54 protein-coding genes (2 of these 54 only partly in view) are annotated in these 57,671 nt (G+C 46.3%); 8 read left to right on the forward strand and 46 right to left on the reverse strand.

The genetic code is table 11. The features are described from left to right. On the forward strand, window positions 1-501 hold the 3' portion of the coding sequence (locus H141_RS0102600; RefSeq protein WP_019674685.1) for a LytR/AlgR family response regulator transcription factor. The gene continues 267 nt to the left of window position 1, outside the view; only the last 501 of its 768 coding nucleotides appear in the window; its start codon lies beyond the left edge, outside the window; its stop codon occupies window positions 499-501. On the opposite strand, the gene H141_RS19765 is transcribed toward H141_RS0102600, so the two are convergent. Next, on the reverse strand, window positions 498-1,397 hold the full coding sequence (locus H141_RS19765) for a tRNA/rRNA methyltransferase (RefSeq protein WP_083923018.1): 900 nt from the start codon (window positions 1,395-1,397) through the stop codon (window positions 498-500). The two genes, H141_RS0102600 and H141_RS19765, sit on opposite strands and share 4 nt — an antisense overlap. Before the next feature lie 132 nt (window positions 1,398-1,529). On the opposite strand from H141_RS19765, the gene H141_RS0102610 reads away from it, so the two are divergent. Beyond that, entirely contained in the window at window positions 1,530-2,393 is an 864-nt protein-coding gene (locus tag H141_RS0102610; protein WP_019674687.1) for a 23S rRNA (adenine(2030)-N(6))-methyltransferase RlmJ, read from the forward strand. A gap of 3 nt (window positions 2,394-2,396) precedes the next feature. Further along, on the forward strand, window positions 2,397-3,200 hold the full coding sequence (locus H141_RS0102615; protein WP_019674688.1) for a S1/P1 nuclease: 804 nt from the start codon (window positions 2,397-2,399) through the stop codon (window positions 3,198-3,200). A 44-nt stretch (window positions 3,201-3,244) separates the two neighbouring features. Here the strand turns inward: H141_RS0102615 and H141_RS0102620 are convergent, their stop codons facing one another. Beyond that, window positions 3,245-3,790 (reverse strand): hydrolase, encoded by a 546-nt coding sequence (locus H141_RS0102620; protein WP_019674689.1) that lies wholly within the window; start codon window positions 3,788-3,790, stop codon window positions 3,245-3,247. A gap of 67 nt (window positions 3,791-3,857) precedes the next feature. Next, entirely contained in the window at window positions 3,858-4,187 is a 330-nt protein-coding gene (locus tag H141_RS0102625) for a DUF440 family protein (protein WP_019674690.1), read from the reverse strand. 117 nt (window positions 4,188-4,304) lie between these two features. On the opposite strand from H141_RS0102625, the gene rlmA reads away from it, so the two are divergent. After that, window positions 4,305-5,132 (forward strand): 23S rRNA (guanine(745)-N(1))-methyltransferase, encoded by an 828-nt coding sequence (rlmA, locus tag H141_RS0102630; protein ID WP_026349185.1) that lies wholly within the window; start codon window positions 4,305-4,307, stop codon window positions 5,130-5,132. Here rlmA and H141_RS0102635 read toward each other — a convergent pair. Together H141_RS0102635 and H141_RS0102645 are read right to left on the reverse strand one after the other, a co-directional pair. Continuing rightward, entirely contained in the window at window positions 5,129-6,361 is a 1,233-nt protein-coding gene (locus tag H141_RS0102635; RefSeq protein WP_083923019.1) for a serine hydrolase domain-containing protein, read from the reverse strand. The two genes, rlmA and H141_RS0102635, sit on opposite strands and share 4 nt — an antisense overlap. A 233-nt stretch (window positions 6,362-6,594) precedes the next feature. Then, window positions 6,595-7,011, reverse strand: coding sequence for an MAPEG family protein (locus tag H141_RS0102645; RefSeq protein WP_019674694.1), 417 nt, complete (start codon window positions 7,009-7,011; stop codon window positions 6,595-6,597). Between the two features lie 151 nt (window positions 7,012-7,162). Between H141_RS0102645 and H141_RS0102650 the strand changes: the two genes are divergently transcribed. Continuing rightward, on the forward strand, window positions 7,163-7,747 hold the full coding sequence (locus H141_RS0102650) for a thymidine kinase (RefSeq protein ID WP_019674695.1): 585 nt from the start codon (window positions 7,163-7,165) through the stop codon (window positions 7,745-7,747). Window positions 7,748-7,850: 103 nt separating this feature from the next. Next, the gene (locus H141_RS0102655) at window positions 7,851-9,377 is read left to right on the forward strand and encodes a sensor domain-containing diguanylate cyclase (protein ID WP_019674696.1); all 1,527 of its coding nucleotides are present in this window, start codon (window positions 7,851-7,853) and stop codon (window positions 9,375-9,377) included. Window positions 9,378-9,406: 29 nt separating this feature from the next. Here H141_RS0102655 and H141_RS0102660 read toward each other — a convergent pair whose 3' ends face one another. From H141_RS0102660 to gspG, 26 genes are all read right to left on the reverse strand, one after another. Beyond that, window positions 9,407-11,518, reverse strand: coding sequence for a YjbH domain-containing protein (locus H141_RS0102660; protein ID WP_019674697.1), 2,112 nt, complete (start codon window positions 11,516-11,518; stop codon window positions 9,407-9,409). Further along, window positions 11,515-12,273: a capsule biosynthesis GfcC family protein gene (locus H141_RS0102665; RefSeq protein ID WP_019674698.1), complete on the reverse strand. Its 759-nt coding sequence runs from the start codon at window positions 12,271-12,273 to the stop codon at window positions 11,515-11,517. Before H141_RS0102665 ends, H141_RS0102660 begins: the two co-directional genes overlap by 4 nt. Continuing rightward, entirely contained in the window at window positions 12,270-12,965 is a 696-nt protein-coding gene (locus tag H141_RS0102670; RefSeq protein WP_019674699.1) for a YjbF family lipoprotein, read from the reverse strand. Before H141_RS0102670 ends, H141_RS0102665 begins: the two co-directional genes overlap by 4 nt. A gap of 134 nt (window positions 12,966-13,099) precedes the next feature. Next, entirely contained in the window at window positions 13,100-13,489 is a 390-nt protein-coding gene (locus H141_RS0102675) for a hypothetical protein (RefSeq protein ID WP_019674700.1), read from the reverse strand. Between the two features lie 94 nt (window positions 13,490-13,583). After that, window positions 13,584-15,560: a polysaccharide biosynthesis protein gene (locus tag H141_RS0102680; protein ID WP_019674701.1), complete on the reverse strand. Its 1,977-nt coding sequence runs from the start codon at window positions 15,558-15,560 to the stop codon at window positions 13,584-13,586. Window positions 15,561-15,679: 119 nt separating this feature from the next. Continuing rightward, window positions 15,680-16,579, reverse strand: coding sequence for a UTP--glucose-1-phosphate uridylyltransferase GalU (gene galU, locus H141_RS0102685; protein ID WP_019674702.1), 900 nt, complete (start codon window positions 16,577-16,579; stop codon window positions 15,680-15,682). Window positions 16,580-16,785: 206 nt separating this feature from the next. Further along, on the reverse strand, window positions 16,786-17,955 hold the full coding sequence (locus tag H141_RS0102690) for a nucleotide sugar dehydrogenase (RefSeq protein WP_019674703.1): 1,170 nt from the start codon (window positions 17,953-17,955) through the stop codon (window positions 16,786-16,788). Between the two features lie 232 nt (window positions 17,956-18,187). Continuing rightward, window positions 18,188-18,793: an adenylyl-sulfate kinase gene (gene cysC / locus H141_RS0102695; RefSeq protein WP_019674704.1), complete on the reverse strand. Its 606-nt coding sequence runs from the start codon at window positions 18,791-18,793 to the stop codon at window positions 18,188-18,190. 80 nt (window positions 18,794-18,873) lie between these two features. Continuing rightward, a complete protein-coding gene (locus H141_RS0102700; protein ID WP_019674705.1) occupies window positions 18,874-20,601 on the reverse strand; it encodes an SLC13 family permease in 1,728 nt (575 codons plus the stop codon). Next, complete coding sequence (gene cysN / locus H141_RS0102705) at window positions 20,598-22,019, reverse strand: sulfate adenylyltransferase subunit CysN (RefSeq protein ID WP_019674706.1); 1,422 nt, start codon at window positions 22,017-22,019, stop codon at window positions 20,598-20,600. The genes H141_RS0102700 and cysN overlap by 4 nt, the downstream gene beginning before the upstream one ends. A gap of 15 nt (window positions 22,020-22,034) precedes the next feature. After that, window positions 22,035-22,979 (reverse strand): sulfate adenylyltransferase subunit CysD, encoded by a 945-nt coding sequence (cysD, locus tag H141_RS0102710; RefSeq protein WP_019674707.1) that lies wholly within the window; start codon window positions 22,977-22,979, stop codon window positions 22,035-22,037. Window positions 22,980-23,393: 414 nt separating this feature from the next. Beyond that, entirely contained in the window at window positions 23,394-24,551 is a 1,158-nt protein-coding gene (locus H141_RS19770) for a polysaccharide pyruvyl transferase family protein (protein ID WP_019674708.1), read from the reverse strand. 14 nt (window positions 24,552-24,565) lie between these two features. Continuing rightward, window positions 24,566-25,633, reverse strand: coding sequence for a nitroreductase family protein (locus H141_RS0102720; protein WP_019674709.1), 1,068 nt, complete (start codon window positions 25,631-25,633; stop codon window positions 24,566-24,568). A 122-nt stretch (window positions 25,634-25,755) separates the two neighbouring features. After that, entirely contained in the window at window positions 25,756-27,048 is a 1,293-nt protein-coding gene (locus H141_RS19775) for a flippase (RefSeq protein WP_019674710.1), read from the reverse strand. A gap of 306 nt (window positions 27,049-27,354) precedes the next feature. Then, window positions 27,355-28,812, reverse strand: a complete 1,458-nt coding sequence (locus tag H141_RS0102730; protein ID WP_019674711.1) for a hypothetical protein — start codon at window positions 28,810-28,812, stop codon at window positions 27,355-27,357. Window positions 28,813-28,987: 175 nt separating this feature from the next. Beyond that, window positions 28,988-31,069 (reverse strand): type II secretion system protein D, encoded by a 2,082-nt coding sequence (locus H141_RS0102735; protein ID WP_019674712.1) that lies wholly within the window; start codon window positions 31,067-31,069, stop codon window positions 28,988-28,990. A 23-nt stretch (window positions 31,070-31,092) separates the two neighbouring features. Then, window positions 31,093-31,587 carry a hypothetical protein gene (locus H141_RS0102740; RefSeq protein WP_019674713.1) on the reverse strand — a complete coding sequence of 165 codons (495 nt, stop codon included), beginning with the start codon at window positions 31,585-31,587 and terminating at the stop codon, window positions 31,093-31,095. Next, complete coding sequence (locus H141_RS0102745; RefSeq protein ID WP_019674714.1) at window positions 31,584-32,135, reverse strand: hypothetical protein; 552 nt, start codon at window positions 32,133-32,135, stop codon at window positions 31,584-31,586. The genes H141_RS0102740 and H141_RS0102745 overlap by 4 nt, the downstream gene beginning before the upstream one ends. Beyond that, window positions 32,122-33,345 (reverse strand): hypothetical protein, encoded by a 1,224-nt coding sequence (locus tag H141_RS0102750; RefSeq protein WP_157610682.1) that lies wholly within the window; start codon window positions 33,343-33,345, stop codon window positions 32,122-32,124. The genes H141_RS0102745 and H141_RS0102750 overlap by 14 nt, the downstream gene beginning before the upstream one ends. Further along, the gene (locus H141_RS0102755) at window positions 33,326-34,243 is read right to left on the reverse strand and encodes a type II secretion system minor pseudopilin (protein WP_019674716.1); all 918 of its coding nucleotides are present in this window, start codon (window positions 34,241-34,243) and stop codon (window positions 33,326-33,328) included. The genes H141_RS0102750 and H141_RS0102755 overlap by 20 nt, the downstream gene beginning before the upstream one ends. Beyond that, the gene (locus tag H141_RS0102760; protein ID WP_019674717.1) at window positions 34,240-34,935 is read right to left on the reverse strand and encodes a PilW family protein; all 696 of its coding nucleotides are present in this window, start codon (window positions 34,933-34,935) and stop codon (window positions 34,240-34,242) included. Before H141_RS0102760 ends, H141_RS0102755 begins: the two co-directional genes overlap by 4 nt. Further along, window positions 34,914-35,336, reverse strand: coding sequence for a PilW family protein (locus tag H141_RS0102765; protein WP_019674718.1), 423 nt, complete (start codon window positions 35,334-35,336; stop codon window positions 34,914-34,916). Before H141_RS0102765 ends, H141_RS0102760 begins: the two co-directional genes overlap by 22 nt. Then, window positions 35,333-35,719 (reverse strand): prepilin-type N-terminal cleavage/methylation domain-containing protein, encoded by a 387-nt coding sequence (locus H141_RS19780; protein WP_019674719.1) that lies wholly within the window; start codon window positions 35,717-35,719, stop codon window positions 35,333-35,335. Before H141_RS19780 ends, H141_RS0102765 begins: the two co-directional genes overlap by 4 nt. A gap of 6 nt (window positions 35,720-35,725) precedes the next feature. Then, window positions 35,726-36,928, reverse strand: a complete 1,203-nt coding sequence (locus H141_RS0102775; RefSeq protein WP_019674720.1) for a type II secretion system F family protein — start codon at window positions 36,926-36,928, stop codon at window positions 35,726-35,728. Then, the gene (locus H141_RS0102780; protein WP_019674721.1) at window positions 36,928-38,583 is read right to left on the reverse strand and encodes a GspE/PulE family protein; all 1,656 of its coding nucleotides are present in this window, start codon (window positions 38,581-38,583) and stop codon (window positions 36,928-36,930) included. Before H141_RS0102780 ends, H141_RS0102775 begins: the two co-directional genes overlap by 1 nt. Beyond that, window positions 38,580-38,981: a type II secretion system major pseudopilin GspG gene (gene gspG, locus H141_RS0102785; RefSeq protein WP_019674722.1), complete on the reverse strand. Its 402-nt coding sequence runs from the start codon at window positions 38,979-38,981 to the stop codon at window positions 38,580-38,582. The genes H141_RS0102780 and gspG overlap by 4 nt, the downstream gene beginning before the upstream one ends. A gap of 178 nt (window positions 38,982-39,159) precedes the next feature. Between gspG and H141_RS20865 the strand changes: the two genes are divergently transcribed. Continuing rightward, window positions 39,160-40,107 carry a glycosyltransferase family 2 protein gene (locus tag H141_RS20865; protein WP_019674723.1) on the forward strand — a complete coding sequence of 316 codons (948 nt, stop codon included), beginning with the start codon at window positions 39,160-39,162 and terminating at the stop codon, window positions 40,105-40,107. Beyond that, window positions 40,100-40,945: a glycosyltransferase gene (locus H141_RS19790; RefSeq protein WP_019674724.1), complete on the forward strand. Its 846-nt coding sequence runs from the start codon at window positions 40,100-40,102 to the stop codon at window positions 40,943-40,945. The genes H141_RS20865 and H141_RS19790 overlap by 8 nt, the downstream gene beginning before the upstream one ends. 67 nt (window positions 40,946-41,012) lie before the next feature. On the opposite strand, the gene H141_RS0102800 is transcribed toward H141_RS19790, so the two are convergent. From H141_RS0102800 to H141_RS0102870, 15 genes are all read right to left on the reverse strand, one after another. Continuing rightward, on the reverse strand, window positions 41,013-42,014 hold the full coding sequence (locus H141_RS0102800) for an NAD-dependent epimerase (RefSeq protein WP_019674725.1): 1,002 nt from the start codon (window positions 42,012-42,014) through the stop codon (window positions 41,013-41,015). A gap of 26 nt (window positions 42,015-42,040) precedes the next feature. Beyond that, window positions 42,041-42,598: a sugar transferase gene (locus H141_RS0102805; protein WP_019674726.1), complete on the reverse strand. Its 558-nt coding sequence runs from the start codon at window positions 42,596-42,598 to the stop codon at window positions 42,041-42,043. Window positions 42,599-42,758: 160 nt separating this feature from the next. After that, a complete protein-coding gene (locus H141_RS0102810; RefSeq protein WP_240473080.1) occupies window positions 42,759-43,094 on the reverse strand; it encodes a four helix bundle protein in 336 nt (111 codons plus the stop codon). Between the two features lie 212 nt (window positions 43,095-43,306). Beyond that, window positions 43,307-44,260, reverse strand: coding sequence for a UDP-glucose 4-epimerase family protein (locus H141_RS0102815; protein ID WP_019674728.1), 954 nt, complete (start codon window positions 44,258-44,260; stop codon window positions 43,307-43,309). Next, window positions 44,250-46,511, reverse strand: coding sequence for a glycosyltransferase family 4 protein (locus H141_RS21710; RefSeq protein WP_205620324.1), 2,262 nt, complete (start codon window positions 46,509-46,511; stop codon window positions 44,250-44,252). Before H141_RS21710 ends, H141_RS0102815 begins: the two co-directional genes overlap by 11 nt. Further along, window positions 46,508-48,442 carry an asparagine synthase (glutamine-hydrolyzing) gene (asnB, locus tag H141_RS0102825; RefSeq protein WP_019674730.1) on the reverse strand — a complete coding sequence of 645 codons (1,935 nt, stop codon included), beginning with the start codon at window positions 48,440-48,442 and terminating at the stop codon, window positions 46,508-46,510. Before asnB ends, H141_RS21710 begins: the two co-directional genes overlap by 4 nt. Further along, a complete protein-coding gene (locus H141_RS0102830) occupies window positions 48,443-49,567 on the reverse strand; it encodes a glycosyltransferase (protein WP_019674731.1) in 1,125 nt (374 codons plus the stop codon). A 317-nt stretch (window positions 49,568-49,884) separates the two neighbouring features. Beyond that, window positions 49,885-50,829, reverse strand: a complete 945-nt coding sequence (locus tag H141_RS0102835) for an EpsG family protein (RefSeq protein ID WP_083923017.1) — start codon at window positions 50,827-50,829, stop codon at window positions 49,885-49,887. Window positions 50,830-50,834: 5 nt separating this feature from the next. Further along, a complete protein-coding gene (locus H141_RS19795) occupies window positions 50,835-52,139 on the reverse strand; it encodes a glycosyltransferase family protein (protein WP_157610686.1) in 1,305 nt (434 codons plus the stop codon). Next, complete coding sequence (locus H141_RS19800) at window positions 52,126-53,532, reverse strand: lipopolysaccharide biosynthesis protein (protein ID WP_019674734.1); 1,407 nt, start codon at window positions 53,530-53,532, stop codon at window positions 52,126-52,128. The genes H141_RS19795 and H141_RS19800 overlap by 14 nt, the downstream gene beginning before the upstream one ends. Next, a complete protein-coding gene (rffA, locus tag H141_RS0102850; RefSeq protein ID WP_019674735.1) occupies window positions 53,529-54,659 on the reverse strand; it encodes a dTDP-4-amino-4,6-dideoxygalactose transaminase in 1,131 nt (376 codons plus the stop codon). Before rffA ends, H141_RS19800 begins: the two co-directional genes overlap by 4 nt. Continuing rightward, window positions 54,646-55,218, reverse strand: a complete 573-nt coding sequence (locus tag H141_RS0102855) for an acyltransferase (RefSeq protein ID WP_019674736.1) — start codon at window positions 55,216-55,218, stop codon at window positions 54,646-54,648. The genes rffA and H141_RS0102855 overlap by 14 nt, the downstream gene beginning before the upstream one ends. A gap of 1 nt (window position 55,219) precedes the next feature. Next, window positions 55,220-56,095 carry a glucose-1-phosphate thymidylyltransferase RfbA gene (rfbA, locus tag H141_RS0102860; RefSeq protein WP_019674737.1) on the reverse strand — a complete coding sequence of 292 codons (876 nt, stop codon included), beginning with the start codon at window positions 56,093-56,095 and terminating at the stop codon, window positions 55,220-55,222. A gap of 4 nt (window positions 56,096-56,099) precedes the next feature. Next, window positions 56,100-57,164: a dTDP-glucose 4,6-dehydratase gene (gene rfbB, locus H141_RS0102865; protein WP_019674738.1), complete on the reverse strand. Its 1,065-nt coding sequence runs from the start codon at window positions 57,162-57,164 to the stop codon at window positions 56,100-56,102. After that, window positions 57,161-57,671: the 3' portion of a Wzz/FepE/Etk N-terminal domain-containing protein gene (locus tag H141_RS0102870; protein WP_019674739.1), read on the reverse strand. Its footprint extends 437 nt past the window's final position; 511 of the gene's 948 nt are visible here — the last part of the coding sequence; the start codon falls outside the window, past its right edge; the stop codon is at window positions 57,161-57,163. The genes rfbB and H141_RS0102870 overlap by 4 nt, the downstream gene beginning before the upstream one ends.

Here is a 57,671-nt window from a genome sequence, read left to right on the forward strand (position 1 = left end):
GATGCGTTTTCACTGAATGCTATCGATTACTTACTAAAACCGGTTGCGCCAGAACGGCTGGCAAAAACCATTGCCCGCCTGCCGGCAACTGACGCCAGCAGCCAGCTATCGGATAGCACAGAGCAGCCAATAGCAGAGCATCAAATACAAGAGCAATGGTTACCTGAACATCATGGCATTTTGCTAAAGTTCGGCGATATTAATCGCATAATACGCTTACAGGAAATTTATCGCTTTGAAAGCATAGGCAACCATGCTGCGGTTTATACCAGCTATGGCAAAAGCTTTTTGCACAGCTCATTGGCCAGAATTGAGCAAAAGCTGGACCCGGCTTACTTTTTCAAGACCAGCCGGGCCGATATCGTGCGGCTGGATGCCATTGAGCATATCGAAGCAGGGATAAGTTCCGGCTCTATGCTGGCGGTACTGCGCGATGGCCAGCAAATAGAAGTCAGCCGGCGCCAGACCCAGCAACTGCGCCAGCTGTTCAGCAGCTTTTAAAGCAAGCTGTTATTTTCGCTGTGCTGGCGGTACCACTCACCCACAATTAAACTGGCGGCTACGCTGACGTTCAGCGATTCGACCTTGCCGCTGCCCGGAATTTGCAGCGCAATATCAGCGCTGTTGGCTACGGCTTTTGATACACCAAACATCTCTTCGCCAAATACAATGACTACTTTTTGCGGCAAAGCCGTTTGATACAACGACTGGCCGCCATGGCTGGACGTTGTTACCAGGCTATAACCGGCTTGCTTACACAGCTGCAGTGCCAGCGGCATATCGTCGCAGCTGAGCGGGCTGATAAATTCGCCACCACCCTCGGCGGTGCGCAGTGCAGCACCCGATTGCAGCAACTGCGGTTCACGCATAATAATGCCGGTAACGCCAAAATGAGCACAAGTACGGGCAATAGCACCTAAATTGTGTGGATTTGATACGCCGTCTAAAGCCAGCAAACAATCCTGTTTTGGCTGCTGCTGATTTAAATAATTTGCTATCGACATTACAGGTTTGCGTTTAACCAGCAGCACTATACCGCCGTGATGCTGGCTGGCCGCTACTTTTTCCAGCTCGGCATCGTCAACAATATGGTAGGCCTTTTTTTCACTGGCCAGGTACTTCATTACATCGGCAAATTTCGGTGCCATTTGTTGTGAGATATACAAGCGGATCACGGCCTCTGGCCGCTGGCTAAACAACACCCGGCAGGCATTTTCGCCATAAACTTTGCTCTCGTCATTATGAACAGATGGTCGAGCAGTTTTACTGGCTGGTGTTTTTTTCAACCACGGCTTTTGTAACACGTTTTTTTGTGGTTCTTGTTGGCGCTTTTTGTTGCCCGTTTTGACGGTTCGTTGCTGCTGGCTGCGGCCAGCGTGCTTTGGTTTATCAACCATTAAAATGTCCTGCATCACGCGAAATGACGCCGATTTTACCATCGCTACCGCGCTATTACTTGTATTTTTCCGTTACCCCAGTATCCTTGGCCGCATTATTGTAAAGTGTCATCAAATCAGGGCCACTGCAGCATGCTCAGTTATCGCCACAGTTATCATGCCGGCAATCATGCCGATGTATTAAAACATCTGGTGCAGGTTACAATTCTTGATTATCTGCTGCAAAAAGATAAACCGCTGTGTTATCACGACAGTCACGCCGGCGCAGGCTTGTACAGCCTGAGCAGCGAGCAGGCCCAAAAAACAGCAGAGTATCAGCAAGGCATTGCCAGGCTCTGGCATTATCAACCAACATCTTTGCCACTGGCCCGCTATGTAAACCTGATTAAAGGCCTTAACCCGGACAATGAACTGGCGTTTTATCCTGGCTCACCGAAAATTGCCGCCTTAATGCTGCGCCCGCAGGATACTATTCAGGCTACCGAACTGCACCCCAGCGACTTTCCTATTCTGCAAAGCCAGTTTGCCAAACGGCGCTATAGCCGGATTGAAAATATCGATGCTTATGCCGGCTTTAAAGCCATGTTGCCGCCGTTGGTAAAACGCGGGCTGGTATTGATAGACCCGCCATACGAGCTTAAAACTGAATACACCGATCTGGTAGCCGGCCTGAGCGAAGCGTATCGCCGTTTTCCCCAGGCCACTTACGCTATCTGGTATCCGGTAATTGAACGCCCGGCGGTTGAAGCCTTTATTTCAGCTATTGTGGCTACCGGTATAAAAAACCAGCTGCGGATTGAATATTGCCCCTACCCGGATAAAGCAGGCTTTGGCATGAGTGGCAGCGGTATGCTTGTCATAAATCCGCCTTACACTTTGGCCGATAATATGCGTGACGCCCTGACTGAGTTGGCCCCTTTACTGGCCGGCACACCAGTAGCAAGCCCGGAAGATACCCGGTTATTGTGGCAGGTCAGCCAGCTGGTTGGAGAGTAAATAATGGTTGTGCACCTAAAACTCCACAAAATGGCTGGCTATGCCGCTGCAGCTTTACTGTTGTTGCTATTGTCAGCTGACAGTCAGGCATTTGGCCGCACCGGCCACATTATGATCTGCGACATGAGTTATCAGCTGGTGCAGCCTGCCACCCGGCAAAAACTGGATCAGTTATTAACGGCAACACCTTATCAAAGCTTTGGGCCGGCTTGTGTCTGGCCAGATGAAGTGCGCTCCGAAGATAAGTTTGCCTGGACTAAACCACATCACTATATCAACTTGCAACGCGGCGAAACGGTTGTTACACGGGAACACTGCCCCAAAGTTGGCTGTGTGGTATCAGCCATTGAAGATATGCAACAAAGGCTGCAGCAAAACCAGCAAGACTGGCAGGCGCTGCTGTTTCTAAGCCACTATATCAGCGACTTACACCAGCCACTGCACGTCAGCTTTGCTGATGACTTAGGCGGTAATCGCACTGCGCTATATTTTTATGGTGAGCCGTCAAACTTACATGGGATCTGGGACAGTAATATGCTGGCAAAGCTGGGCTACAACGAGCCGGCAAAGCAGCAACAGCTGTTTACCCGCCTGAGCCAAGCTCAGCAGCAACAATGGCTGCAAACTGATTTAATGGCCTGGACCAACGAATCGGCAACCATTACCATAGGGTTATATCAGGATTACCGGCCAGGCATGTTAATAGATGATAGCTACCTGGCTAAACACCAGGCAACCCTGGAGCAACGCTTGTTACAAGCAGCTGTGCGGCTGGCCGCAACCCTGGACAGGCTGTTAGCAGAATAAGTTAGCGGAATAAGTTTGCAGCATAAAAAGCTGAACCGCTAACCCTAGCGGATCCAGCCCTTGCTGATCTGGCGGAAGCTTTCATGATCGCCCCGCTCCAGCCATTCAAACGCCAGCATTTCTTTACTGATAATCTGACAACCTGCCTGCTGCATCCGGCTCAGCGCCAGTTGTTTGTTGTCAGGAGCACGCGAGCCCACGGCTTCTGCCACCACAAACACCTGATAGCCAGCCGCCAGTAAATCAATAACCGTCTGCAACACGCAAACATGACTTTCGGTACCAATAACCACTATCTGTCGCCGGCCAAGACCAGCCAGCTTTTGCTGAATGCTCAGTTCGCGGTAGGCACTAAAGTAAATTTTCTCTACTACCGCATCATCGGGCAGCAACTCACGCAAACTTGGCACCGTATGGCCCAGCCCTTTGGGATAATGCTCCGTTGCCAGCAATGGAATATCCAGCTGCAGTGCCACCTGAAGTACCCAGGCCGCCGCTTGCTCAACTTCCTTGGTTTCATATATTGCCGGTGCCAGCTTTTGCTGAATATCAATCAGCAACACCATACTGTCGTTTGCTTGTAATAACATAGATCTCCCCTCACTGGCCTTGCTGATTTTTAAAAAACGGATAATGTTCTTTTGCTGGATTTGCCAGTCACGTCTCGGAGGTTCGCCACTGTGCGTGGCACATTGCATCGTGTTTTTCGCGGCTTAACAAAATGCGGGCCAGCACTTTATCGGCATTACCATCCAGCCCGGTTAAGCCTATTTGCGCCTCATAATGCAGTTCTGGCTCTAAATCCTGCATTATCAGCTCTACCCACTCTGCCCCGGGCAGCACCAGGTCAACATAACCGCGCTGCTCATATTGCTGCTGATACTGGTTATAGTCTTCAGCACTGAGATTATCGGCTGCCAGCTCTTCAAAAATATCAAAAGCATGATCGCACAGCTCATCCAGCGACCATAATTCTAAACCTTGCATATGTCCTGCCCTTTAATAATCGATTTGCGCGCGTATTTTGCCGGCATTATAGCAAGCCTTTGCGTGCAAAGCTGCCAAGCTGTTACACTGCGCCCGTTTATAGTAGCGGATCTCAGCATGTATATTTGCCCACTTTGTCGCCAGCCATTGCAGTTAACCGGCCGCCAGTATGGTTGTGCCAGCAGGCATAGTTTTGACCTTGCCAAAGAGGGCTACGTTAACCTGTTGCCGGTGCAGCAGAAAAATTCAAAAGATCCCGGCGACAATAAGCTGATGATCGAGGCCCGGCGGGCTTTTTTGCAAAGTGCGGCCTATCAGCCGTTGTCTGACGCCGTAAATAAGCTGGTACTGCAGGCCAATCCGGCAAAGATACTTGATTTAGGTTGTGGCGAAGGTTACTACAGCGGGCGGTTACAACAGGCATTGAGCCCGGCAGCCGGGCTCTGCGGCATTGATATTTCCAAAGCAGCTATTAAATATGCGGCCCGCCACTATCCTGATATCCGCTTTGCCGTCGCCAGTGCTTATCAGCTTCCGTTTGCCGATAATAGCTTTGACAGTGTGATCCGGATTTATGCGCCATCAGATAACCCAGAGTTACAGCGGGTGCTTAAACCACAGGGGCGGCTAATCAGTGTTAACCCGGGCCCCAACCATTTAGTTGAAATGAAGCAGGCAGTTTACCGCGAGGTAAAACTGCATAGTGATGTGATAAAGGAAGAGCCAGGCTTGGTGCATACCCAACGGCAACAGTTAAGCTACCGGCTGGCTATTACCGAACCGCAGCAGCTGGATAACCTGCTGCAGATGGTACCGCTAGCCTGGAAGTTTAGCAGCGAAAGCCGCCAGGCTTTTGTTGCCGCGACCCAAAGTATCAGTATCGATTTCCTGCTGGACGTTTATCAATTAAGCGAAGCGACTGCAATAAGCCCGCCGACTGTTTAGCACTGCGCTTTTCCGGCAGTATCTACCGTGCATTTTGCCAGTCTGGCTTTATCCTGCTGCTGTAACGTTGCAAACATGCTGGCCCAGAACCTGGGCGTCAGCTCATTTACCACATTAGACTCAGCATTAAGCAAGATAACCAGGCCCAGTTCACGTTCACGCGAATAGGCTAATTCAGCACGAAACCCTTGCACCCAGCCACCATGATAAATCAGTTGCTCACTACCAAACTGATATACCCGCCAGCCCAGTGCATAATGAGCATCTTTAATGTAATTACGCCATTGCGCCCGGCGCAAATCACGCGGCGTTCTTACCCGTTTCTCAATAATTTTATCCAGCACTTTTTGCGGCATTACTTGCGGATAATAGCCCAGCTGGGCTATCAGCCAGTGGCTTAAGTCAATGACACTGGCATTGACCCCTGCCGCCGGCGCAAAGCGATAGTAACTTTGATTTACATTGCGCGAATGCCAGCGGCCTCTGGCCCGGATGTGCGGGCTGGCCCGGTTCTCATTCAGTAAATAGGCTTCTAAACCGACCGACGCCGTCGGCAGATGCAGCGGGTCAAAAATATTTTTCTTCAGCAAGCTGGCGTAATCGCTGGCGGTAGTCTGGCTGATTATCGGCTCAATTAAACTAAACAACACATTCTGATAGCCGTAACACTGGCCCGGGTTGCACAAGGGGTCAATTTTCTGAAACTGCGGTAAGATCCGCTCCGGCACAATATTAGCTTCAATCAGGTTATCGTAGGCATTGGGCATAACCCCACTGCTTTGCGACAACAAATGCTCAATTTTTAACTGCGGGTTATAAAGGGCATTTTTAAACGAAAACTCCGGGATATACTGCACCACCGGCTCATCCCATTGAAAATGTCCGCGCTCCTCCAGCAGGCTGGCCAGGCCGGCGGCGAAAGTTTTTGAAACAGATGCAATCCGGAATACCGTGAAGGGATCAACCGCCTCATCACCATCGATATCTCTAACCCCATAGCCTTTGGCACTGATAATCTTGTTCTGATAAACCACGGCATAGGCCGCACCCGGGATGCCATGCTCGGCCATCTGCTCGTTAAAATAGCGGTCAAACTCCGCCAGCTCCACTGCCAGTAATTCTGTGGTTAGCGGCTGTGCCAGCAAGGGCTCTGCTGCCTTTACTCCGGCAATGTCCTCAGTAACAGGCTCAGCAAAGGCTGCAGCCGCCAACGGCAATAATAAATTCATCAGTACTACAGCTAAAAATACTCGAATCAAAATAACCTCTAATTTATGCTTGCCGGTGGTCCCAAATGGGTGTTTTGCTAACTGAATCACCTTTGCGGGTCAGCCAATAAAATTGGGCAGCACGGTAACATTAAAATTATTAGCCGCCAACCGGCCAAAAGCGGCAGGTAGACTACAGGCTTCAGCAGTGCAAGCCAAGGCGTTAAATTAAAAAAGGTTATTTGCAGGCCAGCTTAAATAAACGCCATAACCAGCAAGCGGACCCAAATCAGCCACAACACCAGACAACCTAACAAAAATACTCTGAAGCGCAGCCGCACATTGTTACTACCAATATGGACAATGGTATGCCAGTAGCGAAGCGCCACAAAAACCACGCTCATAACCAGAAATGTTAAATCCGCCAGGCCAAACTGCAAGCAAAACAGCACACTGAACATATACAGCATCGGCATCTGAAACTGGTTATCAAAATTACGGCTGGTAGCAATTACCTGCTCACTTGCCCCGCTTAAATCCATGGTACGAAAGGCACTCATGTTAATTTCTTTGGTTTTCGCTGCGTTAATCCGGCGCCGCCCCATTAAAATCATCACTATACTGGTTAGCAACATCTGGGCGAAAACGGGCAGCAACATCAATTTTTCCATCAGTATTCCCTATCAGGTTATTATAATTAAAATTTATGCTGGCAAAGTATGCCTGTTACTACCCCGAATGCCAATGCTCAACATTTACCACCAGCGTTTACAGCAATAGCCGCTTTCGCTATTCTTAGCCGTCAATTTTCAGGATCGCACAATGGCCCAACTATATTTCTATTACTCGGCAATGAATGCTGGCAAATCCACCTCGTTATTACAAAGTGCTTATAATTATCAGGAAAGAGGCATGACTGTGGCCATTTATACCGCGGCGCTGGATAACCGCTTTGGCCTGGGCAAAGTCAGCTCGCGGATTGGTCTGGCGATGGACGCCCATATCTTTAACCCGGAGTTTAACTTTACCAGCCACGCGCAGCAGCTTAAAGCTAAAGGCCGTTTGGACTGCGTGCTGATTGATGAAGCCCAGTTTCTCAGTAAAGCCCAGGTCCGCCAGCTTACTGATATTGTTGATGAGCTGAATATTCCGGTACTGGCATTTGGCCTGCGCACCGATTTTCTTGGTGAAACCTTCGCTGGTAGCGAAGCCCTGCTGGCCTGGGCCGACAAATTAATCGAGCTGAAAACCATTTGTCATTGTGGCCGCAAAGCAAATTTTGTGGTGCGACTGGACGCTGATGGCAACGCCGCTACTGCAGGCAGCCAGGTGCAAATTGGCGGCAATGAAAGCTATGTTTCAATGTGCCGCCAGCATTTTAAACAGCTGGTCTGGCAGCAGGCGTAAACCGGCGTCAGCTAACGGCATAGCTGTGTCGGCCTGGTTGTGGCCGCGCAGTTGCCATCAGCGCTCAATCCGTTATAGTAATAAAAAACAGATATAGTGACTTATGGCTAACAACTCAGACTGCTACCCTCACTTTTGGGCCATTTTAGACCCGTTACCGGTAGCGCTACTTTATAAAGAAAGCGCCAAAGCGGATATTTTTGCCAATGCCGCGGCACGCCAGTTACTGGGTGTTAGTCAGTCAGATAAGCCGCTTAGTTTGCCGCAACTGTCTGAAGTCAGGTTATTAGATCAACAGCATCATAAAATAAGCCTGTTAAGCAACCCGCTGTTACTGGCGTTAAGTGGCACTACATTAAGCAAGCAAGTTTTACTTGATATCAAAGGTTCCATCACGCCTTATATATTGCAGAGCCAGCTAATCAAATTACAATTCAGTTTAGGCACTACCATTATTGTAACGTTATGCCCATTACAAGACAGCGCTGGCAGCGCAGTAGCTAATCCTTCAGCATACAGTCCATCTGTCGACATAGCCGAGTTAGAAGAAGCGCTGGCCTTTGACAAGTTAATGTCCCTTATTTCAACTGAGTTAATCAATGTTGACAGTGAAGCCCTCGATCAACATGTTGAAGATGCGCTGGCCGCTTTGGGCGAATTTTGTCATGCTGACCGCAGCTACCTGTTTCAATTCAACGATGACCTGAGCGAAATGAGCAATACGCACGAATGGGTGCGTGAAGGCGTCACTGCGCACAAAGACAACCTACAACATATACCGGATAACGCTTTACCCTATTTCTTTGAAAAAATTCAGCAAGACCATATTTTCGCGGTGGCCGATGTTAGTCAGTTGCCGCCTGAAGCCAGTAGCGAGCAAGAGGAATTTAATAACGAAGATATTCGTTCAGTATTGTGCACTGCTATGCTGGCTGGCAATAAACTTATCGGCTTTGTTGGCTGCGACATGGTTGCCCGACAGCGCAACTGGACCAGTAACGATCTGCGGCGGATTAAACTGGTAGGCGAGATGATTGCCAATAGCATTCAAAATGTAAACTATCGGGTGTCGTTACAACAGATCCAGCAAGAGTTACTAACAGCAAATCAGGAACTGCAAAAACAAGCTAACCAGGATGGCCTGACGGGTCTGGCTAACCGGCGTCATTTCGATGAAAAACTGTTAGAAGAGCTGCAACGCAGCGCTCGTCACAAGCAACCACTTAGCTTAATTTTACTGGATATCGATTTATTCAAGCCCTATAACGACCACTATGGCCATCAGGCAGGCGATGAAGCGCTGCAGCAGGTTGCTGCGGCACTGATTACAGAAAGCCGGCGCCAGGGTGAAATTGCCGCCCGTTATGGTGGTGAGGAGTTTGTACTTATTTTACCATCCAGCGATAGTAAAGCCTGTCTTGAGGTAGCTGAGCGGGTGCAAAAACACATTAAAACTCTGCAAATTAAGCATTGCAAATCAGATGTGGCGCCTTATCTCAGCGCCAGTATCGGCTGCTATAGCGTAATCGCTGATAAAAATACCAGCGCTAAACATATGCTGAGTAAAGCAGACCAGGCGCTGTATCAGGCTAAGGCAGCTGGCCGCAATCGTATTATTGTGGCCAGCTAAATTCTCCGCTAAGTACTTTGCAAGCTGGCTTAATCCTGAAACGGTGAACGTAACTCTGTAGAGTTGTATAGCAAATGTGGTCTGTTTAACGCCTGGCCACCATCACGTGAAATCGGGATCCAGGGCAACTTACCCCGGCCAATCGCGGGCTTTAATGAGAACAGATCAAACGGGATAGACACATAAAAGCCTTTGGTAAAACTGCCCTCACCATACTCCTCTGAAGAGGCATCGGTAATGGCGGCATAGGCACCTACCACTATGCCACTGTCAAAGCGCTTGGCAAAATCAATATTCACCCCTTTATCTTTAGCCAGAAACCGGCCAATGTTAAAGGTCAGTAAGGTGTCTTCTAAAAACGGCGGCTGCCAGTAAATATTGGCATGGCCAGTTAATACTTTGTAGTCAAAAAAGTCGTAGTCATTTTCATACGAGCGTTGTTGGACGTAGTTAAGATCAAAACCAAACGCCAGGCTGGAGTCTACTGGCCGGTACAATAGCTCGCCGCCAATACCACCAAACATCGTTTCCAGATAGCCGCCATATACCTGGCCATATAAATCAGACCCTAAGCGGTCTTGCCAGAGGCCATAGAAGTTCTCAAGTTGCACCGGGCTGCGCGTTACATACTCCCGCACAAAGGTCCGTACCCGCGGTAAAGGCGTATCCAGAGCGTCAACTTTAAAATTAAACTTATCAAAATTCTCGAACAGCGTTACTTTAGCGGCGCCCTGGATAGCCGTGGTGCGGTTGAAGGTATACCCCGCGGTTAACATAACCCCGGCCTGATACATATAAAACGACTCCGGACTGCCAAAGGTCTGGATCCAAAACGTTTCCATGCCAGTCCCAAAACCGGATACTTCACCCGGTTGGTAATTGGCAAGGGTATCGCTGCTAACATCGCTGCGGACATAACTGGAGCGAATATCATTTTCGAAGCTCTGATAGCTGGCGGCACGGATCAACTGTTCAGCTTCTATTAATGTCTCTACCATCGGTAGCTGGCCGCTAAAATTAACTATCCGGTAGCGTTTAATGTCAGACGGTAAAACTGCTGCCAGAATCCGGCCCATTCTTTCATTCGCTACTTCGTAATCGCGGTAAGCAAACTGATTGCCGTACAAGATTATTTCGTCATCGGTAATCCGCGAGCGCCGAACCAGAAAGCCGGCTTCATGAAATAAATCCTGCACCAACTTTGCCCTGTCGACATCACTAAACTCAATGTCATTGGCAATAGCATTAACCGGTCTTGGTGCCTGTTCAATTTTCAACTGGCGGATATCGTGCATATTCAGCGCATAACTGACGCCAAACCCAACGGTATTACCCCGTTGATAGTTCAGGTTGAAATCAAAATTGCCCCAGCTATAAACAGCAGCAGCATTCCAGCGACTGTCTTGCGCTAAAATCCCTGCCCGGTCCTGTGAATAATTATTACCTTCATATTCCAGCTTTATCTTTAGTGGCTGCCAGGGTGTCTGATACTCTACACCGCCAAATAATGATGCCGGGCCCTTAAAAAACTTCTGATAGTCAATCATGCCGCCCGAACCGCTAAAACCACCCGGGCGATTACAAAAACTGTCACGCACCTCACAAAACGGATTTACGGTATTGCCAGCTGTTCCCAGGTACCCCCAGCCCATACCAAGATGAAAATCCAGCGGGCCCCAACGCTTACTCAGTGCGACAAACTCACTGGTAAAAAAACCTGTGCCGCCAAAATCGTTAAAACCCACTGCCAGCTGCGGCAGATAGCGGCTTTCTTCCAGCAATCGGAGTTTAACGTCTATCCCTTTGTCTTTCAGGGTTTGATCGCCACTAAAGCCCGGTGAGTCGCTGTATAAACGGGTTCTGACGTCGGTATACCGCACAGTTGACTCCAGCCAGGGATATAGCTGAATACTTACCGACCAGAAGCGATACTCTTCGTTATCGCTATAGTTCATCGATAAATTACCCTCTGGCGCCATCCTGGCAGTCGGGGTTTGAAGCAAGCCGGTACCGCCCCTGACCGCTTGCGAATAGCCGGCACTCTGCTGCTGAAATGAAGAATTTGCGCCAGCACTTGCCGATAACAGAACCAGCAAAATGGCCAGACCCTGACGTGAAAAATGTCGTGAAGCACAACTCATGGCAGCACCCTGTGTTTGGCGAGCTTTAATACTGCCTGATTAATTTCGGCAAACTCAGCACCAAAAAAGCTGGTATCAAAAGGCACAAATAACTGCGCACCAGGCATTAATTCAATATGCTGCTGGTTCCAGCTGGCAATGCCGGCTTTAATCACTGCACCATCCGGCTGCAACACATATAACCAGTCTGTGCTGCCTCCGGCAAGCCGGCGTAATTGCCCGGCGTACACCGTCACTGAGGAATTGCCATAATGGGTGATCCGCTCTGCCCGGGCCAAACCAAACACCATGATATGCTGAGGCCTGCCTGTTAACCTCAGTAAATACTGGCCGGGTTCAAATTGCGGATTAGCGGCTGGTTTTAAACGGGCTAAATCATAATCAATTTTAATGGCTACCCGTTCGGCAAGCTGCCACTGCTGCAACTGAAATTTTAACTGCTCAATACTATTTTGATAGTTACTATCCTGTTGCCACTTACCTTTCAGTGCCGCCAGTTGCTGTATAATCTGCCTGCGAAGCTGCTCCGGTTGCGCTGTGTCGAGCCGGTACAAGCCGCTTGCCGGCCAATACCAATCATCCGTTAGCGCTACAGCCCCTAATACATCCGCTAAACGCGGTGGCTGCTGGTAGATATATGACTGGCCGTTAAACTGCACCCTAACCACTGCCTCAGCGGCGCCCGGTTTTGCACTAACACAACCGGTCAGCGTCAGTAAACCAATCAGGCCGTAACGACGGCAAATAGACATCATAAACGGCGTTCCTCCAGTAAACGGTCAATACGGCTGATATAGGTCATTTCTATGGGTTCGGCTTGAGGCGACAACTGCTGACGGCTTTGGATAAGGAGGCCACTGGCACTATCAAACCAATAGGTATTACGCCAGGACGTTGCGGCACCGACAAAGTTTGCCTGATTTGGATATTCCAGAAATTCTTCAAACACCAGGGTCGTTATGTTGCGGTCAAAAAACGTTAATTCCTGCTGGCCGGCAGCTTTAAACTCAGACCGGATCTGATAGCCATATTCGCCCTGTTGCCAATCGGCCAGCCGTAACCAACTGGCCCGGAATTGCTCGCCCGGTAACCGCTTTAAAGGATCTGCCCCCCGGTTGGTCAGATACAGTAAGTCATTGCTGAGGCCGGCAGTTCGAACTAACCGCCCTTGTTCAATAACAAATACTACCTGATCAGCTGAAATCCACTTTTGTTGGCCCTGTTCAATAAAAGCCAGCGCCAGCACCACCTGTGGCCGTTCACCATGGCGAATATACAATAAATCAGAAGATGCAGAGCTAACTTGTTCCCGGGTTAAACTGGCCTCGGGTGGCGGGCTGAAGGCATAGCTGAGAGTATCAATATAAGCACGGTAAGTACCGGCGCAGGCGGTTAGCAGCGTAAAACTCAGCAATAGAATTAAGTTGCGAATCACAAATACAATCATCTGATGGAAATTCCGCTAAGCATACCGAAAAATGTTAATAAAATCGCCTGTTTAGCCACGATATTCTGCTAAAAAATACAATATAACCACAATAAAAAAGCCGCCAGCTGGCGGCCTTTTTCACAACTATTTACTTACTGCAAGGTTGGAGCGTAAGTAAAGGTGACCGGAACAGTCGCAGTTGTGGTGCCAGTGTTAGTACCAGTGCCAGTACCAGTTACGGTAACAGTAGTAGTAGTACCTATACACTCGCCATCCACTAATGGGTCATCACCTTCACAGGTTTCAGTTGGTGGTGGTGGTGGCGGTGGTGGTGGTGGAATAATTGGCAAAGTGGTACCGCTGTTGTTAGAAATGATAGCGGCAGCAACCGCAACACCTACTGCACCAGCAGCAATTTTCTCGACACTAACACCACCGATTGTATTGCCAGATGCACCGGCACCACCAGCCTGGTCTTGCGCTACAACTGCACTGGTACCGAATACCAGAGCAACCGCAGCGGCAACAACTAATTTTTTCATAGTCTGTCCCTCAATTAACAAAATAAAAAACCGATATGGCAGCAGCTTAAACTAAACACCAAAGATACTCAACCGGAATTACTAAAAAAACACATTATGCAATTTGCTTGCGAATAAGGCGGGAGGCCTTATTAACAGTGGCTACATTATCGAGTGCTACTGCAGCAAGCTGGCTGGCATTTGCGATATCACACGCCGCCCTGACAACTAAATCGCTGGTGGCACAACTGTAGTTAAACTCTGTAGGCGCACTGCGAATTAACTCAATAATTTTTTCAACCGCAAACTCCTCGCAGGCCTCATCTAAGCGCGTCAATAAATGGGCCATTTCCGACCAGCTTAAATACACTTCATCAGCCGCCATAATCCGGCTATGCTCGGTCTGCCGCACATTTTCGCCAATTAACAACTCTTCATATAACTTCTCGCCTGGCCTGAGCCCGCTATATTGGATCTCAATGTCACCATTGGGGTGGATTTCATCTTTCACTTCCAACCCCATCAGATGGATCATTCTTCTGGCTAAATCAGCTATTTTTACCGGCTCACCCATATCCAGCACAAAAACATCACCACCTTTGCCCATGGCGCCGGCCTGAATAACTAACTGTGCAGCCTCCGGTATTGTCATAAAATAACGAATAATATCTTTGTGCGTTACCGTTAAGGGCCCACCTTTGCGAATTTGCTCACGAAACAGCGGCACTACTGAACCGCTGGAGCCCAGTACATTACCAAAACGCACCATACAAAAGCGGGTAGTATTCTGATGCTCTGCCAACGCTTGTAACACTAATTCGGCCAGCCGTTTCGACGCCCCCATAACATTAGTAGGCCGAACCGCTTTATCTGTTGAAATTAACACAAAAGTTTCTACTCTGGCTTTTATCGCTGCCTCTGCGGTATACCAGGTACCAAACACATTATTACGCACGCCTTCTACCACATTGTATTCCACCAAAGGCACATGTTTATAAGCAGCCGCATGGTATACCGTATTTACACCAAAAGTACGCATCACCGTTTCCAGCCGGCTTTGCCGCTGCACAGTGCCCATTACCGGCACCAGCTCTACCGCCAGTTCCTCCCGGCCTATCAGAGAAGACAGCTCTTGTTCGATGTTATACAGGGCAAACTCTGACAGCTCAAACAACACCAGCATAGTAGGCTCATAACGAATGATCTGCCTGCACAGCTCAGAACCAATAGAGCCTCCTGCGCCGGTAACCATTACCACCTTGCCTTTAATATCGGCATTCATTAATTTGCTTTTCGGGGCTACCGCATCCCGGCCCAGTAAGTCTTCAATTTTAACGTCCTGTAACTCATCAATTCGCATGGTGCCATCAACCAAGTCACTCATCCCAGGTATCGACTGCACCGGAATGGGCAACTCATCTAACGCATCCAGTACCTCGCGCCGACGGGCCCGACTAGCCGAGGGCAATGCCAGTAGCACCCGGCTAATATTTTTGCTTTTAATTAACGAGCTGATTTGTGAAGGAGAGCCCACCGAAATGCCCAGAATAGTTGAGCGTTGCAATGTCGTATCATCATCAATAAACATTACCGGATGATACTGTTCACCGTTAAGCAGCGCATGAGCTAACTGCCGGCCAGACGATCCTGCACCGTATATCAGAACCCGGGTTTTATGATTATTATTACGTTGTACTAAAAACATTCTGGCCAGTAAGCGCACCCCGCCTGAACTAACCAGGGCCAGGATGGCGTAGACAAATATAAGGTTGCCCTTATCATGTACGCCCAGCACTGCAAATGCCAACGCCAGTACGAATGCACTGCTGACAATGCCGGTAAGTACTGCGCCCAGTGCATGTTGACCAATATAGCGAATGACAGCCCGATACAGGCCCAGTTTAATAAAAATAAATAAGGTAACCGGCAACGCTACCGCAAAGGATATAGCGATATCCGCAACACTGGTAACGTCGCCGTTCTGGGTTAAAAAAAAGGCAGCGACAAGGGCCGCGCTCAGAAAAACCAGGTCGACACAAACAGAAATTAGTCGTTTAACAGATCGGGGTAACGCCAGTAACCAAGCTAGCATTTAACACTCCCAACAAATGGCAGCACGGTGTTTGAACCATGGTTATTAATCGAAATTGAATATAACATTAGCAGCATATCTCTCATAGTTACAGGCAATCCGTCATTCAACTCAATAACTTAATTTTTTTTGTTTACAATTTGCAGCAGCCAGTGTTTAAATTCAGGCCCAAGGCTGCTGTCACGTAATCCATATTCAACAAAAGCCTGCATATAGCCCAACTTGTTACCACAATCATGACTACGGCCGATTATATGGTAAGCGTTAACTTGCTGGCTTTTCATCAGTATGGCAATAGCATCCGTCAGTTGCACTTCATCACCTGCACCCAGCGGGGTACTTTTTAATGCCTGCCAGATATCAGGGGTAAAAACATAACGCCCAACCACCGCCAGGTTAGACGGGGCATCTTCCGGTCGGGGTTTTTCAACAATGGCAGTCATCGCCACTGACTCGCCAATCTGTAAGGCATAGCCTGCAACATCCACCACACCGTAGCTGGAAATGCTGGCCACGGGCACAGGTTCTACCATAACCTGACTGATATTAGTCGACGCAAACAGCTGATTCATTTGCGCCAGGTTATCCCGGGTTAAGTCACTATCATAACTATCAATTAATACATCAGGCAGCAGCACAGCAAAAGGTGCATCCCCCACCAATGGTCTGGCACACAGCACAGCGTGGCCAAGGCCTTTCGCCTCTCCCTGGCGCACATGCATAATCGTCACGTCTTTCGGACAAATCGCCTGCACTTCTTCTAGCAACTGACGCTTTACCCGTTTTTCCAGCATAGACTCCAGCTCAAAGCTTTTATCAAAGTGGTTTTCAATACTGTTCTTAGAGGAATGAGTAACCAGCACAATTTCTTTGATCCCAGCGGCGATACATTCCTGCACCACATACTGAATTAATGGCTTATCAACCACCGGCAGCATTTCTTTTGGAATGGCCTTAGTGGCCGGCAACATTCGGGTGCCTAACCCGGCGACCGGAATAACCGCTTTAGTTACTTTCATTTAAACTCCAAACTTAAAATTCGTGACGCGCGACTTCGCTGTTTGCACTGCCGTGACTCGCGACTATGTCGCTAGTCACGAGCTGCCAAAGGCAGCAGTGACCGGCAAAAAGGGCCTGTGACCGTTCGCGCAGCGAACTAGTTACTGCTTGCGTAGCAAGCTCGTTACCGTTGCCGCAGGCAGCTAGTCACCGCTCGTTTCACGAGCTAGTCACTGCCAAATAAATCCCGGGTATAAACTTTATCCGAAACGTCAGCCAAAGTGTCACTTTGCCGGTTAGCGACAATTACATCGGAAATTTGCTTAAATTCAGCCAGATCTTTAATAACTCTGCTATGGTAAAAATGCGACTCTTTTAATTCAGGTTCATAAACCACAACCTCAATACCTTTAGCTTTGATCCGTTTCATAATGCCCTGGATCGCCGAAGCACGGAAATTATCTGAACCCGATTTCATCACCAGCCGGTACACCCCGACAATTTCCGGCTTACGCTTCAAAATTGCATCTGCAATATAATCTTTGCGGGTACGGTTGGCTTCAACAATAGCCTGAATCATATTATTCGGCACATCTTTGTAGTTCGCCAGTAGTTGTTTAGTATCTTTTGGTAAACAGTAGCCACCATAGCCAAAACTAGGATTGTTATAATGCTTGCCAATGCGCGGGTCCAGGCCGACACCTTCAATAATTTGCCGGCTATTTAAGCCATGGCTCTCGGCATAGCTGTCTAATTCATTAAAGTAAGCCACCCGCATTGCCAGATAAGTATTTGAGAACAGCTTGATTGCTTCAGCTTCGGTGCTGTCAGTAAACAACACCGGTACATCCCGTTTCACCGCACCTTGTTGCAGCATAAAAGCAAACTGCTCAGCCCGCTCGCTTTGTTCTCCGACTATTATCCTGCTGGGGTGCAAATTATCGTACAGAGCGCGACCTTCACGCAGAAACTCAGGCGAAAAAATCAGATTGCTGGTGCCAAACTTTTCACGGGCGCTGGCGGTATAGCCTACCGGTACCGTAGATTTAATCACCATCAATGCGGCAGGGTTTATTGTCATTACATCTGCAATTACCGCCTCCACACTTTTGGTATTAAAATAGTTTGTTTCCGGATCATAGTCGGTGGGAGTTGCAATAATAACAAAATCAGCATCAGCATAGGCCTGATGCTTATCCAGGGTAGCGGTAAAATTCAGCGATTTATTCGCCAGAAAATCAGAAATCTCAACATCTTCAATTGGCGATTTTTTTGCATTTAGCAATGCCACTTTCTCAGGCACTATATCAATTGCCGTTACTACATTGTACTGCGCCAGCAGCATCGCATTTGATAACCCTACATAGCCGGTTCCGGCGATAGCGACTTTTAACATTGTCAGCAATGTCCTTATTCCACTTAGCCAGCAGACTGTATTATTCAGTGCTGATTACTGTTGTTCATTTACCACAGTTTGTATAACTACAGTAAAAATAGCCGGCGATAATAGCATTTATCCTAAATTCTGGAAATGTATAATGCAGCGGCGAGACTGTTTGTATCCGGCAAATGCTATTGGTTACCGTACTTATAGTTGCTATGGTTACAGCATTGGCCTGAACTGTGGCTTAATCAGGCTGACCACTGATAATATCGCGCTGGCGTAGAAAGCTGATGACCTGCCTGGCAGCCTGCTCAATCGTTAACTCAGCAGTTGGCAAGTGGATATCCGGTGATAGTGGAGCTTCGTAGGGTGAACTTATGCCGGTAAAATGGGCTATTTCGCCGCTGCGGGCCTTTTTATATAAGCCTTTCGGGTCGCGCTGCTCGCATACACTAAGTGGTGTATCAACAAACACTTCAATAAATGCATCACCTGCTAACGCTTTGGCCTGGGCCCGGTCCGCTATAAATGGAGAAATAAAAGCAGTACCGACAATTAGCCCGGCATCCAGCATCAAGCGGCTTACTTCAGTGATCCGCCGGATATTCTCAACCCGCGAGGCAGCAGCGAACCCCAGATCACGGTTCAGGCCATGCCTGACATTATCGCCATCCAGCAAATAGGTATGGCAACCGGCATCAAATAACAACCGGTCTACCGCATTGGCAATAGTTGACTTGCCTGAACCCGACAACCCGGTGTACCACAGTAAACAAGGTTGATGACCATTGCGGGCCTGTCGCTGCTGATGGCTGACGGCGGCATTATGCCAGACGATATTTTTACTCATTTTAAATCCATCTTTGATTTTATTGTTGCAACTATCGATACGTTTTTCGTTAGATCAGAGTTTTCAGTTAAACCCGGGCCTTAAAAAGGAAAAACCAGCGGGATCAGCAGTACACTCAATACCACATAAGTCAGTGCTACCGGGCCACCTACCAGTAAAAAGTGCTTTAATTTATAACTGCTGGCGTTAAAAACCATCAGGTTAGTCTGATAACCATAGGGCGTAATAAAGCTGGCCGATGCGGCAAACGCCACAGCCATTACCATCGGCATAATATCCACCCCCATGCCTTTGGCCAGGCTGTATGCTACCGGAAACATCAACGCTGCCGCCGCATTATTAGTGATGATCTCAGTAAGCAAATAGGTCAGCAGGAAAATACCGACAAAGGTAACCATCGGTGCCTGACCGGCTAAAGCGCTGGCGGCAAAGTCGCTAATGGCCTGAGCCAGACCGGTATGGCTCATGGCACTGGCAATACACAAGGCGCTGGTAACAATCAGCCAGATCTCAACCGGAAAGCGCCGCTTTATCTCGTTAATCGTTAAACAACCACTGAACAACAGCGCAGCCAGTAAATAAATGGCCGCCAGCAATAGCGAGGTACCGGTAAACACCGTACCGGCAATCATCGCCACAAAGCCCCACCAGGTTAAGCGCTCGCGCCAGCCGCTTAACATATGCTCCGGTTCAATCCCGGATAACAGGTAAAAGTTTTTACTGATATTATGCCGGCTGGCAAAGTCGGGACCGGTAGCCAACAGTAAAAAATCGCCCGCTTTCAGCTCAATTTCACCTAACTTGCCGTTTACCCGCTCGCCTTCGCGGCGCACTGCTACCACGGCGGCATCAAACCTGGCCCGAAAACCACTATTTTTCAGGGTTTTACCCTTTAACACCGATTCTTCTTTGATAATAACTTCAGTAAGGTTCTGGGTTGCCAGGCCATTTTCATCCGCAAACAGACTAATACCAGCAAACTGCTTCAGCACATTTACCTTATGCACATTACCGGTAAAAATCAGCTTATCGCCGGCTTTTAACACGTCATACCGGGCCACCGGCCGGATCACTTCGCTATCGCGGACAATCTCCGTTAAAAATAACTCATCTAAATGGCGCAACCCGGCCTGTTCAACACTCTGGCCAATCAGTGGCGAGTCAGCATTAAGTTTGGCTTCCAGCAGGTATTCGGTAATAGCGACGTCCTGGTTTTTTTCATCCGGCAGCGCGTAACTCATAATAAACAGCACCAGGCTGCCACCTGCCAGCACGCCCAGACCTACTAGAGTAAAATCGAAAAAGGCAAAGCCCGGCTCGCCGGCTTCAACCAGCATCGAGTTAACAATTAAGTTGGTTGAAGTGCCAATTAAGGTCAGGGTACCGCCCATAATAGCAGCATAAGACAGAGGAATAAGTAACTTGGTAGGTGCCACTTTTTTATTGGCCCGCACCGCATTTAGCATTGCCGCTACCACAGCCGTATTGTTTAGTACTGACGAAGCCAGCGCAGAGAAACCAATAGTGCGCCAGATTGAGCCTGGCACCGAGCGGGTAAATAAAAAGCGGGATAAACGTCGCAATAAACTGGTTTTCTCCAGCGAAAACGAGATAAGTACCAGCAACACCAGAGTAGCCAGGCCGGGGTTGGCGGCATTACGCAGCAACACCGCGCTGTCAATCAAACCCAGCGCCAGCAAGCCCAGTAACATAGCGGCGAAAATGCCGGCCGAATGCACTGAATAGCGAACCAGTGCTGCTACCAGCAGCGCTAACATAGCTATCAGCGCAATGGCCGAAAGGCTCATTTACGGCCTTTTTGTGACAATTCCGGAAAGTGCTTGCGCAGCAACTGAATAAATTCCAGTTCAAAGCTGCTTAAACCGGTTATTTCCTGCTCGGCCTGCGGCTCCGGTTGCGCAGCTAATGCTGCATCTACCATACCCGCTGCGACTGTCAGGTTGGTTAAGCGGTCAATAACAATAAAGGCACCGGTTTGCTTATTTTTTAAATAGGCATCAAAAGCTACCGCTTCTGTCAGGTTAATATCCACCAGGCCAATTTCGTTTAAGCCCAGGTTTTGCGCATCGCGCTCTTCCAGGGTGTTCACATCAATCCGGTGGTGCAATTTTGCTACTTCACCACTTACCAGTTTGCAGGCAAACTTAAAGTAGTAATCGCGCTCAGTTCTCATTGGCTGCTCATGCATCCAAATCAATTTGGCCCGCAGCCGTGACGAGACATGCGCCAGCACATCTTTTTTCACCAGCATATTGCCACGGCTGATATCGATTTCATCGTTCAGGGTTAACGTAACTGCCTGGGGCGCATGCGCCTCTTGCAGTTCACCATCAAAGGTAACTATCGATTTAACTGTGGAAATAGTACCGGCAGGTAATACCCGGATGGTATCGCCAACTGCAACCGTACCGGCAGCAATAGTACCGGCAAAGCCACGAAAGTCAGAATTTGGCCGGCTGACTAATTGCACCGGAAAACGAAATTCCGAGCTATCGGCTGAAGCGCTTATTTCCATGGTTTCCAGATACTGCATTAAGGTTGAACCGCGGAACCAGCTTAGTTTTTCACTGGGGTTTACCACGTTATCGCCTTCCAGGGCTGATATCGGCACAAAGCGGATATCCGGAATATCTAAAGAGCCGGCCAGAGTTAAATACTCTTCCTGTATTTCTTTATAGCGCGCCTGCGAGTAGTCGACCAAATCCATTTTATTAATGGCCACAATGACATGCTTAATGCCCAGCAACGAGCAAATAAAGCTATGACGGCGGGTTTGAGTTTGCACGCCTTTGCGGGCATCGACCAGAATAATAGCGACATCACAGGTTGAGGCGCCGGTTGCCATATTGCGGGTATACTGCTCGTGTCCCGGGGTATCGGCAATAATAAATTTGCGCTTGTCGGTCGAGAAATAGCGATAGGCAACATCAATGGTAATGCCCTGCTCGCGCTCTGACTGCAGGCCATCAACCAGCAATGCCAGGTCAACTTTGTTGCCCTGAGTACCCGACTTTTTACTGTCCTCAGTAATTGCCGCCAGCTGATCTTCAAAGATCATTTTGCTGTCGTGCAATAAGCGGCCAATCAGGGTACTTTTACCATCATCAACACTGCCGCAGGTAATAAAGCGCAACAGTTGTTTGTTCTCGTGCTGATTTAAGTACGTTAAAATATCTTGTTCAATTAATGCTGAAGCGTGGCTCATATTTTCCCCCTGGTACTAAAAGTACCCCTCCATCTTTTTCTTCTCCATCGAGCCACTACTATCGTGGTCTATCATCCGGCCCTGCCGCTCTGAGGTTTTGGTCAGCAACATTTCCTGAATAATTTCCGGCAGAGTTGCTGCTGTTGACTCAACAGCGCCGGTTAGCGGGTAGCAGCCTAACGTGCGAAAACGTACTTGCTTCAACATCGGTGTTTCGCCATCTTTCAGAGGAATCCGCGCATCGTCCACCATAATCAGGGTACCGTCGCGTTCTACCACAGGTCGTTCTTTAGAAAAGTACAAATCAGGGATCTGAATATTTTCAAGATAGATATATTGCCAGATATCCAGCTCAGTCCAGTTCGACAACGGAAACACCCGGATACTCTCGCCTTTATCAACCCGGCCATTGTAGATATTCCACAGCTCTGGCCGCTGGTTTTTCGGGTCCCAGCGATGGTGCGTATCCCTGAACGAATATACCCGCTCCTTCGCCCGCGATTTTTCTTCATCGCGGCGTGCCCCGCCAAAAGCGGCATCAAACTTATATTTATCCAACGCCTGCTTCAGGCTTTGGGTTTTCATAATATCGGTATGTTTAGCACTGCCATGGCTGAAAGGGCCAACATTCATGGCCACACCTTCCTGGTTAATATGCACTAACAGCTCAAGATCATGCTTTTTGGCAATGTTGTCACGAAAGGCAATCATTTCCTTAAACTTCCAGGTCGTGTCGACATGGAGCAGCGGAAACGGAATTTTACCAGGATAAAAGGCTTTGCGGGCCAGGTGCAGCAGTACGGAAGAATCTTTACCCACTGAATACAGCATTACCGGGTTATCAAACTCGGCGGCTACTTCACGGAAAATATGAATAGACTCATTTTCCAGTGCCTTAAGATGGGTCATTCCCTTACTTTGCACAGCGGTTTGCAACGGGTTTTGCACAGACGTTTGCATAAATCACTCCTGTTGATTTGTTGCTATAGCTTACAGAAATAGTCATGACAGTACCAGATATCAGCTAACGATAAACCACAAGCAGTGGCAAATAAATGCAGCAGTGTAGACGGCTACAGCGGCGGCAATATACCGCCGGGCGGGGGCAAGGTTCAAGGAATTGTTTGGTATAAGATATGCCGCGCAGCTGCGCTGCTGGTGACAAGGCGGCCAGGCCGCCGGTGACGAGTTGCCTGAGGCAACGGTGACGAGCTGCATTCGGCAGCAGTAACCGCTCGCTTTGCGAGCTAGTGACCGGCAAGAAGGGCCTGGTTACCGTTGCCGTAGGCAACTAGTCACGGCTTACGCAGTATGCTAGTCACCGTTTGCAAAGGATACCTCAGACTCCGCCCCCTTTTTATTCACTCCGACCCATTAAATTTGGCGTTTATCAATGCTCTGCCAAACGGTCCGCCATAATTCAACACTTTGCTGCAACCAATACTCGCGCTGTAGTTGGATGTTTTCATCATCTTTTTGGGCAATCACCCGTGACAATAATGCTGCAATATCAGCACGGTTTTGCTCAGGGTTAATCAAGGCGTAAGGTTGTAAATAGTCTTCAAATAACCGCTCATACTTATGGCTCCAGCTCGTACCCAGGCATGGCACTCCCTGCGACAAAGCACTGACACAACCGTGAAAACGTGAACAGATAACTGCTTTGCTGGCGCCGATAATACCTTTAACTTTTAGCGGATCGGCTTCATTAATAATCGCCAGATTGCCACTTGCTTGCTGCTGTATCTGGCTACAAATAGCTTCGTCACCCTTGCCCTCGTGGTTTAATAATACCGGTTCCAGCCCCATTTCACGCACGATTTGCACAGCATCGGTTAATACCCGCAAGTAATGTTGCTGCCAGGCAGCATGTTGATTACGGCTACTATTCATATTGCTGTTAGGTATGATCAAGACCTTTTGTTCGCCGCTATGATAATAATCGGGCAGCACACCTTTAACTAAATTAGTAAAATCAGGAAACAATACCAGTTTAGCTTTGTTATCAAGTACCCCTGCTACAAAGTTGAAACTGGTTTGCTCCCTGGCACAAATAAGCGATGCTCTGACTAAACAGCGCTTTAACATGCTGCGATCTCGTTGTTTGGTAAATGGCCCCCATGCCTGAGGCAAAAATATAAAATGCTTGCCGTGTCTGGTACTGCGCTCTATAACCGCTGCCATAGCATTAATGTTAGCGCTACCCCATTGATCCCCGTAAGCGAAACCAGACGCATCCAGTACCAAATCAATATCAGCTTCGGTAATAATACCCAAATTACTTATTAACCAGCGCCGAAGCCGCTTTGGCAAAAAATAACTGACAGCAGTTAAATCAAGCCAGCCTTTTTTTAAAGGCATTAACTGCAGCGCACCAACAGCTGCCCGGCATAAATAAGGAGAATTAATATTAGGCGCCAGCACCGGAACCGCAGCAGGATAACGCTGTTTAATTTGTTGCAGTACTGCATGCAACATTAATTCAGCACCTTTGTTGACAAACTGCACGCCGCGGATTTCGATATATTTCATGTTATGTCTTCAGTTCAGTCTTTTGATACGTCTTTAATTAAAGTCGGAGTGACCTTTTTTTGAGAGAAAGCAATACCGCCATCAGCCTGAGCATACCCCACAGCCAACAACATGATAGTCCGCTGGTAATAAGCTAAGCCCAGTTTTTGCGCCAGCATTTGCTCTCGTTGCTCTATATCAGGCCAGTTGATCGGGCAGGTAGACAGCCCCAGCGTTTCGCATGCTAACATTAGCTGCATCGCTGCCAGGGCACCGTCAATATAAATAACATGCCGGTCGCGTTCATCCGGGTAAGCGCTTAAATCCCCCACTACCGCAATAACACATTGCAAGTTATCAGCAAAACCCACTGTGCCCATAGCACACTGTGCTACAGTAGCGGCTTTGGCAGCGTCGTTCACCACATAAAACCGGAAAGGCTGTCGGTTACAGGCAGAAGGTGCCAGAGCGGCTGCCTGCACTGCCTGCTGAATAAGAGAATCAGCTACCGGTATTGGCTGGTACCAGCGCACTGAGCGCCGGCGTTGAAATAAAGTGTAGAGTTGCTGATAACTTACCGGACATTCAGGCAGGGTTTTATGGGGATATGGAATACTCTCGCTACCTTGCAACGGGCTGTTAACTGCCTGAAAGTTGCGCCTGGCGGCATCTATTAGTTTGCTGGAACCCACTACACTAAAATATGCAGCTAACACATCAGTGGCCCACTTCCGTTCTTCAGTACAAAGTTCTTTACTGTTAAGGGCATTTAAATAACAGTTAACCGTTTCACCTATATAATCCTCGGCAAAGATTTTACGCCGCGGCTGCATAATCAGGCCTTTTTCTAAGCGGTGAATATTGCGCCTGAGCAATACACAACTTACCCCAATTTGTTTTAGCGACCTGGCATAGGCCAGCCTGCCTTGCAGTACTGCTTTATGTTCCCGCCGAAACTGGCTGCTGAAAAAAGTGAAGTAAAGTGATGCTAAAAAGCCATTGCTAGCAAATAATCGAATAAAATATAAATTTATAGAGGGTTTAATGCCTAATAATTTAAGGATTAATGACGCAGGCAACACTTTTTTAAGCAGTTTCTTCATAAGGTTTACAATGCTCGGTTAGGGAAGGCTCTGTAAAGGCAAGCAAAAAGGTAGTTATTAACTAACTAAAGCTCATGATCTTAATAGAAACATCGGGTGAGTGGAAGTAAAGATTCAGCGTATTATCGCCAGTACCGATACCCCAACGTAACAGGCAATAATAGCGATTTAGTCATTACTAAGGCAATAGGCCGGGTACTGGCGGCCAGCCAGAATGCTAAATAAGAAGCCAGCAGGTAGGATAATACCGTGGCCCAGGCAGCGCCTACCCCGCCATACAGTGGGATAAGATACCAGTTAGCAGCAATATTAACTATTGCCCCAATACCGTGACTTAACAGCGAAAATGCCAGCAGGTTCTCGGCTATCAGCCACTTACTTACCAACGCCCGCATATAAATAAACACACTGGCCCAAATGTGAATAGTAAGAATAGCAGCCGCTGCCTGGTACTCTTTGCCAAATAATATGCTTACCATTGGCGTGGCAATAACACTAATGCCAATGGCCAGCAGCAGAGCCACAATAAACAATACATCGCATATTTGCTGCAGCCGTTGCTGGTAACGCTGCGCGTTATTTTGTCTTAACTTTAACAGCGCCGGAAACAACGATATTGCTATCGCGGTTGCAAAAAAATACCACACTTCAGATAACCGGGCAGCGACAGCGTATACCCCAACCGCTTCACGGCTAACCATTTGGGCCAGCATTACCTGGTCTACCTTAAGGTAAATAACGGCCGCAACGCCCGACAGTACCAGCCAGAAACCCTGCTTTAATAATTGCCAGCCGTAACTTACGTCCAACGCCCGCCACTGAATAGCACCCGCTGCGCGGCGGTATATCAGTAAAAAGCCGGCCCCGATAAACGCCATTTCCAGGGCAAATAAACTACAAAGCAGCAGCAGGCTGGCACCACTTAATGCGGCCGCTATTTTGGCCAGGCTAAAAATAACAATTATGGTCAGGCGCATGTGCGCTACGGCTTTAGCCGCAACATGCGCCTGAAACCAAAACTCAATTACCTGAAACGCACTAAAAAGGTTAGCCAGCGCCAGCATCGCCAAGGCCCACTGATCTGCAGGCCCTGCCAGGCCCCAGCCAGTTAACGCCAACAGCAGGCATATCAGGGTACCGAACGCTGCCCCGGCCAGCCGAAACCCGCTGGCAGTAGCCATGATAGCGTGCTGGCGCTGCGGCGTATTAACCAGTTCGCGGGTAATAATGGCATTTAAGCCTAACGAGGTAAGTGGGCCAACCAGGGCAATAATGGCCAGTAAATAACTTAAGCTGCCATAACCCGCCGGGTTTAAACTGCGGGCCAGCACCAATGCCACCAGTAAACTTGACGCCATGGCGACTACTTTTTCTGAAGCCAGCCAGGATGTATTAGTTAGTACTTTAGTCAGCATCGGGTTCAAGGCAATTTACTCCCGTGGTTCTGCCTGTTATATCAGCCTCTGAACCAACATAAAGTAAGCAAAAATACGATGACATAAATATGTGGCCAAAAAAAAGCCCAATGTAAACTGGGCTGAAGGTGTTTCATTTCATTGAATTTGGTTTTCGGCGAACCGATTTTAAGTGTACACCGGTATAAAAAATAAAGCTTCAAAAAATTGGGAAATCAGCAATTATTTTTTACTAACTTGCTTATCTATAATGATTATTAAATAAAAAAAACGGGCCGAAGCCCGTTTTTTAAACGACAACCTAAATTACTTAGTTTGTACTTTAGAGTCGTTGTTTACGATAGCACGCTCGCCACCGTTATTCTGGTCAGTGTACGCAGAGTAAACGATTACATCGTTAGCTGGAGCGTTAGTAGTAATTTGCAGAGAGTACTTAACATTGCTGTTAACTACGTCTTTTCCAGATGCAACTAATGCATCACGTACAAAGCCAGCAATACTATGCACTGAACCAGCTGCAGCAGTACCAGCAGCGTAGTTAGACTGCAGTTTAGTACCATTCTCATCAAACAAATCAAACACTACATTTGCAGATTGTGAGCTGTGGTTAGTTACGTTTAAGATAGTACCAAAGCGGCCATCTTTCATTACCATGTATGGAACGCGAACTACTGAACCGTTTAATGTCCATGCACCTGCTGAAGCAGCATTAATTACACTTTCAGTTGCTGCTGGGCCAGTATAGGTAACTGTCGAGGTTGCAGTGAAGGTAGTTGATGGCAAAATAGCCTGGCTTGCCACAGCTACACCAGCTTTGTTGGCTTCTGGGTCAATAACAATTGCAGTATCAGCAGCAACAGCATCACAAGTTAAGCTTACGGCAGTAGTGCTGTAAGCCCATACTGGGTTTGCACAAGTACCAGTAGTAGCGAATACGCCAGCTTTAGGCTGTAAGCCTGTAGTAACAGTATCATTATCAACTACCCAGCTGAAATCGCCAGTAAGAGTGTGCTTAACACCTGCAGCACCGTTGATTGGACGCGCATAAACTACACCAGCTGTTGTCAGCGTAGCGATGTTAAAAGTACCAATTACTTTAAAGTCATTCGCATTGGCATTGTTTACATCTAAGTCAACAAAACTCTTACGGTCAGCGTTTACATCAATTACGCGAGCAATTGATGGGCTAGTAATAGTGAACTGCTGCACTGCCTTAGCCAATGAGCGAGTACGAGCAGTACCGCCTGATGTATCCAAATCTAAACCAGTGTTGGTTTTAGCAGAGAAAGATACAGTAGCACCACCAGTCAGATTTGACTTCAGAACCTGGAAAGTAGGTAAAGGCAACACAATACCACTAGTAACACCAGGAGTAGCATTACCAGCACCACCAACAGTGTTGGTCACAGTAGTTAGACGATATGTGACAGACGAATCACCTATAGCACCACCAGAAATAACTGAAAAGGTTACACCTTTCTTCGCTGCGGCACCAACACCTTCAACAGCAGCAACAATGATATCTGCAGTAACCGCGGCAGCTAAAGGCTGTGTGAAGGTCAGAGTCATGGTGTCGTTAACAACATACTCTGCACCCAGAGTAACTGCAAAATCATTTGCCATAGTATGGTTAGCACCAGTACTTGACAAATACTGACTAGTTAATTCGTGTTCAGTACCGGCACTGATTGTAGCCGCTTGAGCAGCGCCAGCAAAAGCAAACAATGCTGAAGCGACTAAAGTCTTTTTAAATGTTGTATTCATTAGAACTATCTCCAATTTCATGAAATTGAAACACTTGGGCATCGTGCCTTGGTTTCTTGTTTTAGTAAGAAAGTGGGTCGACCCAAATTCTTACTAGCATTCTATAACCGATACAGCGTTTGTCAACGCAAAAATTTTAGATATTTTACCTTAAGTTGCTTTTATTGCTTAATTTTCACTCGTTAATTTTTAAGTTTTGTAAGCCGCTATCCAGTTTCTGCCGAATTTGCTGCCAATGCTCTGGCTGGTCAATTACCCTGGGAGTGATCAGAATCACCAACTCGGTTTTGGTGACACTGTCTTTCTGGCTGCGAAATAAACCACCAATGCCTGGCAAGTCACCCAGAAATGGAACTTTAGTAGTTGATTTATTTGTATTTTCAGAGATAAGCCCACCCAGCATTATGGTCTGTCCGCTTTGTGCCAGCACCTCAGTTTGCAAACTACGCTCAAAAATAGCCGGGCTGCCTGCCACTGTGCCGCCATCGGTGGTATTAGATATTTTCTGGTCTATTTGCAGCACCACCAACCCCTGGGCATTAATGGTTGGCGTAACCGATAATGAAACACCGGTTTTACGATACTCCACTGATGTGCTCTGAGTTTCTGTGCCAGGATTTACCGTGGTAGTGCCTACTGTTGGCACGTCAGTACCTACATTAATATTGGCATTTACACCATCACGCACCACCAGAGTCGGGTTTGACAGCACATTTACTTTAGTTTTAGCGGCCCGCAGGTTGGCCAGTAGCTCTTTGCCGGCATCCAGATAAGACAGGCTTAAGCCACCAAAATTCTGCACGCCAAAAGCGCCCTTGGTACCGTAACCGAAATTACCGTTTTGAATGGCAAACTCCAGCCCCATTGATAATTCATCGGTCAGGGTAACTTCGGCAATAGTTGCTTCCAGCAAAATTTGCTTGGGCATAATATCCAGCCGGCGGATCATCGGCAGCAAGGTTTGATACTGAATACCTGAAGTGTAGAAAATAATGGTATTAGACCTTTCATCAACTGTCATGGTCATATCGTCATTGCTAACCGTTACCGAAGCCTGACGCGATGCGTTACTGCCGCCCCGGGCCTGATTATTCTGCGCTGTGTTGCTATCAAAAGCACTGGCGGTATCTCGGCTCTGATTGCCCTGGCGGTTGTCTGCTGAACCAGCCTGCGGATTTATTAATGGCGCAACAGAAGCGCCTAAATCACTGGCTCTGGCAAAACGCGGGTGAAACACGAAATAGCTTTTTTGGGCGCCTTCGCTGGGTTTATCCAATTGTTTAGCCCAAAAATTTACCCGATCGATATAAAACTGCTCACTGCCAAATAATGCCACGGCACCAATTTGCTCCAGCGGCACCATTACGATATTGGTTTTCGGGCTACCGCCCTTATCTGCCGGAATACCTTCTGACTCTAAAAGTGTACCTACCTGCTGAATAAAGTCGTCAGCTGTCATATAGGTTAACCGCAAAATGCCGACATTGCGGCCGCGGTTAGCCGGCATATCCAGCAATTCAACTAAATCAAGCGCCCGTAAAATATCACTTCTTTCGCCGGTTAAAAAAAGCATGTTTTTTTCGAAATCAGGAGTAACCCTTACATTAATCAGTTCCCGCAACGTTCGCTCAAGACTAATTGAAATACCATACTTTACTGGCACTATCTGCATTATCTGCCCAACCACTTGTGGTACATCCCGGTAGCTGCGGCCAACCCCCAATGCTGTTGATGCATTGCTCTGGGTTTTCGGATGAACAAAATAGGTGCCCTCGCGCAAGGAAATGGCAATACCACTGGCATCAAGAATTTGCGCAGTCAACAGGTATAAATCTCTGCTCGATACTGGTTGCTGCAAGTTAAGGCTTTGCGGTTGCGCTAAATTGCTGATGCCATCAGTAATCACATAATTTAGCTTTAATAAGTCACCTAGTACTGTGTGAACAAACTGGTCCGTGGGCATTTTTTCAGCCGCAAAGCTTATCTGGTCGGCGTCAGACAAACGAAGGGCAGCATCTTGCTGACTGCGCAAGCTATGCTGTGCCACTTTGAGGTTTTGTAAGGCCTGATAACCACTGTTTTTATTGGCAGCCGTTTCATCTGCTGTTTGGGCAATATCACCGGCTGAACTACTGTATTCATCACCGCTGGCAATCCGGGAGGAGCTAATACTGTAGCTGTCGTCCTGAGAGGTAGCACAACCGCTGATAAGCAGACTAACAGCGATACATATACTGAGTTTACTAATTGTTTTCATGGATAAAAAAAGCTCTTATTTTATTACTCAGAAGAGGCTGAGCCCGGCTTAAATAATCGCAACTTAACCTGCTGCGAGCCCCTTGTTACTGTTACTTCACGCTGGCTTACTTGACTTAATATAATATCGCCAACACTGTCACCCGCCAGTAAATGCACAAAGTTAAGCGGTTGGCCTGGTATCTGGACGGCCAGCACGGCTTTATGCTGTTGCTGCTGATATATCGCCAGCAGGGCTATGCTGGTATCACCAAGCATTGTATTGTCATACCCTGCCAGCGGATCTGCTAATGCTTGTTCTGGCACATTATCTGCTGCTACCGGCAACGACCATGCTGCCACCAATTGCTGCAGTGTATCAGCATTATATGGCAAACCGTTATCTGCCAGCGTTAAAGCTGCGGGATTAAGTTCGCGCAACTGCGGCTCATCGGCCTGGTAAACTGTGGTAAAAAAGTGGATGATACAAAACAGAAATACACCCGAGGCGGTTAATGCCCCGCCCTGCAGATTGGTCATACCGCCTCCACTATTACGTAATCTGCTTCTATTAACAGGTTTAATTCAATGCGACTGCCAGGGCTTAGTGCGCCACGCCAGCTTGCCCTGATATCACGCATTACAAAATGCGGAAACTGTTGTTCTAATTTAAGATGCAAGCGCATTATGTTAGCGGCATCCCCCTCTAAGCGCAGCGAAATACGGCCTCGTTGTACACTAAAAACCCCAAGCGGAGTATCTGTTAACCAGTCAAAAAAAGTGACCGATACGTTATTTGCAGCAGCTAGTTGCTGCAACTGTTGTTGCAATAGCAACCGATACTGGGCCGCACTGGCTACTTGCGGAAATGGCTGTAATAGCTGTTGCAGCTGTTGCTGCTGGCTACTTTGCCATTGTTGCAGCGTGTCTGTTTGCTGTAGCAGGTTTTGGGAACGTTGTAGTCTTTTATCTAAACCAGTTAATTGCTGGTGCAAATCCTGCTGGGCCTGCTGTAACGGTAATAAGCCAAATTTAATGACGACCAATACAATAACCAAGCTTATCAGGGCTGTTTTATTTCGCAGCATGGCCGGCCTCCGCTTGTTCGCTCAGATTTTGGCTGTTAACTGCGGCAACCGGGGTTGCGGCAGGTTGCACAGTTGCATCGTGCTGAGCCAGCAGTAAACTGATAACAAAAATATCATTATTATTCTGGCGACGAACAGAAGCATCAAAACGGGCATCCGTTAGCAGTGTTGATGCCTGTAATGCAGTTAATACTGCAGTTGCCTGATTAGCCTGACCACGGATAATAATGCGGCCATTTTCAGAGCTGATGTTTTGTAATACCAGGCTGGGATCTTGTTGTAGTAAGGTTATAACCAGCTGCCAAAGTTGGGCACTGTACGTTTTGTCGGCCCGCCATTGCAGCAAGTTTTGGGCGTCAGCGTCAGTGGCTTGTAGCTGCTGTTGTAGCTCCAGCAACTGGTTAACCTCGCCACCCAGCGCTGCAATTTCAGCCCGCCTATTATCAATAGCAGTATGATAATACGCTGCCACCCCCAGTATATAAACCGCGACTACCGCAGCGGCAGATAGCGCCATCGCTTTTAATGGCAGCGCTTTTGTACTTAACGCTGACCGTCTTAATAGTGCCAACCGCGTAAATACAGGTAAAGCCTTAGCGAGGGCCTTTACCAGATAATTGGCATATTGAGTATCAGGTATCTGTTGTAAACGAGCGAGGTCAGACACCCCATTATTAAGCATAAAGCTGGCATAATCAGGACAGAAGCGGTTAATTCGTTGCGACACAGGTATCGCTTCCGCACAATTTAAAAAATAGTCGGCAAACGCGGTTATCTGATAGACCATCGGCTGCGCCGATTTCTCAGTTTTAACTGCTCGCCACAGTAACAGTGATTCAGGAATTATTAAACAGTTACGATTAAACTGAGTTGTGATGCTTTCTGATAACACAAAACTGCATACCGCGCGGCGCTGTTCAACCAGCGGGCCGATAAAATGTAACACGTTGTCATTATCCTGATATTCGGTTTTCAATACTTGCTTTAACTCATGCAAGCGGATTACCGGGTAATGCTGAATAAATTCCTGATAGTGGGCCCGACTGATAATAATGATGCGGCCAGGCTGTTCTGCTGGACATGACGTTAACTGGAAATTACCCTTGCTATAGCCAAATTTATGCAAACCCTGATGCCAGTAACTGACATTTTTTTGCAGCAACCAACGTAAAGGTTGCTTAATGTACTTTTCAATCATGTGGTGCTGCATGCAAAGGATCCGTGGCAAGATGACGCAAGCGATATTCGTAAATATCAAGTGGTTGCTGCTGAAATGGCATTAACCGCAGTGTTAATTCTCTGCTTAGTCTAACATCGGCATTTTTTACTGTGAAGCCTATTCTGTATGCCGGGCCATAGCTGAAGCGGTTAAACTCGTCAATTGGCATTGAGGTAAGATTTTCAAACAAGCCTGAGGTAAGTTTACCCTCACTACGTAACCGGTTCAGCTCTGTTGTCTGGTATTCAGATAAATATAAGCGCCACAACGCTTCGGGCTGGTTATTAATATTAACGCCCCGGGGGAACAAGCTTAGCAGCGGCGCAAGCTTGGCAAATAACTCTGGCGTAACACCTTTAATAAACAATAACTCTTCAGTATATTGCAGCGGTCCGTTGCGCACCTCAAACATTGGATAATCTGCCTGCTCGGCGCCATCAAGCCGGATCATGTCATCTCTATCCTGCCAGTCAGCAAGGGCAGCAGCAATTTGCCGGCCCAATGTTTCCGAGCCAGTATGCTGGCTGGTAAACTGACTTAACAACTTCGAGCCAGGGTTTGCAGCATTAAGCAAACCCGAGGTATCATAAATTGTTAGCGTTATGTCCTGAAACGTAAAAGGCACACCATAAAAGTTCCATGCTGGCGCACCAACCGGGCCACCCCGTGCTAATTGAGGTGCTTCGGTACTCAGCAAGCTAAATAATATCTCGGCTTCAGCACTATGTAACGCCATAGCAGCAGCGGTATACTGCTGCACCGCTTCTGCCAGCCTGATATGCTGTCGCGCCTGATGATTCATCGACATCAAAATAACGCTAAGCAGCACAGTTAACAGTAGCACCTGAATTAACGCTATACCCTGCTGTTTGCCAGGAGAGGACTTCATACCGGATTCTCTGCGTCTTCAGGTGAAATATTAATACGGGAGCGATCGGGCACCGCGAATTCCAATGTGAAACCAGCCATCACAACCTTGACTTTTTGTGGGTGCAGGCGTCGGTTTAACGCATCGTATTCATCAAACCATTGCGGTGTGCTGCCGTCGCCATTATCCATGTCTGTCTGTGATGCTATTCTGGCAGTAATATCTTTCCAGCCAAAATAGCTGAAGGATAAATCACTTATATTTTCATTAATAATTTTACGATAGGTAAATGGCAATGTTTGTTCTGAACTTTTTAACACAGTATGCTGTAATGACGCTTCCTCATAAACCAGACGATAGCTGCCATCATCGTTCGTTTCACGAAATACCCGGATTACAGCCGGATAACCGAGGTTAAAAATAGGCGCATAAGTTACTGCAGTAAAGCCTTCTTCGCGTCCCAGAAAGTAATACGCCTGACTGCCTTGGTCAGTCACGGCCAGTGGCAAAATGGCTTGCATAGCATCAAGCAATAGCTCGTTATATCGAAAATCCTGATAAGACTGTTCAATTTTTGACAAATCCCGCTGCCACGAGTTGGTGTATAGCTGATATGCCGTTGCCGTCAACACCAGCATCGTCAGCATTATGCTCATCGCTATCAGCAGTTCAACCATTGTAAAACCGCGCTTTAAAAAGTTAGTGGCAGCCATGCCAGCTCCTTAAATTGCAGTAGTTCTACCCGTCCCTGCATTTCCAGTTGCAATTCAACCTGATATAAGCGAAAGCGTTCTGGTGGCACTGTTATCGAACCACTATCCACATCCAACTGTTCTGGCGCAGAACCTGTTTGAATGACGCTGGCCTGCCACTGATAAGAAACATCTCCGACTTTGCCACTGCCAGACATATTGTCTTGTGGCTGGCTGCGAATGTGTTGCTGAATACTGAGCGTAACCATCCGGGCCGGTTGCAGGGTTTGGATCACTTTATCGGCCTGGGCACTACTTTGCCGTAACGTTTGCAGGGTTACCGCACTTAAACTCAGGGCCGCAAACAAAATAACGGCCGCAATCAGTACTTCAACCAGCGTCAGGCCCTGGCAATGCTTCACTTGCCCTCCGTTAGCCGCAGCTTTAATTCAGCTTTACCACGCACGACGTCGATAGAAAGGGTATTAGTAAAACCATTGGCATTGATGGACAGGCTTTGTTGCGGAAAAAACAGGTATTCAAATGTCAGCTCTGCTTTAGCGCTACCCACGTACCTGACAAGCTGTTTACCGTCAAAACGAAACTGTACTTGCTGCCCTTTTAAAAAAGCAACTTTGCTGCTGTCTGCAAGATATTGCTCTAACTGCTGATACTCAGCAGCAGCTTTAGCTTTATCCACCTGCTCTACCATTAGTGGCGCTACCAGACTTAACAGTGTGGTCATGATGGTAATAACTACCAGCAATTCTATCAGGGTAAAGCCGGCGCTGCGTTGGCTAACCATAACCGTTTATAAGCCTACATCAGTTGCTGAGGTGATGCTCAGCATCATAATAACCACCACGCCGCCGACAATACCGCCCATTACCAGAATTAATAACGGCTCCAATAAACTGGTAAAACGTGATACCCAGTCAGTAAATTGCCGTTGGCTGCGCTGGGCAATTTCTTTAAAGATCCTGCCCAGTTCGCCACTCTCTTCACCGACACTGAGCAGTGAGGCAAAAAAATCTGGAAACAGCCGCGTTTGCCTGAGCGCCACTGACAACTGATCACCACGTTTTATCTTGCCAATTGCGATTTGCATTTCAGCACGCAGTTCCAGATTATTAATATTACCATTTGCCAGTTCCAGCGCTTGGTCAATCGCCACACCGGCATCCAGCATCATCGCCAGTCCACCGTTAAAGCGAATCCGCTCTATTAACATGACCGCATGCTTAACTAGCGGTAACCTTAGCCCCAGCCACTGCCAGCGTTGTTTTAACACCTTGTTTTTTCTGTAATGAAATACCACAAAAACAACCATGGCTATGGCCGCAAATAACAGCAGTTGATATTTTTGTAGCCACGCTGAAGAGGACAGCAGCATCACGGTGTATAACGGCAAATCTTGCTGCCTTTCAAACATCGTCGCCATATTTGGCACTACATAATTAAAGATAAACAGCACAGAAGCCAGACAAACAAATAAGATAACCGCAGGATAGGTTAAAGCCTGGGTTATTTTCTTTTGCAAATCGCGTTTAAAAGCGAGATCTTCGGCCAACTGGCGGAAAATATCAGCTAACTTACCGGTTTTTTCACCGATACTGACCAGGTTGACATAGAGTGGATCAAATAAATCGTCTACCTCAGCCAGCACCTGCGACAACTGTTTACCGCTGCGTAATTCAGTGCTGATTTTACTGAGCAACCTGGCCAGAGCGGGCTTTTTATTGGCAGATTTTAACAGCTCAATACCTTTATCTATTTTAAGGCCTGAATCTAGCAGTAACGACAACTCAGCAGTTAAAAACTCAATATCGGCTAAATCGACCCGATTAGCACCAAACATAGCATTATGTTGCAGCGGTTTTTCGGCGGTTACTGTTTTTAACAATATGCCTTGTTGTTTTATTGACTGCCTTGCCTGTTCAATACTGGTAGCTTCCAGTGAACCGCTTACCCTGGCACCGGATTTGTCAAACCCACTGTACTCAAACAGCGCCATTAGCCGGCAACCCTTAATACTTCTTCAATAGTGGTGCTGCCTTGCAATGCTTTAAGCAAGCCATCTTCCAATAGTGTTCTGCCACCTTGCTTACGGTTTTGCCGCCTGGCCAACTGAATAAAGTTCTGATCTTTGGGAATAGCCTTTATTTCGTCAGTACAACGTAAATATTCGATAATGGCCAACCGGCCTTGATAACCACTAAAGTTACAGTGCTCGCAGCCGACCGCCTGATGCAGCTCTACTTTGCCATTATTCAATTCAGTGGCATATTGCGCCAACTGATATCGTTCGCTAAGCGCCTGAGCATCGTCAGCCGGTTTAGCACAATCAGGGCATAACCGGCGCACCAGACGCTGGGCAACAATAGAAACCAGCGCTGCGTTTAGTAAAAATTCCTCAACACCTAAATCGAGCAAGCGGGTGTAGGCACTGGGTGCGTCATTAGTATGGACGGTAGAAAAAACCAGGTGGCCGGTAAGGGCCGATTGCATGGCAATGCCCGCGGTTTCTTTATCACGAATTTCGCCCAGCATAATAATGTCCGGGTCTTGCCGGACTATACTGCGTAAGCCCGCCGCAAAATCAAAACCTATGTCGGCCTGTACCTGCACCTGATTAATGCCGTCAAGCTGATATTCAACCGGATCTTCCAGCGTTATTATTTTTACGCCGGGGGTATTAAGCTTATTTAAAAACGTATAAAGGCTGGTGGTTTTACCAGAGCCTGTCGGGCCGGTCAGCAAAACCACACCAGCCGTAGTTTTAATATCCTGCAGGATTTGTTGTTCAATATCAGCTGCGATACCCAGCACATTCATATCATAACGAATGGCGTCTTTACGCAGAAAACGCATTACCACGCTTTCACCATCATTCAATGGTAACGCAGACACCCGGATATCGAGCTCGATCCCACCTATCCGCATTTCAATTTTACCATCCTGTGGCCGGCGCTTTTCAGCGATATCCATATTACTGAGAATTTTCAGGCGGGTGGTTACCGGCAAAACAAGGCTAGCCGGAATGATGTCAATATCCTGTAATACACCGTCAATTCGAAAGCGTACTTTCGCTCTGCCCTGAGAGGGCTCTATATGCATATCTGATGCCCGCTGACGCAACGCTTTGGTAATTAATGCGTTCAACAAATTTACGGTAGGTGCTTCAGAGGCAAGTTCGCGTAAGCGGGCCTCTTCAATTGAAGTTAGTTCACCTGAGGGCGCAGTGTCATCTTGTTGCTGGGCAACAGCGGCTAATTTATTAAATTGCTCTGAACTAGCCAACATTAAGCAACAGTCCAACTCTAGTCCGGTTACTATTTCCTGGGCATCTTTATTTAAGGGAGCAATGGTAACAAACTGCCAGCCAGCATCGTTTACGGCAAACGGCAACCAGCCTTTATCTGCCAGAGCTGTCAGTGGCATTGTCTTCGCTTGCGAAGGCAAGGTCCAGTCAGCGATTTGATCATCACTCAGCCTGGGCAAAGATAATAATTTTGCGTAAACATCCGGCAACATTTCTGATGACAAACTGCCCATGCTCACCAAAATCTGTTCGAGCTGGCCACCGTATTTGCGCTGATATGCTGTTGCCTTTTCTACATCAGCCAGGCTGACATTAAATGACTGCAACAGCTGCGGTAAATTTGTCATCTGTGAACGATATCCGCGTCATCACCTTCACCGCCAGCACGGCCGTCACGGCCATATGACATAAGGCTAAAGCCAATACTACCGTCAACCTGATTGGTAAAGACGTATGGGTTACCCCAGGGATCAAGTGGCACGTCCTTTGGCAGGTAAGGTCCATCCCAGTTTTTGTTATCACTTTTAATCAGTTGCTCAAGACTATCCGGATACCGGCCCAGATCTAATCTGTAGGTGTTTAAAGACGTTTCCAGCAGTTCCATCTGGGCTTTGGCAGTTTTAATTCTGGAAGAATCTACTTTCGAAAACATTTCAGGCGCTACCAGCGAAGCGAGTAAACCTACAATAACAATAACAATCAATAATTCGATAAGAGTGAAGCCTGATAACCTGCTTTGACGCATGAAAAATTCCTGTCTGGTCAACTGAAAAACACTGCAAAATATTACCCTATATGGCTGTTACCAGCAACTTAACAACGCAGATGATTGCTTTAGCGCAACTGAGCTTTTATCATTGAGAAAAAATGCGAAGTTAACCGACCACACAAGGTAATCCAATGTTCCGTTTAACCAGTTCATCATGACTACGCCTGCAGTTTCTGTGGTTATTCCGCTTTTTAATAAAGAAAATTCGATAATTCGAGCTATAGACTCCGTTTTAGTTCAGTCATTTGAAAATTTTGAATTAATCATTGTTGACGATGGCTCTACTGATGGCAGTGTTGCTAAAATTCAACATTTAGCTGACCCACGGCTAAAGCTGGTATCGCAAACTAATCAGGGCGCTGCAGCTGCGCGCAATTATGGGGTCAGAATTGCTACTGCTGATTACGTTGCTTTTTTAGATGCTGATGATTGCTATCAGCCTGACTTTCTACAAAAAATTGTCGATTTAATAGCGTTAAACCCTAACGCCGCCTTATTTTGCTGCAGAATTCAGTTTATTGATGAAAATAATCAGCTATTCAAGCCGGGCGGCGCAGCAAAAAACCATCTCAAAGGGGAGCTAACCAACTTTGTTGCGCTATTTACCAAGGATCGGGCGCTAATTCACCCGTCCGCCATGGCCGTCAATAAAGTTGCGTTTGTAAAGGTAGGGGGGTTCCCCCAGGCAAAACATGTTGGCGAAGATTTACAGCTGATTTTATCGTTAGCTATTTATGGGCCGGTAATGCACGATAATTATTGCGGCGCAACCATTTTCCGAAATGCCGAAAACCGGACAAAAGACCGCAAACTGCAGGAAATAAGCTGTCATATTTCCCACTTTTTGGGTAGTAGTCATTGGCAACAAACAGCCTCAGCACAAAACGTTATTGCGGTGCAGCGCTTTTGCCGCAACAGCGCAGTGCTGCATGCTGCCGGCGCGGTGCTGAATGGCCAGCGAAGTCTTGCCTGGAGTTACTTACGCATAGTACGACGTTTTTCTTTAGCACAGGCTGCAATTATCGCCATAATCGCATGCTGCCCCGCGGCTTTATTGCAATGGGTAAAAAACAAACGTAACGCGGTTAACTCTGATGAATAAACCTCTGGTTACTGTTTATATTCCAACTAAAAACCGGCCTGAGCTTTTACAGCGCGCGATACAAAGTACTCTGCGTCAAGATTACCAGAACCTGGAGATCATTGTCGTTGACGATGGTTCAACTGAAGAATGCAAAAAGCAGATAGCAGAAATCTGTCAACTATCAGCCAATATTCGCCTGATCAGCAACGTGCAAAGTGCAGGTGCCTGCAGCGCCCGAAATCAAGCAATCAGCAGCGCCAAAGGTGTTTTTATTACCGGCTTAGATGATGATGATGAATTTTTACCTGGCCGGATCAGCGCTTTTGTCGATGCCTGGCAGCAAAGCACTGACATATCCCTGCTTTGCACCGGTTATCATTTTATTTTGCCTGGTGGCAAACAGATAAAAAGCGGCAGGCGGGCAACACGTATCAACTGCAACAGCATTAAAAATATTAATGATGTGGGTAATCAGGTTTTTACGCTGACCTGTTATTTGCAGCAAATTGGTGGTTTTGACCCTGCGCTGGTGGCATGCCAAGACTACGATGTCTGGATCCGGCTTATTTGTCGCTTTGGCCCGGGTATTCGTTTGCCGAACCAAAGCTATGTGGTACATCAGGAACATGACTCACCCCGCATTTCAGCGCTACACAAACGGGTTGAGGGGCACCAGGCCTTAATAAAAAAACATAAATCTTCCCTTACAAAACAGCAACTTAAAAGTCAGCGTTTTTTTTGCGCGCTGTATGGTGGCGAACCTGATATTTTAAAGCTTATCCGTTTATCAGGTGTCCGCAATGCAATACCCCTGGCAAAAATGTTAGCTGTTCGCTTGCTAAGTCGCCGCCGCTGAGCAGCTTTAATAAGCAGCCATTATGGCACCATATTCTACCTTAATACCCGCAACCACAGGCCGGGCTTTAGCATTGATAATAATCGCGGTACCAGTTTACGAACTGCTGCATGCCCTGCTCTATTGGCATTGCTGGTTTAAACCCTACTGCCGCCTGTAAATCATCAATATCGGCATAAGTAGCTGGTACATCACCATCCTGCATCGGGTAATATTCTTTAATGGCGGTTTTACCGGTGGCCTTTTCGATGGCTTCGATAAAGGTCATCAGCTTTACTGGCTGGTTATTACCAATATTAAATATTTTATAGGGAGCAAAACTGGCTGAAGCATCACTGCTTTGCCACTGGGGGTTAGCAACAGGTGGTTGTTCCTGAATGCGCAGTATGCCCTCTACGATGTCATCGATATAGGTGAAATCGCGCATCATCTGGCCATGATTAAACACTTTAATCGGCTCGCCGGCCAGAATGGCTTTAGTAAACAGAAAAGGCGCCATATCAGGCCGGCCCCACGGGCCGTAAACGGTAAAAAAGCGCAGCCCGGTTGTGGGAATACCATATAAATGGCTGTAAGTATGGGCCATTAGTTCATTGGCTTTTTTGGTTGCGGCATACAGCGAAACCGGGTGGTCAACCCTGTCGGTCGTGCTAAACGGCATTTTGCTGTTCATGCCATATACCGAGCTGGACGAGGCATAAACCAAATGCTCAATTTTATGCTGGCGGCAGCCTTCCAGGATGGTCAGGGTGCCGATAATGTTGCTATCGGCATACGCCATCGGGTTTTCCAGTGAATACCTGACACCAGCCTGTGCGCCCAGATGAATAACCCGCTGGAATTGCCCGGTGGCAAATAAATCGGCTACGCCCGCCCGGTCCGCCAAATCCAGCTGGACAAAGCTAAACCCCGTTTGTGCTTGCAGTGGCGCCAGACGGTCACGTTTTAGCTGCACGTCGTAATAGTCGTTTAAATTATCAATGCCGGTTACGTTGTGGCCAGCGCTAAGCAAGCGTGCACAAACAAAAGAACCAATAAAACCTGCGGCACCCGTTACTAAAAAATTCATCTACGTTTTTTCCAAATAAATTGCGGTTAGTCTTTTTTAACTCTGTCGCCACTGCCCTTGCCGGCAACCGTCATAAAAATATATTTAAAGTAAGTGCCAATGCTTAAATTTTCCAACATGCTGGCGTCGGTTTTTGCCAGTAGTTCCGGGGTCGACATATCAATATCATTCACCTGGGCCAGGCCGGTAATGCCGGGCCGGGCATTTAGCACACCGCGCTGCTCGCGTTCAGCTATTAATTCCTGCTGGTTAAATAAACATGGCCTGGGGCCGACTAAGCTCATTTCACCTTTTAATACATTCCACAACTGCGGCAGCTCATCCAGCTTGGTTTTACGTAAAAAACCACCAAAAGGGGTTATGGAACTGGCACTTGCCAGATGGCTGGCGACATGGGCGGTGTCTGGCTTCATAGTACGAAACTTTACCAGGGTAAAAGGCTTTTTATGCCGCCCTACCCGTTGCTGCCTGAAAATAGGTGAACCGGTATCAAATAAGCCAATAATGGTAAGAATAACCAGCACCGGAAAACCAAACACCAAGCCGCACAGGGCAAAAATAATGTCTAATAAACGAATTAACATAGATCCTCTTGTTTACTAAGTGACTAGCTGACTACGTCAGCAGTGACCAGTTCGCTTGGCGAACAGTGACTAGCTGCGCTCGCAGCAGTGACAAGTTACCGCTCGCTCTGCGAGCTAGTAACTGCTTGCGAAGCAAGCTCGTTACTGTTGCCGCAGGCAACTAGTCACTGCTTTTAACTTTTCTAATCAACCCTTTGAGTAGCTTAAAAATTTCTCTTATTCTATCGAGCTGCTCATTAACATCGTCAACGTAGCCTAAACGCTGAGAAATCAATACCTGTGTTTCCAGCTCACTTAAAGAGCCTCTGGCAATGACCAGAAAACGCATAAAATCTGCATCACTTTCGCGTCCGGCACCCTCAGCAATATTGCTTGGTACAGACACTGCGGCTCTTTGCATCTGTGACGCTAATCCAAACTTCTCAGAATCAGGAAACAGCTTGGTTATTGCATAAACATCCGTAACCAGATCCATCGCCAACTGCCATACTTTCAAGTCGTAGTGCATCGATAAGTCCTTTTTTCAATAGCAGTAACAAGGCGGCAAAGCCGCCAGTGACAAGTAACTGCTGACGTAGTCAGCTAGTCACCGCCGCCTCAGCGACTGGTCACCCATCACTTGTTACTCGTCACTACTTACAAAGCAAGCTCGTCACCGTCGGCATTGCCGACTAGTCACCTGTCACCGCTGACATAGTCAGCTAGTAACTACTTTTCAACAAAACAACACCTAATACCCTGCTCCACCGTCACTGACGGTGTCCAGCCTAACGTTGCTTTAGTATGTTCAATATCCAGCTGCAAATTACCGCATAACCTGTCTATTACTGCTTGTTTGCCGGTAACTTTTCCCAGCAGTTTTAACCAACTAACCGGTACAGGAATAAGCCGGGGCTTTTTGCCGGCGGCAACTGTCATCATTTGCAATAGTTCACTGGTCGACACATCCTGGTTATCACTTACCAGAAATGTCTGATTAGCTGCATTAGGATGGTCAATACAGGTCACAATTAAATCAACCAGGTTATCCAGCGCCACCATACTGCGCCTATTGTGGATGGCACCAAGCGGTAGCGGCAAGTTTTTCTGTGCCCACTTTAACATAGTGGCGAAGTTAGCCTTAACACCTTTGCCATACACCAGCGGCGGCCGGATTATAACAATCTCCATGCCGCTATCTGAAGCCAGCTGTTTTAAGCCTGCTTCAGCTTCGGCCTTAGACACGCCGTAAGGGTCTTGTGGTTGTGGTGTATCATCATGTTTAAATGGCCGCCCTGGGGCAGTAGCTTCACCATTTACTTTAATTGAACTGATAAAAATAAAACGTTTTACCCCGGCTGCTGCGGCTTGCCGGGCAAGATTCAATGTTCCGGCCGTATTAACTTCCCGGTATGCTAACAAAGGATCAACCGCATTCTCTTGCATCTGATGAACCCTGGCGGCAGCATGGATAATTACCTCAACACCACCTTTCGCTAAAACCGGTTGCCAGTTCGTATCGCCATTTAGCTCAGGTATCTGCACCTGAACAGCCGCAGTGTTGTGAGTTAGTGGGGTGCGGCTTATTGCAACTATCTTATTGCCCGTGGTAGCGGCTTTTACCAGTACAGCGCTACCAACAAAACCGCTGGCTCCGGTTACCACTATCGTTTTATCTGCCATTAAGCGTCTCGCTCTCTAATTCCGAATACAACTCAAAATAGGCGCTTACGGTATTGTTAATATTATATTTTTGCAACGCCAGCAATCTGCCATTTTCAGCCATCTTGAAGCGTTGCGCCTCGTTTAAAAACAAATACTCTATGGCATCAGCTAATGGCTGCACTTTTTTAACCGGCACCAGAATGCCGGTTTCACCGTCAACAATGGCGTGGCGGCAGCCTGGCACATCAGTAGTAATAATCGCCCGGCCACAAGAAGCCGCTTCTATCAGCACTTTAGGAAACCCTTCCCGGTACGAAGGCAGCACAACCAGATTACTGTTAGCGAAAACCTGTGGAATATCATCCCTAAACCCTAAAAACTCTACCAGTTGCTCCTTTTCCAGTTGCTGAATAAGCAGTGGTGATATCGATGCCGGGTTACCTTCATCAGTGTCGCCAGCTACCCAAAAACGAAGCTCAGGATATTTCAGTTTCAGTAATCTGGCGGCAGCAACAAATTCGCTAAAGCCTTTGTCTTTTAAAAGCCTGGCGGCAAATGTTACGGTAAAGCTATCTGTGGGCTCAGGAACGACATCATACTGCTCCAGATCAACGCCGGCGCCATTAATAATTCGCGCTTTTCCCGGTACCACAATTCCGGAATCTAAAAAACTTTTCATATCAGAGTCATTTTCAAACACCGCCAGCAAATTTGGGTGCGCAAATACTCTTTTATATAAAAAACTTACCAGGCTGCGCACTAATACGGCACGCACTCCCTGATGAATAAATACGTAACCCAGCCCGGTAACTACTGCCAGCACACCAGGAACCTTAGTGATACGCGCAGCAAGGCCACCATAAATAACCGGTTTAATGGTCATAAGATGAACAAGCGTAGGTTGCAGTTGACGAAACAATTTCAGCAAATAAAAAAATGACTTTAATTCTGCAAATATATTTTTGCCACTGCGGCTAAGTGGGATAACGTGATGAGTAAGCCCTGCCTGAATAATTTGCGGCACTTCCGGCCCGGCCATGGTGGCGACATGCACATCATAGCCTTTTCGCCTGGCTTCCTCGGCCTCTGGCAGCCAATGCGATAAGAAAAACTTAGCAATGTTTACCACAAATACCATTTTCGGTGTGAAGGTTGCGTAGATCTCTAAATGTTTTAACACAACACTTTCAACATCAAACTCGCGTTCAGCGAATTCACGGCCTCTTACGCCCATTTCTTTGCGCTTTTCAGGACTCTCAATTAACAACCGAATAGCTTCAGTCAACGCAACAACGTTTTTAGTCGGAACTATAAGCCCGGTAACCCCATCTATCAATGCTTCTGCGCAGCCGGGGTTATCCGTTGTAACAATAGCTCTGCCACAAGCAGCGGCTTCAATCAAAACTTTCGGTAGGCCCTCTCCATAAAAAGACGGCAGTACAACTAAGTTTGATAACGAAAATAACGAGGCAATATCGTCTCTAAAACCGAGAAACTCTACAAATCCCTCTCTTTTCCAATTATCTATCTCAGCCTCTGTAATTGAATTTGGGTTTCCATGGTCTGGCTCACCAACTAGAAGAAATCTTGCTTTTTTTGTTGATGAATTAATAGCCCTTGCTGTATCAACAAATTGATAAACTCCCTTCTCTCTTAGAAGTCTTGCAGCCATAATTATCACAGGAACTTCGTTTGCTGGCTCTTCGACATAGTGATATTCGTTAAGATCAGCCCCTGAGCCTTTTATCATTACACAGTCGTTTTCTTTTAATCCAACAACTTTTTGCAATACGGCTTTATCAACCGGGTTCTGAAAAATAACTTTTAAAGAACGAACTCCAAAAGCAAGTTTATATAACGCTTTTACAAAAGACCGTCTAATTCTTGCTTTAATACCATCGGCCACAAAAACCAAACCCAATCCTGACACTGCAAAAACAACTAATTTAACATTAGCCAGCCTTGCAATAAGCCCACCATATAACACCGGTTTTATGGTAATTGCATGCAGAATGTCTGGTTTGATTTTCCTGACTCCGCTCCAAATTACGCAAAGCGTTTTAAACTCATGCAAAAAACCACCACCGCTTCTGTCAAACGGAACTTCGTGTAACGTGAAGCCAAGCTTGCTGAGGTGCTCATACTTGTCTGTGAAGTTACACATTATATGAACATCATAGCCGTCACTTTGCGCCTTTAAGGCGATAGGTAAACGGTGACTGACGAAAAACCAATCCACATTGACTATAAATAAGAGAGTTTTTCTCATTTATGATATTTCTCTAACCACAGTTGAAACATCAAAATACTCCACAATAAGCTTTGCCAATTTCGCATTTCGGACAGATGTTCTAACCATAGTTTTTCAACTTTTTCTGCATCAAAGAAACCTTGAACTTGCAATTTTTCTTTATCTAATAGGTCTGCTGCCCACTCCCTCAATGGACCACGCAACCAATCAGCCAGCGGTACCGAGAAGCCTTTTTTCGGCCGTTCAATTAACTCTGACGGAACATAGCGGAATAAAATCTGACGTAATGCCCACTTAGTTTTACCTTGGCGGATCTTTAACGATAATGGTGTTTTCGAAGCAAACTCATAAAGTGTGTGATCAAGCAGCGGCACACGTGTTTCCAGTGAGTTAGCCATTGCTGCGCGGTCTACTTTAACTAAAATGTCATCAGGCAGGTAAGACACTGAATCAAATGCCATTGCCCTTTGCAACGGTTCAGTGCTGTTAACTAATGCTCGCGCTTGAATAAGTGGTGTAGTCGGCTCACTACCTTGCATCACCCACTCTTGCGGCGAGTCTGTGTGAGAGGTTAACTTCAAATACAGCTGATCAAAACTTTGCGCACTGAAAAGCGCAGCAGCTTTATGCAATTTATCGCCAAGCAAGCCGCCTTTCAATCGGCCGCGCAGCATTCCTGAAAAAGCATTTAGCCAACAAACTGGCACTGCTAGTATCAAAGCCGCCAAGCCACGACGTAAAAAAGAGGGCAGTTTGCTAATACGTTGCCACAGCCCGAGAGCCAGGGTGTAACGGGAATAACCACAGAATAACTCATCACCTGCATCACCACTCAAGGCAACTGTCACATGCTGGCGAGCCATCTGGCATACCAAATACGTAGGTAACTGAGAGGAGTCGGCAAAAGGCTCGTCGTAGATCTCTGCCAGCTTAGGTACCAGGGCAAGAATATCCTGCTCACTAACATACAGCTCGCGGTGTTCAGTTCCCAAGTGTTCAGCAACCTTAGCAGCAAACACAGCTTCATCGAATTCTTTCTGCTGAAAACCAATCGAAAAGGTTTTAATGGGTTTATCCGACTGGCTTTGCATTAAAGCAACGATAAGAGATGAATCTATACCACCTGACAAAAAGGCACCCAGTGGCACATCAGCCATCATCTGTCGTTTAACTGCAGCTTTTAACAACTGCTCCAACTGCTGCAAATAGTCTTTTTCTGATGAAACAGTAAAATCACTAGCATTTCGGCTGGCCAACGCAGACCAATATTGGTGCTTGTGTATAATCTTGTCGGCTATACCAACTCTGGCAATATTACCCGGCAACAACTTTTCAATGCCCTGATAAACACTAAACGGCGCGGGTATATAGTTGTGCCGTAACAAACTGCACAGTGCGTCACGGTTAATCTGGCCCTGAAAATCGGGGTGCTGTTGCAACGCTTTTAATTCTGAACCGAAAATGAGCGTTTCGCCTTGAAAACCAAAATATAGTGGTTTTTCTCCCAATCGATCACGCGCTAACAACAGTTCTCGATTTTTATTGTCCCACAACGCCAGCGCAAACATACCAATACAACGCTGCAGTGCTTGCTCTAAGCCCCACTGCTCAACCGCAGCCAGTAAGGTTTCAGTGTCAGAATGCCCACGCCAACTAAGGCCTGGCCCCAGCGCATCAAGCTCGGCACGTATATCAAGATGGTTATAAATTTCACCATTAAAGGCAATAACATAGCGCCCTGTTGCAGAGTGCATGGGCTGAGCACCAGCAGCAGACAAATCAACAATTGCAAGCCGCCGATGTGACAGGCCTATACCCATTGTTGCATCAAACCAAACATCACCGCTGTCTGGTCCACGGGCTTGAATGGCAGCGCCCATATTTTCAAGTATCAACTCTGCTTGCTGAACTGGTTTACCCTGAGAAAAAAAACCCGCAAAACCGCACATTTATAACGACTCCAGTACCTTGCGGTACAACTTATCATAATTTTCTGTAATTTCTGTAATAGCGAAACGCTTACGAATTTTTGCGCCTGCCTTTCTTGCGTTAATTAAACGTTGCTGCTGCGACCTTGCCAACTGACTAATAATGGCTTGAGCTAAGGCTTGCGGCTCAGGTTCTACTAAATACACCCCTTCATCAACAATAGTGGCCACATCTCCAACATCAGTCGCAACACAGGGAAGATCGAGAGCCATGGCTTCAACCAAAGCATTTGGAAAGCCTTCAGTACGTGATGGCATACAATACAAATCCGCCATACCAAACCACGGTTCAACGGGCAACTGTTCTCCGACTAAAATTACGTTATCGCCAACACTGAACTTTTCTAACTGTGAACTTACCGCTGAGTTATTAATATCGCAACCACGACCAACCAACACTAATTTAACTGTGTCGAAGTCCTGTTTAACTATCGAGAGTGCCTCAATTAGCAGATCCTGACCTTTGTCTAAGTGCCAACGTGCTACACATAGTACAACAGGTACATTGTTATCCAAACCCTGACGTGACCTTAATTCCAGCCTATCAACTACCTGCTCAGCGGCGCTTTCGAAATCAAATCCATTAGCAATAAATACTGATTTTGCTCTAGCATAACCAAAACCTTCATGTGCTTTAATACCCGCATGCGCGTTATAACACACTCTTGACGGAGCAAAATGCGAAAGCAAAGCACATGATTTCATAAACATACGACTAAAAATGGACTTTGCTGGCACCTCTGTGCGACGAACCGCCCAGATAACAGGCTGAGGAAAACCTGTACAGGCTAAGCTGACTAAAAAATTTGAATAATACATCCAGCTATGCACGATATCCGGCGAAGCTTTTTTAATTGCGTTTCTCAGAGCTAAAAGTGTTGAAAAAACCTGACCAGCGTTAGTCATGTTAAGGCAAACCACTTTTACGTTTGCGTTGATAAACTGCTGATACAATTCAGATTGTGGCTGTAAACTAATAACGGTTACTTTGTTATAACGCTTAACTTGTTCCCGACATAGTCTAAGCAATGACATTTCGGCCCCACCGGTTGTTAAACTAGAAATAACATGAACAATGCTAGTCATTATTTATCACCAAAACTAACCTCATTAAAGAAAAAATAGTAATACTACTTACCAGTATGACCATAGATTAAAGTAATAAAACAAAAACAAAAACAAAATAAACTAAAAATAATATATATTTAGAAATCAATATGGTGAAAAACAAAAATCCTTATTATTCAAAAAACCGAGGAAGTGTTTATTTAATAACAAGGAATAAATTAACTCACTTAAAAATGATCTTTATACATTTAAAAATAAAAAAAATCCCAGCTAGGAAGTTTAATATACGTGTAAAAAATACATTCCCCACAACTTTATTTGATCATATTGCTTAGTTAGCTAGCGGCAAACCCCATTAAAGGTTGCGAGTATTTCACTAACATTAGCGCTACGTTAAATGCTAATAAGACCGTCACAGCAATAATTTTTCGCCAGCCGGTTGTAGCGAGAACGGCAAGTAGAACTAGTAAAATCCCACTTTCAAAAACCCGTCCTGCAATAGGCGTAAAAAAATACGACGCCAGATACAAAATTAGAATCCCAGTGGCAATAGTATATTCATGCAAAAAACGTCGGCCTTGCAACAAAAGAATTACAAACATTCCGGCCCAAAATAAAAAACCTATCCCGCTAGTCGACTCAGCCATCATCGCAGTAGTGCTAGCCTGTCGTGCACCAATCAAAGAGGCTAACTGAGTGACTAGTAAGGCCATAGAGAGAGAAGCACAGAAATATAATAACAGTTTGAAATCAGGTGCTGCCCTGAGCTTTTTAAAAACCCATCCACCCAGCATTACTGCGATAATTATAAAAAAGCTAGAGTGAATAAACGGTGATAGTCCGATAAAAAACAGCCTTTTTTTATTACCAATACAATACCAACCAATCATGAATATGGATATCGCCAAGCCTTGTCGTATATGAACCACGAAGTTTTTCATAACTTGCGGGAATAACAGCACGAGTAGAAGCCAAAAAACGTTTTTGGGGTTGTGTTTTAATAGTAGATACGACACTGTAAAAGCGCTAAAAAACACAATAATTCTTACAACGACAATATCAATAAAAAAAAAGCCAAGAGCTGAATTAATAGTAAACCATACTGGTTCATTGGCCAACAAAGCGTTAACACCATTTCCCAAATTACGAGCTAAAATAAGCGGAGACACCCTAGCCATATCTAGATAGTTATCTCTGTCCATCACCCCATCCATAGGAAATGATGCAAGTAGAGTCGCATAAATAGCTGAAATACAAAAAATAAGGAATGATCTTATCAAGCTAGCTACTCCCTCGCAGAGTTCACTCTAACTTGTTCAGAAAGCGAAGAACCTTTTAGCTTCGCCATGAAAGATGTAAAAATAAAGCTAGCAGAATAACGCAGCCGGAAAACTGCGTTGCTATATCGATTGCGAGTATCATCATTTAAAATTGAATGAGGTGTGTTGTCGAAGTTAAGTGAGCACTTCTCCATAGAAAATTCTAATGCCTTCTCTACATGTTTGTGTGAAAATTTAATCCTACTTTTTTGGTCCAGACAGTAAAATTTTTCAATTACCTCTGTTATTGGCTTTTTAACATACAAACCATCCTCGTTATATGAAAAGCCAGGCAAGTCTGCCAGAAAGCCATAGGTTTCGGGGGCATCGACGTTTTCGATGCCAACGATAGCACTGACTCCAAGACCAGCAGCCTGGACAATTGCAGTGCCTGAACCAATAAAAATATCATATGAAGATACAACATCAGAAAACAGACTATAGTCTAAACGTCCTTTGAGAGAAACAATTGAAGACAACCCATAGTCATCTATTTTTAGTTTCATGTCCTGTTGCATTGGACCATCACCATAGATGTCGTAAACAACGGGTATACCGCGTTTTTGTAAATTAGCAACGACATCGAGCATATGTAGGTTATAAGTTTTAAACGCAACCAGGCGGCCCACCGAAACGAGTCGCAGCAATTTCAAACCAGGATTTGATACAGCGGTGACAGGAGCTACCTTCTCAATAACGCCCAATGGAAATAAATTTACATTACGAAAAGACTGACCACTTAGTTTTTCATAAAGGGGTACCATTGATTCATTAAAAAATATAATACTTTTCCTATCGATCGTGTCGAAAAAGAGCTGTCGATTCTTGCGTTCAAAATAAGGTAACACCTCGCCACCCCAACAAAATTCAAGTGAATGATACAAACCTATTGTGAACTTGACATTTTTAGCTACAAACTTTGATAAGTGAGCATAGAAAAAGGCGCATATGCCACAAGAAACATGTACATGTGTGATTTCATTTAATTGCTTTCGAATATTGGTTTTTAATGGAATAAGCAAAGAAAGATGAAAAGGTATTAACCACACAAGATTATTTGGCAAATAGGTTAAATCTTTCAAAAAAAGAACTTTTGCATACTTTTTAGCTTCAGCCAAGAGACTACTATCGCTTCTGCGTTCATTGGAAAGCAGTATAATAACTGTCGACTTACCTTCCGATGCTCGTTGCTTTGCCATCCTGAGATAGAAGGTTTCAACCCCCCCCATTCCTAACGAACTGTGAATAAAAAGCACCTTAAAACGCCCCATTTTTTATGACTTTCAGTTGTGGCAAAATATCTCTATATATCCAAACAACGAAGACAGCCAGGCAAACCCAGGCAAAGATGAAGAATTTTGCCGTTTCTGCATTTGCCAGCCCATGAGAAACGCAGCCGATAAGTACTATTGAACCGCACAAGTAAAATCTAGCTCTTGGAAATGCATGCCAAAGACGCATAGATAGCTCAGTCTTTAACAGCAAATATAGGCCAATTGATATAGCTGTAGATACCGCCGCCCCTGCAGCACCAAAAATTGGTATCAGCAACATATTGAGTAACACATTGCAAACCAGGGATATAATGGTAATTGCAGGAAGGAATTTAGTTGAGCGTGCGACACTAATCCCTACCCCTGATACTTCGGAGATCATAATAAACAAAGGCTGAATTAAACATGCAATAATTATAAACTCTATCGCAAAATACTCTGCCGGCAAAAAATACGGTAACACCCAGGAAAAGCAGCCGACTATGGCTATTAACAGGAAGGCAAACAACTGCAATATATTAGAGATTGCATTTACGCGTTCAACATTCACTCCTTCTGCGACCCAGCGATATATAGTTGGATGCCAGACTGTTGCAAATATTTGCTGAAATAACATAGCAATGCCAGCAAAACCTGCAGCTAAAGCATATAACCCCACGTCAGCAAAAGACGAATAATGCGCTAGCATTAGTCGATCAATGTACGTTAAACCCCAAAAAGCTATTCCATTGATAACCAAAGGGAGTCCGAAATACAAAAGTGGTTTTAGTTTTCCAACATCAATAGACGACATCAATGTACTTTTAAGGTTTTTTCTGAGATAAATAGCCATTACCGTCACAGCTATTAGCCAACTAAAAGCCTGCATTAAAATTAATGTGTTGAATTGTTGGAACTCTTTATAAAAGAAGGCTGATATAACAAAAGATAGAAAAAAAGCCTTTGGCAGGATTTTAGTTACAGAATAAGCAAGTGCCCATTCCTGCATTCTGATAAATACGGAAAAAAATCTTTCAAAAAATAAAGTGAAAAATGAAAATATAGCAACTGAAAGAAAAAATGTATCAGATGTGCCTAAAAGTAATTCACTAACTGAATCACTATAAAAAGTTGTGATTAAACTAAAAACAAGTAACAAACATAAACCCGGTATAATACAGGATTTCGCCAATACGGATTTGTCATCAACTTCATTAAATTCACGAACATAGGATTGATCTAAGCCCAAGCTGAACATCACAGCGACTAATGAGCATGCCACTTGCAACATAACTATTTTCCCAACATCTTCCTGGGTAAAAGCCCATGCTAATGCTGGCAATATTGCAAAGCTGAGTAACGCACCTATAGCTGTACCAGATGCATACCCCATTAAAGTTTTGAGTTTCAACTAAAAAATGCCTTAATCGTATCGATTACATGTTTTACCTCATCGTCAGTAATACTGAAGTAGAGTGGTAAACGAATCAGGCGCTCACTGTGCTCTGTAGTGTACGTATCTTCCCCGGCAAAACGACCAAATTTATTACCTGCGACAGCAGAGTGCAAAGGAACATAGTGAAACACCGCACCAATATCATGCTGCTTTAAATATGTTATCAGGTTACTACGCGTTTCAAGGTCAGGGACTTTGATGTAATACATGTGAGCATTGTGCTCACAGTGCTGCGGTGTCACGGGCCGTTGCAGCACACCTTTTTGTTCCAGCGCTATCAGACCATGATGATATTGCTGCCAGATAGCAAGACGACGCTGACAAATTAATTCTGAATGTTTCAACTGGCCGTATAAATATGCGGCTTGAATTTCAGATGGCAAATAACTGCTACCAACATCAACCCAGGTGTATTTATCAACCATACCTCTGAAGAACTGACTGCGATTTGTGCCTTTTTCTCTTATTATTTCTGCCCGATGAGAAAATTGCTCATCATTAATAATTAGTAATCCTCCTTCACCACCACTGGTAAAGTTCTTTGTTTCATGAAAGCTGAATGCGGCAAGGTGACCTCTGGTTCCCACTGGCGTATTTTTATAAAACGACAGTACGGCCTGTGCTGCATCTTCTACCACAAAAAGATTGTGCTTCTCTGCAATCGACATGATGGCGTCCATATCGCAGCTCACTCCAGCATAATGCACCGGAACTATTGCTTTAGTTTTTTTGGTAATTGCGGCTTCTATTAAACGCTCATCAATATTCATCGTATCAGGACGAACATCGACAAATACAATTGTTGCTCCTCTGAGAACAAAAGGGTTTGCGGTACTGACGAAGGTATAACTTGGCATAATAACTTCATCACCTGGTTGAATATCAACCAGGATAGCTGCCATTTCCAAGGCATGAGTGCACGATGGTGTCAGCAGAGTCTTTTGACAGCCCAGCTGATTTTCAAACCATTTTTGACATAAAAGTGTAAATTCTCCATCGCCACTCATTTTGCTACTACGCATAGCGGCTAAAACATACTCGTCTTCATTGCCAGTGTATGGGGGCCGGTTAAATGGAATCATTATTGTGCTCTCTAAGAAACTGTTGTTCCAACGCTAACAAATCGCGCTTCCGATCTTTTAATCGATTTGCAGGAATACCTGTATATATGCCCCAGGGCTGCGTACTCTTGGTGACCAGTGACATCGCCCCAACCGCACAGCCTTCTGCTAAAGTAACTCCTGGCATTATCGTGGCACCTGCGCCAACAATGGTTTGACGTGCAAGCAATACAGGTGCAAACAACTCATTTTTGAATTTTTTGGGGATAAGTGAGTTAACCATGGTTGAGCCAGAGTAATCATCCGATTGGGAAAATATTTTCACACCATAAGCAAGGGTGCAAAAATCTTCTAACGTTATGCCCGGAATACCACCTGCAACGAGACACATTGGGGTTATATGACAATAGCAGCCGATGCTAACCCTACCGGAGACAATACAAAAGTCATCAATACGACTATTGTCACCTATTGAAATCTGGTCCGGATTATAAATTGCAGCTTTATCACTTATTCTGACGTTTTTGCCTAATGACTTGAACCCAAGTGCTTCCAACTGCGTCTGTGTTAAATAAGCCATATTAACTTCTGTGTTCGTTTGCAATTTGAATAAGATACTCGCCGTAGGAGTTCTTAGATAACTGCTGACCTGAAATTATCAGCTGCTCTTTAGATAACCATTTGTTATAAAATGCTATTTCTTCCAAAACAGCAATTTTATAGCCTTGTCTATATTCTATAGTCTGGACAAAGGAGCCAGCTTCTATCAAGCTGTCGTATGTTCCGGTATCCAACCAGGCAAAACCGCGGCCAAGCACTTCAACATGCAATTTATTTTGTCGTAAATACTCACGATTAACACACGTTATTTCAAGCTCACCACGTGCTGAAGGCTGAATATTTTTAGCAATTTCAATTACGCTGTTGTCGTAAAAATACAACCCGGTTACCGCGCAATTTGATTTTGGCTTAGTAGGCTTTTCTTCAATTGAAATGGCTCTGCGGTCTTCGTCAAACTCCACTACGCCAAAACGCTCAGGGTCTTTGACCTGATATGCAAAAACGGTTGCACCACTTGCACGCGCTGCAGCTTGCTTTAACTTTGGGCTAAAGCCAGGGCCATAAAATATATTGTCACCCAGCACCAAACAAACACTGTCGTTACCGATAAAGTGCTCACCAATAATAAAGGCTTGTGCCAGGCCGTCAGGGCTGTGTTGAATGGCATAGCTGAGGTTTATGCCAAAGTCACTACCATCGCCGAGCAAGCGTTGAAATGCAGGCTGATCTTCCGGGGTGGTAATAATTAAAATGTCGCGAATGCCTGCCAGCATAAGCACCGACAGCGGATAGTAGATCATCGGTTTATCGTACACCGGTAATAACTGCTTAGAAACGCCGCGGGTTATCGGGTATAACCGGGTGCCTGAGCCGCCGGCCAGTATAATTCCTTTCATTGAGTTAAACTCCCTGCCCTAACCGCTGCATGCTATAACTGCCATCCAATACCGGTTGCCACCAGTCTTTGTTCTGCAAAAACCACTGCACTGTTTTACGCAACCCGCTGTCAAAAGTTTCTTCAGGTTGCCAGCCCAGTTCATGCTGAATTTTACCAGCGTCTATGGCGTAGCGCAGGTCGTGGCCTGGACGGTCAGTAACATAGGTAATTAAGTCTTCGTAGCGCTCAACACCGACTGGTTTCTCCGGTGCTAATTCCTCAAGTAATGCGCAGAGGGTATGCACCACTTCGATATTTTGCTTCTCATTGTGGCCGCCAATATTATAGGTTTCGCCTACTACGCCTTCGGTAACCACTTGGTACAAGGCGCGGGCGTGGTCTTCGACAAACAACCAGTCACGGATTTGGTTACCTTTACCGTATACCGGCAGCGGTTTACCGGCTAAGGCATTTAAGATCATCAGCGGAATTAACTTTTCCGGGAAATGATAGGGCCCATAATTATTTGAACAATTCGTTACCAGTACCGGCAAGCCGTAGGTGCGGTGCCAGGCCCGCACTAAATGGTCGGAACTGGCCTTGCTGGCAGAATACGGGCTGCTGGGTGCATAAGGCGTGGTTTCGGTAAATAAGTCGTCGCTGCCGTGTAAGTCACCAAACACTTCATCGGTAGAGATATGATGAAACCGAAATGCTGTTTTGCGTGCTGCATCCAGGCTGTGCCAGTAATGGCGGGCGACTTCCAGCAGGGTGTATGTGCCAATTATATTGGTTTCGATAAACGCCGCCGGGCCGTCAATGGAACGGTCGACATGGCTTTCAGCTGCCAGATGCATTACGGCGTCTGGCTGGTGCTGTTTGAAAACCCGCTCAAGTTCACTGCGGTTGCAGATATCAACCTGCTCAAATTGGTAGCGTGGGTTGTCCGATACACTGGCGACTGAATGCAGATTACCGGCATAAGTTAATTTATCTACGTTGATAACGCTTGCTGCGGTGCTGCTGATAATATGGCGCACCACTGCTGAGCCAATAAAACCGGCCCCGCCTGTAATCAGAATTTTCATGCTTCTTTACTTAACACTAAACGGATTAACACAATACCCACACCCAGAATGCCGGTAAGCAAAGCGGCACCTATTACCATTATTGCCCGGCCGGGTTTGAGTTTTAGTTCAGGTACTACGGCGGCATCAATAGTTTCAAAAACGTACTCGGGCTTTACATTGGTTAGCATCAGGGTTTTGGTTTGCTCTTCAATTAACTGGTAAAGCACTGAGCGAATTTCACTGATTTTGGTTTGTTCAATTTGCTGCTCCAGATAAGCAATGCCCAGCTCGGCTTCCTGGATATCCGCCTGGCGCATTTCATCATTAATATCGGCAACCAGTGCAGTTACCCAAGCGCGGGCGATAACCGGCGACACATGGTCAAATGAAATTTTAATAACACCACGCTCTTTTTCTTCACTAACAGTAAGGTTTTCCAGAAAAGTTTCGTGAGATTCTAATAAACTCGGCTTTGGTTGCCGTGGATGCTTAACGTTGCGCAGCCACTGATCTGTTTTTTCATCA

It is taken from the genome of Arsukibacterium perlucidum DSM 18276 (assembly GCF_000382165.1).
Taxonomy (GTDB): Bacteria; Pseudomonadota; Gammaproteobacteria; order Enterobacterales; family Alteromonadaceae; genus Alishewanella; species Alishewanella perlucidum.

Excerpts from the sequence above, each read along its gene's own strand:
- H141_RS21710 (WP_205620324.1), bottom strand. The coding sequence starts at position 46,511 with ATGAGAAAAACTCTCTTATTTATAGTCAATGTGGATTGGTTTTTCGTC.
- H141_RS0102675 (WP_019674700.1), bottom strand. The coding sequence starts at position 13,489 with ATGAAAAAATTAGTTGTTGCCGCTGCGGTTGCTCTGGTATTCGGTACC.
- H141_RS0102720 (WP_019674709.1), bottom strand. The coding sequence starts at position 25,633 with ATGAAGAAACTGCTTAAAAAAGTGTTGCCTGCGTCATTAATCCTTAAA.
- H141_RS0102780 (WP_019674721.1), bottom strand. The coding sequence starts at position 38,583 with ATGACAAATTTACCGCAGCTGTTGCAGTCATTTAATGTCAGCCTGGCT.
- rfbB (WP_019674738.1), bottom strand. The coding sequence starts at position 57,164 with ATGAAAATTCTGATTACAGGCGGGGCCGGTTTTATTGGCTCAGCAGTG.
- H141_RS0102755 (WP_019674716.1), bottom strand. The coding sequence starts at position 34,243 with ATGAAGTCCTCTCCTGGCAAACAGCAGGGTATAGCGTTAATTCAGGTG.
- H141_RS0102800 (WP_019674725.1), bottom strand. The coding sequence starts at position 42,014 with ATGAATTTTTTAGTAACGGGTGCCGCAGGTTTTATTGGTTCTTTTGTT.
- cysC (WP_019674704.1), bottom strand. The coding sequence starts at position 18,793 with ATGAGTAAAAATATCGTCTGGCATAATGCCGCCGTCAGCCATCAGCAG.
- gspG (WP_019674722.1), bottom strand. The coding sequence starts at position 38,981 with ATGCGTCAAAGCAGGTTATCAGGCTTCACTCTTATCGAATTATTGATT.
- H141_RS0102730 (WP_019674711.1), bottom strand. The coding sequence starts at position 28,812 with ATGAATACAACATTTAAAAAGACTTTAGTCGCTTCAGCATTGTTTGCT.
- H141_RS0102750 (WP_157610682.1), bottom strand. The coding sequence starts at position 33,345 with ATGCAGCACCACATGATTGAAAAGTACATTAAGCAACCTTTACGTTGG.
- H141_RS0102665 (WP_019674698.1), bottom strand. The coding sequence starts at position 12,273 with ATGATGTCTATTTGCCGTCGTTACGGCCTGATTGGTTTACTGACGCTG.
- H141_RS0102760 (WP_019674717.1), bottom strand. The coding sequence starts at position 34,935 with ATGGCTGCCACTAACTTTTTAAAGCGCGGTTTTACAATGGTTGAACTG.
- H141_RS0102635 (WP_083923019.1), bottom strand. The coding sequence starts at position 6,361 with ATGAATTTATTATTGCCGTTGGCGGCTGCAGCCTTTGCTGAGCCTGTT.
- H141_RS0102745 (WP_019674714.1), bottom strand. The coding sequence starts at position 32,135 with ATGCTGCGAAATAAAACAGCCCTGATAAGCTTGGTTATTGTATTGGTC.
- H141_RS0102610 (WP_019674687.1), top strand. The coding sequence starts at position 1,530 with ATGCTCAGTTATCGCCACAGTTATCATGCCGGCAATCATGCCGATGTA.
- cysN (WP_019674706.1), bottom strand. The coding sequence starts at position 22,019 with ATGAGCCACGCTTCAGCATTAATTGAACAAGATATTTTAACGTACTTA.
- H141_RS0102645 (WP_019674694.1), bottom strand. The coding sequence starts at position 7,011 with ATGGAAAAATTGATGTTGCTGCCCGTTTTCGCCCAGATGTTGCTAACC.
- H141_RS0102620 (WP_019674689.1), bottom strand. The coding sequence starts at position 3,790 with ATGTTATTACAAGCAAACGACAGTATGGTGTTGCTGATTGATATTCAG.
- rfbA (WP_019674737.1), bottom strand. The coding sequence starts at position 56,095 with ATGAAAGGAATTATACTGGCCGGCGGCTCAGGCACCCGGTTATACCCG.
- H141_RS19780 (WP_019674719.1), bottom strand. The coding sequence starts at position 35,719 with ATGGTTAGCCAACGCAGCGCCGGCTTTACCCTGATAGAATTGCTGGTA.
- H141_RS0102775 (WP_019674720.1), bottom strand. The coding sequence starts at position 36,928 with ATGGCGCTGTTTGAGTACAGTGGGTTTGACAAATCCGGTGCCAGGGTA.
- H141_RS0102670 (WP_019674699.1), bottom strand. The coding sequence starts at position 12,965 with ATGATTGTATTTGTGATTCGCAACTTAATTCTATTGCTGAGTTTTACG.
- cysD (WP_019674707.1), bottom strand. The coding sequence starts at position 22,979 with ATGCAAACGTCTGTGCAAAACCCGTTGCAAACCGCTGTGCAAAGTAAG.
- H141_RS19770 (WP_019674708.1), bottom strand. The coding sequence starts at position 24,551 with ATGAAATATATCGAAATCCGCGGCGTGCAGTTTGTCAACAAAGGTGCT.
- H141_RS0102615 (WP_019674688.1), top strand. The coding sequence starts at position 2,397 with ATGGTTGTGCACCTAAAACTCCACAAAATGGCTGGCTATGCCGCTGCA.
- H141_RS0102700 (WP_019674705.1), bottom strand. The coding sequence starts at position 20,601 with ATGAGCCTTTCGGCCATTGCGCTGATAGCTATGTTAGCGCTGCTGGTA.
- rlmA (WP_026349185.1), top strand. The coding sequence starts at position 4,305 with ATGTATATTTGCCCACTTTGTCGCCAGCCATTGCAGTTAACCGGCCGC.
- H141_RS19790 (WP_019674724.1), top strand. The coding sequence starts at position 40,100 with ATGAATAAACCTCTGGTTACTGTTTATATTCCAACTAAAAACCGGCCT.
- galU (WP_019674702.1), bottom strand. The coding sequence starts at position 16,579 with ATGAAAGTAACTAAAGCGGTTATTCCGGTCGCCGGGTTAGGCACCCGA.
- H141_RS0102680 (WP_019674701.1), bottom strand. The coding sequence starts at position 15,560 with ATGCTAGCTTGGTTACTGGCGTTACCCCGATCTGTTAAACGACTAATT.
- asnB (WP_019674730.1), bottom strand. The coding sequence starts at position 48,442 with ATGTGCGGTTTTGCGGGTTTTTTTTCTCAGGGTAAACCAGTTCAGCAA.
- H141_RS0102690 (WP_019674703.1), bottom strand. The coding sequence starts at position 17,955 with ATGTTAAAAGTCGCTATCGCCGGAACCGGCTATGTAGGGTTATCAAAT.
- H141_RS19765 (WP_083923018.1), bottom strand. The coding sequence starts at position 1,397 with ATGGTTGATAAACCAAAGCACGCTGGCCGCAGCCAGCAGCAACGAACC.
- H141_RS0102735 (WP_019674712.1), bottom strand. The coding sequence starts at position 31,069 with ATGAAAACAATTAGTAAACTCAGTATATGTATCGCTGTTAGTCTGCTT.
- H141_RS0102655 (WP_019674696.1), top strand. The coding sequence starts at position 7,851 with ATGGCTAACAACTCAGACTGCTACCCTCACTTTTGGGCCATTTTAGAC.
- H141_RS0102855 (WP_019674736.1), bottom strand. The coding sequence starts at position 55,218 with ATGGCTTATTTAACACAGACGCAGTTGGAAGCACTTGGGTTCAAGTCA.
- H141_RS0102650 (WP_019674695.1), top strand. The coding sequence starts at position 7,163 with ATGGCCCAACTATATTTCTATTACTCGGCAATGAATGCTGGCAAATCC.
- H141_RS0102805 (WP_019674726.1), bottom strand. The coding sequence starts at position 42,598 with ATGTTAATTCGTTTATTAGACATTATTTTTGCCCTGTGCGGCTTGGTG.
- H141_RS0102660 (WP_019674697.1), bottom strand. The coding sequence starts at position 11,518 with ATGAGTTGTGCTTCACGACATTTTTCACGTCAGGGTCTGGCCATTTTG.
- H141_RS0102815 (WP_019674728.1), bottom strand. The coding sequence starts at position 44,260 with ATGGCAGATAAAACGATAGTGGTAACCGGAGCCAGCGGTTTTGTTGGT.
- rffA (WP_019674735.1), bottom strand. The coding sequence starts at position 54,659 with ATGATTCCATTTAACCGGCCCCCATACACTGGCAATGAAGACGAGTAT.
- H141_RS19775 (WP_019674710.1), bottom strand. The coding sequence starts at position 27,048 with ATGCTGACTAAAGTACTAACTAATACATCCTGGCTGGCTTCAGAAAAA.
- H141_RS0102740 (WP_019674713.1), bottom strand. The coding sequence starts at position 31,587 with ATGACCAATCTGCAGGGCGGGGCATTAACCGCCTCGGGTGTATTTCTG.
- H141_RS0102625 (WP_019674690.1), bottom strand. The coding sequence starts at position 4,187 with ATGCAAGGTTTAGAATTATGGTCGCTGGATGAGCTGTGCGATCATGCT.
- H141_RS19795 (WP_157610686.1), bottom strand. The coding sequence starts at position 52,139 with ATGGGGCGTTTTAAGGTGCTTTTTATTCACAGTTCGTTAGGAATGGGG.
- H141_RS0102830 (WP_019674731.1), bottom strand. The coding sequence starts at position 49,567 with ATGACTAGCATTGTTCATGTTATTTCTAGTTTAACAACCGGTGGGGCC.
- H141_RS20865 (WP_019674723.1), top strand. The coding sequence starts at position 39,160 with ATGACTACGCCTGCAGTTTCTGTGGTTATTCCGCTTTTTAATAAAGAA.